The following is a 55,069-nucleotide window of genomic DNA, read 5'->3' on the forward strand; positions in this document are numbered from 1 at the left end:
GGTGTAGTAGAACGCCCTCAGCAGCGTCCCGCGGCTCTGAAACTCCTTCAGCAGGCGCTTGTAATCGATGTCGAAGCTCAGAGTTTTTGCCGTCGCGTAGAGATTGGCTCCATCGATGAAGAGCGCGATCTTGTCGGTAGGTGAATGGAACATCGGTCTAGGCTTTCGGTGGGGGCAAGTCGGGCTAAAACGTCTTGACATTCGTGACGCAAAGCTTTCGGTCGCATTCTATATGGGTAGCCACCGCAGGTCGTCGAGTAGCGCCGAACGTTTTAAGCTTCAACTAAAATCCGACGTATCTGCGGTGGAACTCTGCCATTGCCCGAAAGTTCTCCCGTCAAATTTCAACCTGACCATTTCGAAGTGCGCATTGAAGGTGTCCCCGGATGAAAGCTGGCGATTTTGCTCTCTTTGATTGGTCGATACATAGGCGCGGTCGTGCCTGGCGATGGTCAGTCACTGACTGGTCGGGCACCCCTTTGTTGATGGGCAGCGAGTGCAGCAGGGCTGCAGCTCGTTACAGGGCCAGCAGGGAAATCTTCCAAATGCTATTGGCGGCTCCGTACCAAAATCAAATCTCAAGGCAGCTTGGTCGCTCTCCTCTAAGAGTGAGGCGCCACGCACCTCCCCAGACCTAGGGAGAAGACGCGGTTGAAATCGATAAGCTAATAGGCCGACGCACGGGGCGCATGCGTGAGGGGCAGAAGATTCCAATATTGATCAGAGGCGCGGCAAGATGATCGCGGAAACTGCGCAACTGATTACTGCACTTTTCGCCCGAGGTCTCGCAGGAGCGCCTGGAGAAAATCACTCGCATGATCGTACCGCGCGACGCCGCTCGCGAGTTCACGGGCGCGCGGCTCCACTACACATCCAACCATTTCCGGACCGAGTAGATCAGCTGCTTCAGACCCTTGCTGCAGTAGGCGATCAGGAATGTATTCCGCAGACCCGAACAACCTCAAAAGAGATTCCTCGCCTTTGGTTTTATGGTCGTGATGAGCTTTCACCGCGTAAAATGCGAATAATCCACGAAAAGCATCAAGGGAAACGGCTGGTTTTGCCATTGCAATGTCCCCGCAGAATTGAGTGCTCAACGAAGAGGCCACCTAAAGGCGGCCTCAGGAGTTGCATACGCTGACCCAAAACAACTCGTACTGAAATGCCTGCCGCAGCGTTGCCGTTGCTTCGGAACCCGGGTGTAAATAGATGAGAGATGAACCTGCCAGCCCGGTTACAGGAGCATGCCAATATGATTCGCTTCTGCCAACAAGAATCTGACTAATGCCGGGAAATTCTGGCAATCCCAGACTTATGTTAGCTCAACTGACGTATCACCGGGCCTTCGGCGAGAGCGAGGGATCATGATGATCTATCAGATTTACGTGCTCGACGAGCTTGGCAATGCCTTGAATTTGGATCTGGTCGACTGCGCGGGGGAGGTCGAAGCAAAGGAAAGGGCCGCTGCGATGGTGGACGAGCACCCCGTAGAACTTTGGTGCGGTGATCGACGGCTCGTCCGCTTGGAGCCGCAGGTGGACTAAAGGCTGTACTCATACCGCGATCAGCCCGCACGGGGAGCAGAACCTTGTTGTTCAGTCTTTGACCGACCATGGCGGAGACATCGTCCCATGAAAAGCTTCAGCGCCAACGCTGCCGTTGCCTGGCGCTGCCGCAAATCGGCGAGGAAGGCAGCGACCTCCCTCGTAGGGCACCGCCGCATGGTGGCCTCGCGCCAGTTTGGAGGGCTTTGGCAACAGATGGTTTTGATGGCCCCGCCAGCAGGCAGGGTTCTCCCCTTCTCGGAGGCCCTTGGCTTTCGCGGCGTCCAGAACCTTGTCAATGCGACCGCGCACGCGCGAGGCGGTTTCGGGGTTCGTGGTCCAAATTGGCTTTAGCACCGCCAGCACGTCGTCGGTGGTGATGGTGTCCACCGCCTTGGACCGCAAGGGGGCCGCGTAGGTCTTCCGTGTCGACTTCCATTGTGCGTTGTGCTTTTTCGCTACGGAAGCCGGCCGAAAGCGCCTCTCGCACTTCATCGGCCAAATCGCCGAAGTCGGGGATGTCGCCGTCGCCGTCGCGTTCTTCGATGGGGTTGAGGCCCTGGGCAATTTTCCGGCGGCGCTGGCGGCGTGTCGAGGGCGTCGGCAAGGGGCTACTGGCTACACGGAGAAGGTTCGATTCCAGTTCCTCTCCCTCCAGGGAGTGAAATTCGAAACCCCCGGTGCTCGCTCACTGCTCCGGCAAGTTCTTTCGACAGAGTAGCTCGGCGAGGCGCTTGCGTGTCAACCTGTCAACCGTGTCAACCCAAGAACTGCCCGAACTGGCTGGCGAATTTTCGGGGCGCGCTTGGGCCGTATGGGGGAGGGGCCGGGGGAGGACCCAGTCGTGCCAACTACGACCCGGGACCCTCCCACCGCTAGTAGATAACAGCCTCCCGTCACGGCCCTCTTCACCAAAGTCCAAAGGACCATTTGCGCGCGTGTGTATGTTCAATGACTCGTGACGGGGTGACATCAGTGACATACGTTAGAATAAGAGAATTTCAGGCCGCACCCTCACGTTGTCACCGGTGCCCGCCGCCTAAGCTTTGTTGACCGGGTCACTGACGATAGGCCTAAAGCCGCGAATCCGATCTTTGCCCTTGCGTCGTTGACATTTTTCGAAGCCCAGCGATCGTAGGCATCGGGACACACGGACCTGCTCCCGCAGTCCCCACTGACCAGCCGGCAAATTGAGCACGTCTGACAGGATTTCTGGAATAGTGATGAACGACCGAGCTGCAACGTGCTTCCCGATCATATTTTCCCAGGGATCGCCTTCGTATCGCGCGCGCTGTTCATCGGCGGCTGCCGCTTGCACATCTTGAGTTTGGAACCACCACTTTTCCCCAGCTGAGTAGGCATGTTGAGCCTCCGCCCAGAGCTGGTCCCGGTCAGCTGAAAGTCCTCCGATGTCCACCTGTTCGACCCTTACTGGCCAGAACCGGCGGCCGCCGGTATCATCCCTCAAGTAACCATCGGAATTTGTTGTTCCCCAAAAGACGCAGGACCGCGGTTGCTCAATGACCCTGCTCCCGTACGGCGGACGATAACGGTCCGTTGTCCGGCTGATAAAAGCTTTAATTCGTCCGGCATCCGCGCGAGACATGGCATCAAGTTCTGAGATTTCAATCAGCCAAGCGCCGCTCAACTGCATTGCCGCATCTTTGCTTCCAAAGTCTGCAATCTCATCCGAATACCAGGGTTCGAAGAGAACCCGGAGCAACGTAGACTTTCCGAGCCCCTGGGCACCTTCCAAGATCGGCATCGTGTCGACCTTCGATCCCGGGCGCCGGATACGTGCCACCGCGGCAATCAGCGAACACCGCCCCACTTGGCTGTGGTACATGTTGTCCTTTGCACCCAGATATTTAGCCATCCATGTAGCCAGCCTCGCTTTCCCGTCCCACCGGCATCGATCCAGATACTCGATGACCGGGTGGAATTTCTGTTGCTCTGCGACCGCTGTTACTGCTTGGGCCGCCACGTTGGAATTCACCGCGATTCCCTGACGCTGGAGCCACTCGGCCGCCCGAATATCGTCACTGCTCGACCAAGGCCGCGGTGCCCATGGCGCATCTGCACAATCCCATGGCGGTGCTCCGACGAGCATGATCCGTGTTGCGAACTGGTCGAGCCTAATGATTCCGGCGAACGGGGGCGCGTTGCTCAACACCGTAATGGCGTTGGCGAGCAGCGGCTTCAGCGCACCGTGTTCTGATCGGAGAAGGCCCGTCTTCCAATCGACCGTCGGCGACTCAGCCGGGCTATCGATCCACCGCGCGATCATTTCAAAATTTTCCATTGGGTCCTCTAGCCGGCGCCCGTGTCGGAAGTGGACCTGCGGCGCTTGGCAGCCATCCATTGGTTCAAATCAGAAGAGGAATAGCGCACAGATCGCCCGATCTTGATTGCCGGTGGTCCGTCGCCAGACACGAAAAGTTTTGCCAAGGTGCTCTCGCCCAGCCTCAAATAGCCGGCCGCTTCCTTACGGGTCAGCCAAACCGACTGCTGGCCGGTAGCAGATGTCGAATCAGTCATAGGTCTCTCCATGCAAGATGAGAGACCTGTAGATCGCTGGAGGAATGATCTGGCAGATGCGGAACGCCAGAAAAAAATGAGATCGATCCGTCCTGGACGGATTAGGAATATTCCGACGTCCTATTCCGTCCGGCTTTGGGCCCGCCGTCTCCGAGCGGCCTGAACAGCCTCGGCGTCCTCGCCGAAGGGCTCGAAGTCTGGATTGTTTAGATAAGGATCGAAATAATATGGCGCCCAAGCGGAGCTGCGTTGAATGACACGCTGACCATCGCGCTGTTCCGTTATTGGAACGTATCCATCGTCGTTAGCGTCGTATCGAAAACTGTCGCGATCGAAATGGTCATGCTCCGGGCGCTTGGCCACGTTATCCAGAACGGTCCGAATTTGCCGTTCAACTGAATCGCTTCCACCAACGCTGTGATAAGCCGCCTCGGCAAAGTCCTGGAATGGCCCACCCCGCGCAGGGTTGCTTCCGGTCATGAGCCGCCAAGTATAGCCGATACCTTCGACGAGCGTCTGTCGCCAAATGTCTCCCCTATTGGAGCTTGGCGACAGGCGCTCGATTTCGGCTTGGGCATCCCGACGTAAATTGCCTAGGCGATAGTGAAGCTCGGTTAGTAAAGGCTCTAAATCGCGATTGTGGATCTCTGCGAACATCATGCGTCGTGTAAAATCGTCGGCCTCGAAGGTCGAGCCGTCCAAATTGTAGGGACTATCGAAAAGACTGACGATATCGAACTTATCGATCGTCTCGATCTTCCGACGAAGCGCATCGGCCGCTGTCGTCAGTTCTTCGATTTGCATTGTCCGTTTTTGAGCTGTTTCGGATATAGCCAGCACACGATTGGCTGCGACCAGCGAGCGCCAAAGTAGGTGACGGCCAGCAAAAAATGGGGACGGGGAGGGATCGTCCTCGAGCAGCCGGATAATGCGCCGGACGGTTGGCACATCCATTGTCAGACGAATCTTTGCGTTCTTGTTAGATTGTCGATCGAGAAGCCTTTGAATCTCACTATCAATGTCGAGCTCGAGCGCTGGTCGCTCATTAGGGGGGATATCGAAATAGTCCTCTACTCCGAACAGCCAACGGTAGGATTCAATTTCGGACAGCCCTTGGACCTCTTTCTCGGAAAGAACTTTCATGGGTTGCTTTCAGCACCAGCAAATTCTTTTCCCGCGGGATTTTCGAAGGTTTCGCCCATCGCTTTTGCGATCTGAGAGGCAATCTCATTGGAAGCCCTGCGCAAGGGATCGTTGTCGAGATGCGCATATCGCGCCGTTGTTGCCGGTTGCGTGTGGCCGAGCAATTTGCCGATGATTGGCAGCCCAAAGCCAGCGCCAGCACCATAGCTAGCGTGAGTGTGACGAAGATCGTGAATTCTCACCCCATCCAAGCCCGATCGCGTGCTCACAAGCTTCCAGGGCTTGTTGAGATCATGGCGTGGCTGGCCCGCGATATCGCTGGCAATCGCGTAGTCATCAACCCGGGGCAGTTTTTCAAGAATAGCGACGGCGGGAGCGTTGAGAATAATCGCCTTCTGCCCTGTCTTGCTATCCGGCAACAGAAGCAGTCCGCGTTGGAGATCGACATATTCCCATTTGAGCTCGAGAATTTCCCGAAGTCGAGCTCCGGTGAGGATCAATAGGCGTAAGGCGGCGGCGACATGAGGCCCGATTTTCGTGCGACCGTTCTTCGGGACATGCTTCGCGTTTGGCTGGTCTTTGTCCACAGCCCACGGAATGCCCACCGTTTCCGCTTCACGAATGGCGTCACCCAGGCGCCCCAGCTCCGCCGAACTCAGGAACCGTTCGCGGCGCTGCTCGCGGAATGCCTGGACATGACTCGCGGGGTTGTGCCCCTTGGCGACGAGGCCGCAGACGGCGGCGTATCGAAAGACGGACCCAACGAACTCGACGACCCGATTCGCGGTCATCGGCGTCTCCTTACCGATCTTCCGGTGCATCTTCGAAACGTCGGCGCTGTCGAGCGCATCGAGCTTCCGGGTGCCGAGGAGGGGAGCGGCGTGCTTGCGCAGATAGATGCGGTAATTCACGACCGTGCGCGGCTTGAGTTTTGTCTCGGCTTCCTCGCTAAGATAGCGCTCGCCGAAGTCGGCAAACGTCGGCATCGCGCGCTCGGTCGAGCGCTTGCGAGCGGGGTCCTGTCCGAGCGCTACCGCTGCCAGCGCCGATTTGGCCGCAAGGCGCGCCTGATCCGGCGTCATGGCCGAGGTCGATCCGAGGACCATCCGGGTCTTGCCGACACTTCGCCCGCCAGCGCCGCTGCGATATTCGACACACCACCTTTTTATACCGGAGGGGAGCGCCTTGAGGCAAAAGCCAGTCAGGTCGCTGTCGTAAAAGATGGTCGGTTTCTCGACCGGCGAGATCGCGTCGATCGCCCTTTTCGTAAGCTTCAAGACCGGCACATTGACCCCCAGAATCGCCACCGAGTCGCCACCGGAACGGGAATGGCCGGATATCTCGGGAAATCGCGATACCAGAGTTCACTAGTATTTTGAGTGGCTTAGGTAAAGCAGGAAGCCTTGGGATAAGTCCAGAAAACTGTGAAATTCATACTCATAACCTGAAGGTCATAGGTTCAAATCCTATCCCCGCAACCAAGTTCGGACCTTACCGGTCCCGATCAGAAAATGGCCCGCTTGAAGCGGGCCATTTTTGTTTTGGGGGAGCCGTGCGTGAGTGTCACGGGCTCCGGCGAATCCCTTGCGGCTGCCTCAGGTGGTTGAGCGTTGCGCCGACAGCGCCGAACTCGGACGTGGCAGCCATTGCGATTTCGACAACCGCTATTGAGTGCACTGTCCCCGTAGTCGCCGGCAGGCGAGCGTCGTTTCGCCGGCACTGCCGAGGAAATCATGCCGCGCCTTGCTCGACGTCGCGCCGAGCATTTGCTGGTGGGGAGGCGTGGTCTCGTGATTCAGCGTCCTTCGAAAGCACGCACAAAAAAAGCACGGGCCGCAAAGTGCCAGCCCGCGCCAGATCGGATGGCGTTGCCGCCAGAGTGCGTCTTACTTTTCGGAGAGCTCCTGCCGGGCCTCGGCTGAGGCATCCGCCTGTCGCGGCTTGGCTGCATGGGGGCAGACCATGGTCAGATTGAGCAATGTCGGCGCGTGGTCCTCGCCATTGCCGTACTCCCAGATCAGACGAATCTCGTGTTGGTCGGAATTGGCGTCGTCCTTCTGGTGTTGCCGGATGTCGGCCTTCATCGGGATCGGCGGCTCCGAGTTGAAGCACTTGCGGATGGACGCATCCAGCAATGCGCATTTCGTCGGCGGGACCACGACGCGCTCGTCGTTTGACAGCGGCGTTGTGTTGGGCTGGGCGGTGAGCTGAAGGCGGGCATGGCCGAGTGCCTTGAACCACACCTTGCCGCTGCCGTTCGGCCATGTCTCCAGCGGCGACAGGATCGGCTGATACTGGCCGTATTCCATCGTCTCGATGTCGATCTGCTTGGAGGCCTTAAGCCTGGCAACGCTCCGCTTCATGTTCTCGAGCGGATAGTAGTTGCCGTTCATCAGGTCTTTGTACTTTTGATCGTCGTAGATTGCGCCCATTGATCGCTCTCGATTTTTCGCCGCGTACTGGCACAGATACTGGCAAGTATTCCACGGCAGCGAGCTCAACGACGAGCCACGCTTGTGCCCCCAAGCTTACCTGCGAACGCTATCATTCGCGAAGATGTGGCGTCAACGAAAGCAATCTGAGAGCGTCTCACTGTGCATGTCTTGCGCTCTTATTTGTCGGCCGCACCGGCCAAGGTCAGCGGGCCTTTCGCATCGGCGTTGCGAGGCCCCCAGCGTGTAAACGCAACTGCGGCGGAGGAAAGGAGGCCCAGCAACATCATTGAAGCAGCCGTGAGCGAGAAAAAGCTCTCGGTCGTTGCCGTCTGCGAGACCAGATACCAGCCGCCAAGCACGATGAAGAGCAGCCGTGCGGTCTGCGCGAGCACTGGACCGAGCACATTCCCGGCACCCTGCGACGAGAAATACATCGCCGAGGCAAGCCCGATGAAGGCATAGAACGGAGCGACGGTGCGGAGAAATTGCCGGCTGGCGGTGCCCGCCTCGGCGTCGTCCGTGAAGAGACTAACCCACGGTCCGGGGAAGAGAGCAACCGCGCACGCTAGCGTCCCGATAACAACCAGTGCCACGAGGCCGGTCGTCCAGGCGATCCGGCGGGCACGCGCGATGCGTCCCGCGCCGATTGCAACGCCAATCATCGGCACCGAGCCGATGCCAACAGAGAAGGCGATGGTCGCCAGCACGTATTCCAGGCGCGCGCCGATGCCATAAGCCGCGAGGACCGCGGTGCCGAACACGGCAAGCATGTGAGTCAAGACGAGGTTCGTCAGCGTATTTTGCAGTGGGGAGAAGCAGCCGACCACGCCGACCTTGAGGATGTCGGCAAACAACGGCCACCGCATACGAAACCCATTCAGCCGGGGAATGATGCGACCCCGGCCGGAGAACAGGTACCAGCTCATAATCGCAATATTGATCGAATACGCGATCAACGACCCTGTCGCGACCCCCGGCATCCCGAATTGGGGTACGGGTCCGAGACCAAGACCTAGCGTTCCGCCAAGGATGATCTGCAAGATCGCAGAGTTGACGATCATCAGCGACGGCAATTTCATGTTGCCGGTGCCGCGCAGGACGCCGGCTAGAATATTGACCAGCCAAGTGAGCACGGCTCCGCCGAAGTACACTTGGCTGTAGGCGACTGCCAGCGCCAGCACATCCCCCTTGCCGCCGAGCAACTCCAGCAGTTGCCGGCCACCGATGAGCATGCCAAGCGTGAAAACCAGGCCGAAGAAGACGGCGATCAGCAGTGCGTGCGTGGCCAGGCTCTCCGCCCGGTCGCGGTCACCCGCGCCGAGCGCGCGGGAAATGGCCGACGCCACACCGCCGCCCATCGCCGCGCCCGACATGCTCATGGTCAGCATCACGCAGGGAAACACCAGCGCCATTGCTGCCAGCGCTTCGATCCCGAGTTTCCCAATATAGGAGGTTTCCGCGATCGCAACCAAGGTGCCGGCCGAAAACGCGAGCGCGTTCGGCCAGGCGAGCGAGAGCAGCGTCCGCAGGATCGGTCCGTCGAGCAGCGTATTCGCGACTGGGCGAGGGGGCGGCGACAACGGACCTTCCTTGTTGTCGAACTGTCGGGTCCGACCAGAGGTCAGGACTTGGGTGGCTTGTGCGGACAGACCATCGTCAAATTGAGCAGTTTGGGCGTCTTGCTGTCGGCCTCGTACTCCCACTCCAGCCGGATCTCGTGCCGATCGGCGTTACGATCCGTCGACGCATGCGTGATGATGTTGGTCTTCATCGGAATCGGAGGCTCCGAGTTGAAGCACTTCCGGACACAGGCATCGAGCAAGGCACATCGCGTCAGCGGAATCACGTCCGGCTCGTCCTTCGACAGCGGCGTGGTATTCGGTTGGAAGGTGAGGTCGACGCGCGCACGGCCCTTCTCCTTGTGCCAGTGCTTCGCGCTGCCCTGCGGCCACTTGCTCTTCGGCGTCAAAATCAGGTGATACTGGCCGTATTCCAATGTCGGGAGATGGATATTTTCCGAGGCTTTGAGCTTCTTTACGCTCTTCTTCATGTTCTCCAATGGATAGTAATTACCATTCATCAAGTCCTTAAATGGCTTACCCGTGTAAACTCTCATGCCCATGTATTTTGTCCCTCAATCAATGCTTGGCTTCCCTGGGAAATATGCAGCTCTGCGAAGCTTGACGGTTAGAACACGAGCCTGTGCCCGTTACTCGTAGCATCTTCTTCGCGCGGCTTTTGGCAAGCTACCACCCAGGACTGTGAATCGTCCAGATCAGCAACCGTTTCTGGGGGCGCTTTGTCTGGGATGCATCGCATGCCCCGTTGCTAAGCGGGTTTTCATAGGCGATCCTGTCGCCATCGTTCGCAGTGGCCTACCGACCGTCCCGCTGCAAGGTCTTGAGAGCACGGAATGCTTTGCACGGCATGTCAGTCGACGATCGAACCAAGCGACAGCCGCTGCCCCAATTGCGGTGCAGGCGTGCGCCGCTCCGATCCCGACAGTGAACGACGGTTTGTCACAATTCTCCGGGCCGATGTCGTCGATTCCACCGGGCTTGTTGCAGAGCTCGATCCGGAGGAGGCGGTCTCGCGCCTGGAGCCAGCTTTGGCCGCTATGAGGGGGGCGGTTCGGCAGTTCGGCGGTATCGTCAGCAAGGAATTGGGCGACGGCCTTGCCGCCGTGTTCGGTGCCCCCATTGCGGACGACAATCATGCGCCCTTGGCCTGCCACGCTGCGATAGAATTGGTTCGGCGCGTCGCGAGCCTTGGTGATCCCGGGCTTCAGGTCCGGGTTGGTCTCCACTCCGGCCATGTCGTTGCCTACATGGTCGCCAGCGAGTTCTCCAAGGTCTACGAGATCGGCGGCGCGGCCCAGCATTTGGCCGCTCGGCTGGAGGCGACGGCTGAGGCGAACCAGATCTGCGTCTCCGAGGCCTGCCAGAAGCTCGCCGACGGGCATGTCCGCTTTGAATCCCTGGGCGGAAAATCACTGCGCGGCTTCAGCCAACCCGTGCCGGTCTATCGGATCGTGGGCGCGAGCGACCTGTCAAGCTGGCGGGTGCGAAGGGCTCGCAGCGTCTCCCGTTTCGTCGATCGCACGACCGAGCGCGCGCTGCTGGAGCGCAGTGCGGGAAGCGCCGCGACAAGCCGGCAGACAGTGCTGCTGCTGGGTGATGCTGGTATCGGCAAGTCGCGGCTGGCGCACGAGTTTGCCCAGCAGCTCAAGGCCGATGGCTGGCGGTTGATCGATGCCGAGTGCAGCCCGAATCTCCAGGGTGCCCCCTTCAGCACCCTCAAGCGGATTTTGCTGTCGGCCATGGACGCGGCAAGGGAGCCGGACAGCCCGGGAGATATTCGACAGGGGCTGCCATCGATTCAGCAAAGTGCGCTCGATGCAGTGCTCGATCGCCCTATATCGAATTCGCATTGGGATGAACTGGAGCCTCATGCACGGGGACGAGCCATCTCCGATGCAAGCTGTGCCATCGCCGGAAGCCTGGCAAATCGCGGGCGAACGGTGCTCCTGCTGGAGGATCTGCACTGGATCGACCGGGCGAGCGACGGCGTCGTGGCTGCCATCGCGTCGTTGCAGGAGGCCGGCCTTCTCGTGCTTTTCACCTCCCGGCCAAATGGCATGCCGGTCTGGATTGCGCGCTGTCAGGCCGAGATCGTCGCAATGCGGCCCCTCGACGACGATTCGGGACTCGCCATGCTGGCAGACATGCTCGGCTCCTCGGAAACCAACGCGGATTTGAAGAGCCGGATCATTTCTCATACCGCTAACGTTCCCCTGTTCATTGAGGAGGTCTGCCGCGGATTGAAGGACAGCGGTACGCTACGTGGCCAATGGGGCGACCTCGCACTCGTGCGTCCGATTGACGAGCTCGGCATTCCCACAAGTATCCAAGGCGTGATTGCAGCACGCCTCGATCGGGTGTCGAAGCAGGAACGGTCCGTTTTGCAGATCGCCGCTAGTCTGGGGCCAAGATCGAGCGAAGTCATGCTGCGGAAGATCGCGGCCCTGCCCGAGGATGTTTTGCAGAGATGCCTCGTCGCACTCGATCGCGCCGAGCTACTGGTCAGGATCGACAGCGAATTGGAAGATGCGCTGGAATTCCGGCATGAGATGGTCCGGCAGGTGACCTACGACTCCATGGTCGAAAGGGCGCGCGAAGACATCCATGCGCGCATTCTTTCGGCCTTGGAAGGCGGCGAGGTTGGAGCCGACGATCCAGACAAGCTCTGCTATCATGCCACGCGAGCGAAGGATTGGACCAAGTCGTTCAGCTACGGCAGAGCCTCGGCGCGAAAATGTCTTGCACGGTCGGCGTTCGTCGATGCGGCTGACTATTTCGAGATCGCGATGAAATCGCTGGATCAGACCCCGATCTCTCCTTCGAGAGAAGCGAACGCCGTTGATGTTCGCATCGAGGCGCGTGCGGCGTTTATCGCCTCTGGCCAGATCGCCGACTGGTTCAACCTTGGCAAAGAGGCTGAGCGCCGCGCCGACGCGATCAACGACATCGGACGGAAGGTCGCCGCCATGACCGTGATGGCTGCCGCACAGAACTTCTACGGCACCCCGCTCGAAGCAGTTACGATTGGTGAGGAGGTCGTGCGCCTCGCGGAGGGGGCGGGCAATCCGGGTTGGCTCAATGCCGCGCAATACGGTCTGGGCCAAGTGTACTTCCTTGCCGCACGCTATCGTGAAGCTGACAGTCTGTTCGCGCGAGCCTGTGCCCAACTGGCGGGGCCGGAGCCGAGTGCTCCTTTCGGCACGACACCGAAGCCTGCCCTGTTACTTTGCTGCATGATGAACAGCATCACCCACACCGTCATGGGCGAGTTCGATGCCGCCGACCAGCTCCAGCAGCAAGCCGCAGCGATCGCCGAGGAAACCGGCCGCCCCTACGACCGGGTCGCCGCCGCCTATAGCGGCGGCTGGCTGATGCTCGGCCGCGGCGAGCCGGCGGCGGCCGCGGCCATTCTCGAGGACGGTTTTGTCCTGGCGCAGAAGCACGGCATCCGGCTGTTCGTGCCGGTGCTCGCCTGCCACCTCGGCATGGCCTATCTGGAGCAGGGGCTGTTCGACCGGGCGCGCGGCATGCTGACGGAGGCGCGTGAGGAGGCGAAGGCGGTCGGCTATACCTCGGCGGTGCTGCGCAGCTCGATCTACCTGGCGCTCGCCACCCACCGTCTCGGCGACGTCCAGGCCGCGCAGAACATGCTGCGCGAGGCCCGCAACACCGCGCGGCAACAGGGGTTCTCCGGTCTGGAGGCGGAGGCGCTGTTCGGCGAGGCTGTGGTGACGCCGCCGTCGGATGCGGAGGCCAAGGCGGCGATCCTTGGCGCCCTGCGCGCGACCATCGCGATCGCCGCCGAGAGCGGCGCGCTGCCGCTGCGGCACAAAGCCGAAGCGATGCTCAACGAGATGCAGGCGACGGGTGACGAGCTAAGTTGACGGCAGCGGCGGCCGGGCTGCCATCGCGGCCGAAATCTGCCCGACGTGTCAAATAAATTCAGCAGGCGTCGCAATGGGTTAGCTACTGTGCATGGGGTTGTTTTCGCCCTTTTATTTTGAAGGGCCACCACGGTGCAGCGCGGAGGAGGGCCCGCTGGTGCGGTCCGCTCCGATGACTATGCTCTTGCACGCGCAGCACGGTCGGCTACCGTCGGCCCTGGCCACACGGCCAGGCGACTTTTGATTTCAATTTTTTAGCATCCGATTTTCCGGCGCCGCGACGGCGCGACGCCCACCGAACGAGGCGGGGCCATGATCACACGGGACCAGTCAGCGCTGCTCGCGCCGGTCGAGCGCGACCTGCGGCTCGATCTCTTCCGCGGCATCGGTCTGTGGATGATCTTCCTCGACCACATCCCGCACGACGTCGTGGCCTGGCTGACCTTGCGTAATTACGGCTTCAGCGACGCCGCCGAATTCTTCGTCTTCATCTCCGGTTATCTGGTCGGCTGGATCTACGGGCCGATCGTCGCCGGCGGCTGGTTTCTCGCCGCGCTGAAGCGGCTGTGGCGGCGCGCGATCGAGATGTATGTCGCCCACATCATGCTGTTCCTGCTGTTCACGGCGCAGATCGCCCGCACCGCGCGCCGCTTCGACAATCCGATGTACGAGCACGAGTTCAACGTCTTCAATTTCCTGTCGCATCCGGACGAGCTGATCGGGCAGGCGATCCTCCTGAAGTACAAGCCGGTCAATCTCGACGTGCTGCCGCTCTACATCACGCTGGTGTTCGCCTCGCCTTTCATCGTGTGGTGTCTGGTGCGCCGGCCGAACCTGACGCTTGCCGGCTCCGTGGTGCTCTACGTGCTGGCGCGCTGGTTCGATTGGAACGTCGCCTCCTATCCGCCCGGCACGCACTGGTACTTCAACCCGTTCTGCTGGCAGTTGATGTTCGTGTTCGCGGCCTGGTGCGGCATCGGCCAGATCGACAAGATCGCGAGATGGGTGTGGTCCAGGGCGGCAATGGCGCTGGCTGCGGCCTGGCTCGCCTTCGCGCTGCTGATCGTGATGACCTGGCACGTCCCCGTGCTCGAAGCCCTGATCCCGAAATGGATGATCAAGGCGATCTACCCGATCGACAAGACCGACCTCGACATGCTGCGCTTCACGCATTTCCTGGCGCTGGCGATCTGGGTCACTCACCTCATCTCGCGCAAATGGCGGACCCTGCACGGGGTCTGGCTGCGCCCTGTGATCCTCTGCGGCCAGCATTCGCTCCCGATCTTCTGCCTCGGTGTCTTCCTGTCGTTCTCGGCGCACTGGATCCTGACGCAATACACCAAGGGCGTCTGGGAGCAGCTCGCGGTCTCCGTCGTCGGCATCGCTATCATGATCGCAGCCGCCTGGCTGCTCGACCGGACCGAGCGGGTGCCGAACCTGTTCGTGAAGGTGACGGAGATCGAGGAGGCCGACACCGTCCTGGAACGCGCGCCTGCGGACAGGTCAGCCGCGGCGCCCGCGGGTCGTTGAGGTTCGCCGGCCTGCATTTTCGTGGAGAGATCCAACGGAGAAGTTTATGTCCAGACTTGTGTTGACGATCGCCGGCACCCTCCTGCTCCTGATCTCGGGCGCATCAGCGCAAGCACCCTCGCCGGAGGCGATGAGCGCGGCGCGCAAGCTCGTGGTCACCTTGAAGATCGCGGACCAGTATCGCGCGCTGTTGCCGCAGCTCCTGCTCAAGCTGAGGCCCGTGGTCGCGCAGGACAGGCCGGAGATCGAGCGCGATTATGATGCGGTGACGGCACCCGGGTCCGGGATCTACACTCCGGCCCTCACCTCGATGGTCGATCAGGTCGCCGCTCTCTACGCCCAGAGCTTCAGCATCGACGAGCTGCGCCAGATCGAGGCCTTCTATGGCCAGCCGGCCGGGAAGAAGCTTCTGGAGAAGTCGGATGCGCTGGCGCAGGCAAGCGCGCAGATCGGCCAGGATGTCGGCCAGAAGACAGCCGACGAGTTGAAGCAGCGCCTGATCGAGGCGCTGCGCCAGAAGGGGCACAAGCTCTGATCTCAATTCTTGCGTAACGGCGCCGCGCTCGCTGGCTGATTTGACGCGGCCGGTTGCCCCGACTACGCTTTTGAAGAACAAGAAGCGCGTGAATGCCATGGTCCGACGTGTGCTCAGAGCGGCACTCACGCAATGAGAAAATTCAGGGGAACGGAAATGACCGGCGACATCGCAGCGACCATATCGAAGGCCCGCGAGCATTCCATCGGCGACCTCCTGCGCCGTGCGGCGGGCCGCGATCCGGGCAAGCTCGCGGTGAGCTGTGGCCATGTGAGCTGGACCTTTGCCGAGATGGACACGATCTGCAATCGGCTCGCTCGCGGCCTGCTTGGCCTCGGCGTGAAAAAGGGTGACCGCCTCGCCGTGCTCTCGCGCAATTCGCACGCCTTTGCGGCGCTCCGGTTCGCATTGGCCCGGATCGGTGCGGTGCTGGTGCCGATCAACTTCATGCTCAATCCGGACGAGATCAATTTCATCCTGAAGAGCTCTGGCGCAAAGCTGCTCGCGGCCGGCCCCGATTTCGTCGAGCCCGCGCGCGCGGCCAGCGCCAGGGATTGCGCGGTCGAGAAGATGATCTGGCTGCCGGGCGAGGATCCCGCCACCGCGCCCGCGGGCCTCACCACTTTCGACGATCTCCTCAGCCCCGACGGCTCGTACCTCGAGGCGTCCGTCGACAGCCGCGATCCCGCGCAGATCGTCTACACCAGCGGCACGGAGTCGCTGCCCAAAGGCGCGATGCTGACCCATGAAGCGGTGATGTGGCAGTATGTCAGCTGCATCATCGACGGCGGCATGAGCGTGGACGACAAATTCCTGCACGCGCTTCCGCTCTATCATTGCGCGCAGCTCGACGTGTTCCTGGGGCCGCAAATCTATCTCGGCGCCTCCGGTGTGATCACGGGCAAGCCTGCGGCCGAAAACATTCTGTCACTGATCCAGGCGCACAGGATCACGTCGTTCTTCGCGCCGCCGACGATCTGGATCGCGATGCTGCGTTCGCCCAATTTCGACAAGACGGATTTGTCGACCTTGCAGAAGGGTTATTACGGCGCCTCGATCATGCCGGTGGAGGTGCTGCTCGAACTCCAGCGCCGCCTGCCCAGCGTGAAGTTCTGGAATTTCTACGGCCAGACCGAGATCGCGCCGCTCGCGACCGTGCTGGGTCCCGCGGACCAGTTGCGCAAGGCCGGCTCTGCCGGCAAGCCCGTGCTCAATGTCGAGACCCGCGTGGTCAACAGCTCGATGGAGGATGTGAAGGTCGGCGAAGTCGGCGAGATCGTGCACCGCTCGCCGCATCTGCTCTCCGGCTACTACAATGATCCGGTCAAGACGGCGGCGGCGTTCTCCGGCGGCTGGTTTCACTCCGGCGATCTCGCCACCGTCGATGACGAGGGCCACATCACCGTGGTCGATCGCGTCAAGGACATGATCAAGACCGGTGGCGAAAACGTCGCGAGCCGCGAGGTCGAGGATATGGTCTACCGCATCCCCGCCGTCTCCGAGGTTGCGGTGGTAGGCCTGCCCGATCCGCGCTGGATCGAGGCGGTGACTGCGGTCGTCGTGGTCAAGAGCGGCGAGAAGCTCGACGAGGACATGGTGATCAAGCATTGCGCCGGCCAGATGGCGCATTTCAAGGTGCCCAAGCGCGTCATCTTCGTCGATGCCCTGCCCAAGAACCCGAGCGGCAAGCTGCTCAAGCGCGAGCTGCGCCAGCGCTTCGTCGGCGGCGAAACGCTCGACAAGGCGATCCAGAAGAATTTTGGGACCTGAAGCTCGCGCCTCAATACTTCTTCACGTGAGCGCCGAACGCGAACCACAGCGCCATGGACGCGAGGCCAAAACCGCCGAGCAGCAGGAACGTCGGGCCGTAGCCGATCCATTGCGCGATCCAGCCGCCCAGCGCGGGACTGAGGCTCGCGCCGATGCCCTGCACGGTGATCACGGCACCCTGACCGAGATTGATGCGGCCGGTGCCATTGAGCGAGCGTGCGACCATGCCGGGAACAGCAACCGTCTGGAGCCCGGTGCCGATGCCGTCGAGCACCTGCATCGGCACGACGCCCCACCATCCCGTGACGAAGAAGGCGAGCACGCCGCGGATGGGCAGGAACATGAAAGAGACGAGGATGATGGGCCAGTAGTTGCGCTTGCTCGCCGCCTTCATTGCAATCAGCGATGTGATGATCATGACGCCTTGCGCGATCACCACGGTGGTCGCGACGAAGCTCGGGCCGTTGGCCTGGCCTTCGGCGACCGCCGCCAGGCCGTAGAGCGGTACGATGGCGGCATTGCCGAGATGAAACAGCGCGAGCGCCATTGCCAGCACCAGCAGCGCGCGGTGCTTGAGCAGCATCGTGAAGGCGTCCGGCGCGCTGTCCGGATCGTCCTCCTTGCTGCCGCGCGCGGCGCGATCGTCGATCGCCTTGGCAGGGATCATCATCACACAGGCGATCGCGATGGCGCCGAACACCGCCGCCAGCACGAAGACCGAGACATAGCCGTACTTGTAACCGAGATAGCCCGACAGCGCGGCGCCGACCATGTTGCCGGCGTGGTTGAAGGCCTGGTTGCGGCCGTTGAGCGCGTTGAAGCCCTTCTGCTTGGCGATGCCGAGCGTGATGCCCGTGACCGCCGGCACGATCGCGGCGCTCGCCAGCGATTGTGCGACTTGCGAGAACGTCACCGCCCAGAAATTCTGCGAGATCAGGATGATCGCGGACGCGAGCACCACGCAGATGCCGGGAATCACGACCCACATCCGCTTGTTGCGGCTGGCGTCGATGAAGCCGCCGATCGGCGTCGTGATCAGCATGCCCGCGACATTGCCGATCGTCATCGCGGTGCCGATCAATCCGCTGGCCCAGCCGCGCTCCTGGAGGAAGACGCCGACGAAAGGGCCGATGCCCGACTGCATGTCGGCCATGAAGAAGTTGAGAGCGAACAGGGGCCAGATACGAGACGAGGAGGGGGACCGCGATGTCGTCGATACCAAAAATTGGTCTCAGCCGGAATACGGCGTGGGACATGATCCTTTCAGCCAATCGTTCTGGCGCGGACCAAACTTTAACGGGCGCTGATCGGGTTGGTTCCAGGGTTCGCCCGGTCGTTGGGGCTTGCGGTCACGGCCAGCAATTCCTTATTGACGGTGGATCGTCTCTGTCGGGAGTACGGCATGCCTCTCTGGATCTGCGAAACCTGCGGCGCGCAATTTCCGGATGGCGAAAATCCGCCAACGTCCTGTCAAATTTGCGAGGACGAGCGGCAATACGTCGGCTGGAAGGGGCAGACTTTCCTCACGCGCGAGGCGCTCTCGGAGCGTCACCGCATGGTCTGGCGCGACGATCTCGGCCTGACAGGCCTCGCGCTCGAGCCAAGCTTTGCCATCGGCCAGCGCGCGCTGTTGGTGCCGCTCGCGGGCGGCTGGCTGATGTGGGACTGCGTCCCGCTGGCGACGCCGGAGGCGATCACGCATGTGCGGTCACTCGGCGGGCTGAAGGCGATCGCGATCTCGCATCCGCATTACTATGGCGCGCTCGCCGATTGGAGCGAGGCGTTTGGCGAGGTGCCGGTCTATCTGCATGCCGATGATCGCCAATGGGTGACGCGTCCGCATGCATCGATCGTGCACTGGACCGGCGAAAACCATCGCATCTCCGACGATGTGCTGCTACTGCGCACCGGCGGTCATTTCGCCGGCGCCACCATGCTGCACCATGCGAGCGGTGCCAACGGCAGAGGCGCGCTGCTCACCGGCGATATCGCGCAGGTCACGATGGATCGCCGCTTCGTCAGCTTCATGTACTCCTATCCGAACTACATGCCGCTCAATGCCGCCGCGGTGCGACGGATTGCGGCGGCCGTCGAGCCGCTGGCGCTCGATCGCATCTACGGCGCCTGGTGGGGCCGCAACATCGCCGCAGGCGCCAAGGCCGCATTCGCGGCCTCTGTCGCGCGCTATCTGGCCGCCATCGCCTGAGCCGGCTCGCGACCGGATTTATCTTGCTGATCCATAATAAATGGACTATAAGTACAGTTATTAGACGCGACGATGCGTCTGCGGGACGGCATGATCGATGCATCGCTGTTTCCGCGGCGCGCTTGCCGCGTGAGCGGGAGTTCGGTCGATGACGGCGGGGCGCGACTACGAGATCTTCGAGGCCGGCGACGTCACGCTCCGGTCCGGGGCCGTCGTCGCTTCGCTCAAGCTCGCCTACAAGACCTACGGCACGCTCAGTCCGGACAAGGACAATGTCATTCTCTATCCGACCTCGTTCAGCGCGCAGCACACCGACACCGAGTGGCTGATCGGCCCCGACGGGGTGCTCGATCCCACGCGCTACTTCATCGTGATCCCGAATCTGTTCGGTAACGGGCTGTCGTCCTCGCCCTCGAATACCGCCGCGCCGTTCCCGATCCTGACCTATCACGATGCCATCGCGGTCCAGCATCGGTTGCTCACCGAGCGGTTCGGCATCTCGAAGCTTGCCCTGGTCTATGGCTGGTCGATGGGCGGCATGCAGGCCTATCACTGGGCGGCACTGCATCCCGATATGGTCGAGCGGGCGGCCGTCGTCTGCGGCAGTGCCCGCTGCGCACCCTATAATTACGTCTTCCTGGAAAGCGTGAAGGCCGCGCTGACCGCCGATCCCGCCTTCCGCGACGGCCGCTTCGTCGAGAAGCCCGTCGCAGGCTATCGCGCCATGGGGCGCGTCTACGCGGGTTGGGCGATGTCGCACGGTTTCTATCGCGACGAGATCTGGCGCGAAGCAGGCTTCACCTCGCTGGACGACTATCTCGTCCGCACCTGGGACGCGGCGTTTGCCCGGCGCGACGCCAACGATCTGCTGGCGCAGATCGGGATCTGGCAGAACGGCGACGTCAGCCACTGCATCGCATTCGGCGGAGATTTCGATCGCGCGCTCGGTGCGATCAAGGCGCACATGTTGCTGATGCCCGGTGCGACCGATCGCTATTTCGACGTGTGCGACAACCAGGACGAACTCGGCCGGCTGGTCAACGCCCACTCTGCGGTGCTGCATCCGATCCCGTCGCTGCACGGCCATCGCGCCGGCAACCCCGTCAACAATCCGCGCGATCAGGCCTTCATCAAGGCTGAGATCGCGGAGCTTCTCGGCAAGTAGGACAGGCATCCGATCATGACTGACACAACCGTTTCAGACTCCGGCCATCGGCTGAAGCCGCTGGCACCGGCGATGCTGCGCGAATTGTCGGTGCGGTCGAACCTCAGAGGTGCCGCGCAAAGCCTCAGCCATTACGGCCTGGTCGTACTGGTCGGCGCGCTGATCTGGAGGATCTCTTCCACCTGGGGTGTCCTTTGGACGTTGCCGCTGGTGGCGGTGCAGGGCTATCTCGTCGCCTTCCTGTTCATGGCCGTGCACGAGACCGCGCACAAGACTGCGTTCAAAAGCCGCGGCCTCAACCTCGTGGTCGGCTATCTCTCAGGCTTCATCATCGGATTGCCTTACGAATATTACTGCCTGTTCCACTGGGACCATCACCGCTATACCCAGGATCCGGACAAGGACCCCGAGCTGGTCGTCGGCGTCAAACCGAAATCCGACACGCAGCTCGCGCTCGCCTATAGCGGCGTGCTTCAGGTCGCCGGACGCCTGCGGCTGATGCTCGGCCATGCCGTCACCGGCAAAGTCGTCGTGCCCTGGATTCCCGAGAACAGGCGCGCCATCATCGTCACCGAGGCGCGCGCCTATGCCGCGCTCTATGCATTGCTGCTCGTGCTGTCGCTATGGTTCTCGTCGGCGCTGCTGCTCTGGGTTTGGATCGTGCCGCTGATCATTGGGCAGTTCTTCCTGCGGCCCTATCTCTACGCCGAGCACACCGGCTGCGAGCGTACCCGCAGCGCATTCCAGAACACCCGCACCACCTACACCGGCGCAATCGTCAAATGGATCGCGTGGAACATGCCCTACCATGTCGAGCATCACGCTTATCCCTCGATCCCGTTCCACGCGCTGCCAAAGCTGAACGGAATCGTCGACGGCGAGATCGTCCATCGTGGCCGCGGCTACATCAGGACGACGCGCGAGACCTGGACCTGGTTTCGGCGACATAGACAGACCGGCTAGCCGACGAAATTTGACGCGCAAAGGCCCCGATCGCGGTGCGATCGGGGCTTTGTCGTGAATGCGAATATCAGTAGATCCCGTACGCGCAGACGTTCACGACGCGAACGCGCAGGCCGTGGCGGGTCTGGACGACGCGCTCCTGATAGCAATTGTTGACGCCGCTGTTGACGTAGACGCCGCCAAAGCCCCAGCTGGGACCCCAGTGATGGTGGAAGCCGTGGGCCGACGCGGCGGTGGGGGCGAGAGCGGCAACGCCGAGCGAGCCGGCGGCGATCAGACCAAGTGCAAGCTTACGAAACATCTTCATTCTCCAGTGTGGCGCAAAGGGCCGTTGTTGTGTCCCTGCATCTCGGTCGGGCCGAAACGCGGATGCGTTCATGCAGGCAGGGGAGAATCGTGTTTCAGGAGTGTTTCGTCGGTCGCGGTGCGTTGCGCCGCCGTCCTGCTTTCCGCGCCGCGCGATAGCGCACGGCCATCGCCTCAGTCAGCTCGGCCATCTTCTCGCGCAGATCGGCGGGCTCCAGTACTTCGGCCTCGGGCCCGAGCCGCAACAATTCGGCGGCGGCATGCCATGACGTCTTGCCGGTCGGCACTCTGGCAATGCGCCAGCCGTCTGCATCTGCGGTCTCTTCGAGCTGCGTACGCGCCCTGACGTAAGGCTGGCTCAGTGCATCGAGCAGTTTCACGCCGAAGGGCGACAGCCGAACGACCGCGACATTGGGATGCATCTCGGCCTCGAGACGCAGCGTTGCGTCCCGCCAATAGGCGGCGAGATCGAAGCCGGCGGGCCGCTCACAGCGATCGTCAAGCGCCGTGCAGTCGAGCACGCGCGTGACGCGATAGGTCCGCACGCTGCCGTCAACCAGACCTGCGAGATACCAGCTGCCCCCTTTCAGCACGAGACCGAGCGGCGCGACGCGGCGCTGCTTTTCGGCGCGCCAGCTCTGGTAGCGGATCTTGATCAGTGTCCCGCGCAGAGTCGCGGCAGCGATGGTGCGTAGATGCTTGGGTTCTTCCGCCTCGCCGAACCAGCCCGGCGCGTCGAGGTGAAAACGCTCCTGCATCCGTCCGGCATCTTCGCGCAAATTGGCGGGCAGTGCGGCCATCAGCTTGTTCTGTGCGGCGATCATCGCCGCATCCAGCCCGAACGCCGCCGCCGGGCCCGGCAATCCCCCAAGAAACAGCGCTTCCGCCTCGCTTTGCGACAGACCGTTCAGCCGCACGCGATAGCCGTCGAGCAGGCGATAGCCGCCCTCGGCGCCGCGGTCGGCATAGACGGGGACGCCGGACGCCGCGAGCGCGTCGATGTCGCGATAGATCGTGCGTACCGAGACTTCGCAGGCCTGCGCGAGCTCAGGCGCGGTGACCTGCCCCTTGGCCTGCAGGGTGGTGAGGATCGACAGCATCCGGCTCGCGCGCATGATCCTTTAAACCATACCTGACACAGGATGTCAGGTATGGTTCGCTATAACGCCATCGCCAGCCGGCCAGATGGAGACCCGCCATGACCGATCCGAACCGCATCACGCTGTATTATTCGCCGCAAAGCCGCGCCACCGGCACGCGGGTGCTGCTGGAGGAACTGGGCGCGCCCTATGATCTTCATGTCCTCAACATGAAGGCCGGCGAGCAGCGCCAGCCGGCCTACCTCGCCATCAACCCGCTCGGCAAGGTGCCGGCGATCCACCACAGCGGGCAGCTTGTGACCGAGCAGGTCGCGATCACCATCTACCTCGCCGATTTGTTTCCGCAGGCCGGGCTCACACCCGCGCTGAACGATCCGCTGCGCGGCCCCTATCTGCGCTGGATCGCCTATTACGGCGCCTCGTTCGAGCCGGCCCTGATCGACAAGTTCATGCAGCGCGAGCCGGCACCGATCACGCAATCGCCTTATGCCGACTATGACACCATGCTCGGCGCGCTCGAGGCGCAGCTGTCGAAGGGACCGTATCTGCTCGGCGAGCGCATGACGGCCGCGGATGTGCTGTGGGGCGTCGCGTTCAGCTGGACCATGATGTTCGGTATAGTGCCGAAGAAGGATGTGTTCGTCCGCTATGCCGAACGAATGACGGCGCGGCCCGCGTTCCAGCGCATCAATGCGGCCGACGCCGAGATGGCGGCGCAGCACGCTGCGGCGCTTCAGGGCTGAGTGATCCAAGGTTGAAGATGACGAAGCCGATGCACACGACCAACTGCTTCAACACCTTCATCCGGGTTGCTGAAGATTGTCCTGCGCGCACTGGCGAAGAGCCACCGCTGCGCGCGGGAAAGCCGACGGTGGCGTGCCTGCAATATGGGATGATTGCCAAGGCGCCTTACAAACACACGTCCGACGACGTGATCTTCGCGACGTCCGCGCCAGGACGCGAACTCGCCGTGAAGGCGACGGAAACGGAGAAGCAGGCGGCCCGTGAAGCGTTCTTCTCCCGAGGGCAGGCGTGCATGAGGGCGTCAAGCCTGGGCAAGCGCTTCGGCTGGGGCGTTCATGCCGATAGCAAGGGCCGGATCGCGATCTATCCCATCGAGAGCAAACGCTACCAGGCGCTTGCCCGCGATCCCAAGCTTACGCAGGTGAGGGCGATGCGGTCGAAGCGGGCGTGATCAGAATTTTGGCGGCCGCTTCTCCGCGAACGCCTTGATGCCTTCCTTGATTTCGTCGCCGCGCATACTGTCGCGGTGACGCTGGTCGGCGGCTTGCTGGTCGAGTTCGCCGCGGGCAAATTCGTTGATCGCGCGCTTCATGCCGCGCATCGCTTGCGGCGCGTTGCCGGCGAGGATGTTGGCGAGCTTGTCGACCTCCTCGTCGAGCGTCTCCTCCGCCACCATATCGGTGAGATAGCCGATCCGCAGCATCTCCGGCGCGCTGATCTTTTGCGCGGTCAGGAACAGCTTCTTCGCATTGTCGACGCCGAGCCGCGTCACGTAACGCTTGATGCCGCTGCTGTAGTAATGCAGCCCGAGCCGTGCCGCGGGCATGAACATCTCCGCGGTATCGACCCCGATGCGGAAATCGCAGGCGAGCGCGAGATCGGTCGCGCCGCCATAGACGCCGCCGTTGAGCCGGCAGATCGTGGGGACGCCGAGATCCTCCAGCCGATTGACGACCACCTCGAAGGCGGAGCCCGCGCTCTGCTGCTCGCTCGCACTGACCGCACGCTCGGCAACGGAATTGAGATCATAGCCCGCGGAGAAGGCGCGCCCGGTGCCGGTCAGCACCAGCACGCGGATAGCAGGATCGGCCTCGACCCGGTCGAACAGTTTGACCAGCTCGCCGAGATCCTCGGCCTGCAGCCGGTTGAGGTGTTTGGGCCGGTTGAGGCGGATGGTGGCGCGTGAGCCAATGAGTTCGAGCACCGGGCCAGTGGCTGCGTCGGTGATGTCCGACATTCTTGTCTCCATTTATTTGCTTGTCGCCATTTATTTGTTTTCGAGCGTGCGCCGCTTCGCCTCGGCGTCGATGGTCTCGGCGAGATCGGGATGCCGCGCCATCAGCACGCGGAAGTCGACGAGGTCGAGCACGAGCAGCCGCGACACCTTGGTGGTCGAGACATTGGCGCCGCGCAAATTGTTGCCGAGCAAGGCCATCTCGCCGAAGAAGGCGCCATCGCCGAGCTGCACCTTCTTGCCGGGCAGGTCGACCTCGACCTCGCCGGCGGCGATGAAATACATGCAATCGCCCTGCGCACCCTTGCGGATGATCATGGTGCGCGCCGGCAGCTCCATGGTGCGCAGCATGTGGGTGACGTCGGCGATGGCGGCCGGCCCAAGCGCCGCGAAGAACGGCACCTTGCTGACGGATTCCCAGGTCTTGAGGAAATTGTCGCGCCGGGTCTCCGCGGCAAAGCCGGTTGCCAAAATACCGGTCCAGAGGCCGAACACACCGAGGCCGGAGATCATCACCAGCGCCGCCACCATGCGGCCCAGCGGCGTCACCGGCACGACGTCGCCATAACCCGTCGTCGTCAGGGTTGCGACGGCCCACCACAGCGCGGCCGGCACGCTGCCGAACGTCTGCGGCTGCACGTCCCGCTCCAGGAAATATTCGGCGACCGAGGCCAGGAAGACCACCATCAGGAAGATCACGAGCACGCTGAGCAGCGGCCCCGATTCCAGCACCAGTACGCGGCGGAGCTGCCGCAGGCCGGGAATGCCCGGTACCACCTTCAGCACCCAGAGCACGCTGAGCAGCCACGCCGTCCTGGGCTCGATCCCGAGAATCAGCGCGGCCGGCACGGCCAACGCACCGACCGCGTCGACCAGCCCGGCGGAGGAGGACATGTAGAGTGCGAGGCGCCCCTGTCGCGCCATATGGCGCAGCCGGACCACCCATTCGAACACGAAGTAGACGAGGCAGGCCCAAAGCAGGGCATCGACCCAGCGACGCGCCGTCTCATAGGCCGGGTTGACCGTCAGCAGCACCATGGCGAGCACGCCGACGGCGACGGCCACATAGGCCGCCCTGGTCATGTTGCGGCCCGCCGTGGCGGCCGCGAACTGGGCCAGAGCGGAGATCAGCGGCTTGGACATGCGGGAAGGCGGCTCGGTTTTGTCTTTGCGGTCCCCGGCTGGAACCTCGGTGCCAAAGTGCCTGCCCCGGTCGAGGCCGTCAACGATGGGCGCGGCCGCGGGCCACGTGCCGTTACTTGAAATGCGGCGGTTCGTCGTAGCCGCGACGGCTGCTGAAAAATAGCAGCACCATCAAGCCGATGCCGACGAGAACGGAAAACCCGGCCCCCAGCGCCAGCGCCACATAGCCTTCCGTCGGAATCGGCTCGCCCTCGACCGCCATCGCGGAGTAAGCGAAATAGCCAACCGCGGCCAACATTCCCAGCAGGAAGATGATGAGGAGTGCACGCATGGCGCGGTCTCCGGTTGATCCGAGAACAAACGGTTGTAGACGGGGACGGTTCCCGCACGAGGGTCCCCAGTCGTTCGCGGACGTGCCGGCAAGGCGTCGCCGCAGATCCTCAAATCGATAGGTCAGGCACTCTGAGCTGTCTTCACCACCACGACATTGCTCTCGTCATGGTGGGGAGGGGCCGCATCCTGAGCGGCCTTCTCGCCCTCGCCCGCATGGCGCTTGAGGTAGTCGCGGCGCATGCCGATCTCGTCGCGGACGAATTCGTAGCCGAGCTTGAAGGTGTCGAGCCCGTCGGTACTGATCGTGCCGTCTCGCAAGCCGATGACCGCGCCGCGCAAGATGCCTTCCAGCTCGTCCTGGAGACATTCGAGCTGGTCGAGCGAATGCGCGTGTTCGATCCGCTCGCCGATGTCGAGGATGGCGGTGGAAAGCTCGCTGGCCTTCTCCGGCGCGATCCGGGTGATCTTGGCGTAGATCGCGGCGAAGATCGAGCCGATGACGCTGAGCGCGGCGGCGCCCAGATACATCAGGTCGCTGTACTTATCCATGAACGACTTGGTGTCGTCGTTGATGTAGTCGGCCGCCCCTTGATGCGCCATCACGAAGGCGTCCTTCTCGACGGAGGCCGGTTCGATTCTGCTGGCAAAGCCACTGTCGAGCCCGAGCGCGGACTTGTTCTCGTAGACGGTGCGCGCGAGCTCCCCGGCCGCCGTCGGCGACATCCGGGATTGGACGACCAGCAACCATTCGAGCCCGATCGTGTCGAGATCGTCGTCGGGGATTTCCGGCGATGCAGACAGCGTGCCCGCCGTCAGCGTCTCGCTGGAAATGCCGGGGATCTTGCGCGCCAGCGCTTTCGCCTCGTCGATCGCGTTCAGTGTGAAGCCGCCGCGCCTGGCGACCTGCTCATACGCCTTGTCCCGTACCGCCTTCGAGGCGTGGACGATGGCGACGACCGCGCCAAATCCGCTTGCCGGCGCGAACAGCTTGTCGAGCGTTGCGCCCGGCGGCGCCATCTGGATCTTCGCCGCGTCCGCACCGTCGGGAATGTCGAGGATGCCGCGGACGAAGGCGAGCGAGGATTCGTTCTCGGCGAGGACGGCGACCTTCTTCTTCTTCAGCTCGGCGAGCGACTTGATCTTCTTGTTTCCGGGCCCGAGCAGCAGCACGAGATCGTGCTCGAGGATCGCGAGCGTGCGCGCCCGCAGCGGCACCTTGGCGTCGGTGCGCAGCACCGCGAGGTCGGCCTGCTTGCGATCGAACTGGGCGATCGCCTTGGCATTGTCGGCGTTGTTGACGATTCTGATCCGGAAGCGCGAGGCGTTGTTCTTCAGGACGCTAGCGAGCTTGGCTGCGAACAGCGCCTCGTCGCTGTTGGCGGCACCGACCGCAAAGGTCAGAGTCTCCGAATTGTGCACCAGCATGCGGCCGCCCCAGACGGTGGCAAGCGACAACAGCAGGGTCAGCACGACGTAGAGGAAGACCTGCTGCTGATTGGTCTTGATCACCTTGGGTCGCCGGGGCGGTGGCTCGATCGGCGATGAGGTCGGGCCCTCAGTACTCATGGCAGCACTCTGGCCTTATGCTTCCGGTGGCGGGCGGCTCGCGGATGCGATCGCTGCGGTCGCCCTGTAATTCGTAAACGTCTGAAAAAAGAACGATATTCTCTGCCGGCAATGATAGCGCGCAGGCCGCGGAATGCAAATTCCGAGCCGAAGGTAACCTTACTCAACCCCGCCGCGGCGATTGGTCATCCTATCACCAGTTAGCCACAGTTGGCGATTTTCCGGTTCCCCCCGGCTGCATTCCGCCGCGGGAGGTGTCATAAATCGCAAGTCCCGGCGATTTGACCGGTCCAGGAAGAGATTGCGCTGAACGCTCCAATTCTTCTTGTCACGTCAACGAGGGCGCCTTGTCGTTTCCACCCCTGTCATCGGCGGTCCCGGTCGAAGCCCTCATTGGTTGGATGTTGCTGCTGACGTTCAAGCACGTCATCGCCGATTTCGTCCTCCAGACCGCCTGGATGGCGCATGGCAAGGACCAGAAGCACGGCTGGGCCCTGCCGCTCCTGGTGCACTGCCTGGTTCACCTTGCGGTTGCGCTGCCGCTGATCCTGATCGTGGCGCCGAGATTCTGGTTTGTGGCGCTGATCGACTTCGTGATCCACATCACGATCGACCGCGCCAAGGGCCTCGTCTCGGCCAATTTCGGTGTCGATCTTGCGCATCCCTGGTTCTGGACCCTGATCGGCATCGACCAGGCCCTGCACCATCTGACCGGCTTCGGCCTCTCCATCTTCATGGCGGCGAACTGAGCGCTGCGGCCGTCTGGAGTGACTGTCGGGCCTGCATGGTTCGAGACGGCGCTTCGCGCCTCCTCACCACGAGGGCTGAGAATCTTTCAGCAGAAGCAGACCTCATCCTGAGGGCCGCCGAAGGCGGGCGTCTTGAGATGGCCACAGAGAAAACCCTTTCCAGCCCATTGATTCGCGGCGAGGGCGCAAGGACCCCGGGTGACTACCGGGCAGCGTGGTTAACCTTTCATTAGAGAATTGCACTGCATCTTCCGAGACGAGGGAGAACTGCAATGTTTTCAAGCCGCGATACCTTTGAAGGCGATTCGTGCCCGGTCCGCGACGAACTCCTTGGCGAGATGTACCGCGCCAGCGAGAGTGGCCTGCCGAGGCTGGTTGAAAGTGTTTCCCCTGACGCGCGCGCCAGGCTGGCGCTGTTCTGCTATCGCCGCAGCCATCTACATTCGCTGGCGGTCGCGATCGCCGGCAGCTGCAACGAGCGCGACCTGATCGAGAACGGCGGCCGTGTCGGCTCGACGCTCTACGCGCTCGCGCGTGAAGGCGCGGCGAAATCCTCGCCGTCGCTGTCCGGTGGGCGCAAACCGATCACGCTGTCGACCAAGCCGCTCTCGGTGCTCGCGCCGCTGGACGACGAGATCGACGACGACATCAGCGAAGCCGTCCCGGCCTAAACGCTCGCGATCATTGGCAGCCCGAATTTCCGTCGCGCCATTGCGCATTCGGCATCGCCCGGCATGCATGTGCGGCACACTTCCGGTCGCGCTGCGTAGATGCCGCACGCGGTCGCTTGTCCGATCTCTCCCTGCAACGCCGAACAGCGATCGCCTTCGCAGCGCATGCCGGATTGACGGTCGTTGACGAGCGCTTCGGGAATCGCGGCGAGCTCCTCGTCGCTCTCGATCGAGAAGCGCGGCCAGTTCGCCGAATAGCCGCAGCAGGCGCCGCAACTCTGGCAGCAGCTCGACAGGTCGATGGGGGCGTTCTCGTCCATCGTCACGTATCCTTCACGTATCCTTGGGCGGACCCCAGACCAGGCTCTGCCGCCATTTCGCGCGCAGCACGTCGCGCCTTTCCGGATATCTCTCGTCGGGATAGCTCGCATCCACCACGCGGTCGGTGCGGAAGCTGCGGAAGTCGCCGCGCAGTTCGCACCAGGCCGCGAGCAGGCGCACGGCTTCGAGATAGCCGATCGAAATCGGCCAGATCATGCGCTCGCTGGCGCGGCCCTGCTCGTCGCGATAGCGCAGCATGATCTTCTTGCCTTCGTGGATCTGGGTGCGCGTGCGTGCCATGTCCAGGCGGTCCGGCTCCCTGTTCCAGCTCGGCCGGGCCCGGCTTGCCGGCTCCAGCACGAAGGGACGCAGGCGCTCAGGGACAGTGTCGGCGATCTTGGCCATCAGGTCTTCAGCCGCACGCGCCAGCGCGGGATCGGCATGGCCGGCAACCCATTGCGCGCCCAGCACCGCCGCCTCGATCTCGTCGGGTGTCAGCATCAAAGGCGGCAGGTCAAAACCCTTTTCCAGGATGTAGCCCATGCCGGCTTCACCGCGGATCGGCACGCGCTGGCCGATCAGCGTGGCGATGTCGCGATAGATCGTGCGCTTCGAGGTCTCGAGCTCGGCCGCGATGGCGTCCGCCGTCAACGGCTTACGCGTGCGCCTCAGCACCTGGATGATTTGAAACAGCCGGTCGGCGCGTCTCATGACGGGTCTCTTGTCGGTGGTTTTTCAGATGGTGGCGCGCGGCTGCTGACAGGATGTTGGCAGCAGGGGAGTTCTATACCGGGTCAACACGTCGACTGAAGAGGATTTGTCCATGATCATTCCAACTCATTTCGGCCCGGCCGCTGCGCTGTGGCGGACCCAGCCTTTACAGGTCCAGCTACGAGTCCCTGCTTTGCAGGTCCGAGCTTGGTGCGCATGGGCGTTCGGCCGCCTCGTATCCCTTGATCTCATGGTTCTCGACCTCCGCCTTGCGCTCGCGACAATGGTAGCTCGCTTCCTGGTCCAGGCCGCGGACGCGCTGGTCCGTCATGTCATGGCCCGCGCCTGGCGAGGGGCCCGTTTCGCAGAAGATATCACGGCTGCTGCCACCATGGTGGCAGCAGCCCGCGGTTAAGTTCCCTCAACTCTTTCGGTGGTTTCAGGAGAGCCTTCATGATCACGCTTTACGGCTTTGGCACCGGCTTCGGCCTGCCGGAAATCAGCCCCTTCGTCACCAAGACGGAGGTGCAGCTCAAGATGGCGGGATTGCCTTATCGGAAGGAGCGGGCGATGCCGCCCGCCTCTCCCAAGGGGCAGCTTCCTTTCATCGATGATGGCGGCGAGGCGGTGGCCGACTCCACCTTCATCCGCGCCCATATCGAGCGCCGCTACGGCTTCGATTTCGACGCCGGCCTGTCGTTGCAAGAGCGGGCGCAGGCCTGGGCGTTCGAGCGCATGATCGAGCATCACGTTTATTTTGCGCTGGTCGGGGCGCGCTGGGTCGACCCGGTCAATTTCGCCAAGGGGCCTGCGCATTTCTTCGACGGCGCGCCGGAGCACAACCGCGAGAAGTTGCGCGAGGACGCGCAATTCCGTGTCGCCGAGAACTATTTGCTCTCCGGGCTCGGACGGCACGCGCCCGATGACGACGTTGATCTCGCCGTGCGCTCGCTGTTTGCGCTCTCGGTGCAGCTCGGTGACAAGTCCTATCTGATGGGCAACAAGCCCTGCGGCGTCGATGCCACCGCCTTCGGTGCACTCGCCGGGATCCTGACGCCGTTCTTCGAATCCGCCCTGCGCCGTCGCGCCGAAGGATTTCCGAACCTCACCGCTTATGTCGACCGGATGATGGACACTTACTATCCGGAGTTCGCCTGGACCCCGCTGCGGCAGGCGGCGTAGGAAAGCGGAATATTCTCTTCGTCATGCCCGGGCTTGTCCCGGGCATCCACGTTCTTCGCGCCGTATGGCAAGGCGTGGATGGCCGGGACGAGCCCGGCCATGACGATCCATATGGCAATGCCATTCTAGGAGCCAAAACAAAAAAGCCGGCCCATCGGGCCGGCTCTCGTCGTCTCAATCCTGGCGCCGCGTCTACTTCACCAGCGAGTACTTGCCGTTCTTCACCGTGAGCAGGATGCGCGAGCGCTCGTCGAGGCCGTAGCGGTCCTTCTCGGTGAAATTGTAGACGCCCTGGCTCGCCGCGAGCTCCTTCTCCGACAGCAGCGCCTGGCGGATCGCCTCGCGGAATTCCGGCGTGCCGGGCTTCGCCGTCTTGAGTGCCGCCGGGATGATGCGCTTGAGAATCTCGAACGCATCGTAAGAGTGACCGGCGAATTGGCTGCGGCTGTTCGGGCCGTACTTGGCTTCATAGGCCGAGTTGAGCGCGAGGCCCGGCTTCTTGGTGGCGGCTTCGTCCGGCTGGTCCTCGGGATCCATGACGGGACCAGAGGCCATCAGCACGCCTTCCGCCGCTTTGCCGGCGATGCGGATGAAGTCCATGCTGGCGGCACCATGGGTCTGGTAGATCAGGCCCTGATAGCCACGCTCGCGCAGCTCGGTCTGCGGCAGCGCGGCCGCGGTGCCGGAAGCGCCGACCAGAATGGCGTCGGGATTCGCCGCCACGAGCTTCAGCACCTGTCCGGTCACCGACGTGTCGGGGCGAGCGAAGCGCTCTTCGTCGGCGATGGTTATGCCCATCGGCACGGCCTGCGCCTTCAAATCGTTGAACCAGAGGTCGCCATAGGAGTCGGAATAGCCGATATAGCCGACGGTCTTCACGCCCTTGGCCTTCATGTGGTCGTACAGCACCTTGCCTACGATTGGAATCGGCTGCGGCATCGCCACCGACCACTTCATGCGCTCCGGCGTGATCGGGAACGGCGCCAGGCCGAAATGCGGAATGCCGGCTTCGTTGGCGACGTTCGACACCGCGATGGTTGGCGGCGTCAGCGCCGAGCCCATGATGATGTCAGCCTTGGATTCGGTCACGAAGCGGCGGGCGTTGGTGGTCGCGGTGGTGGGATCGCCACCGTCGTCGAGCACGATCACCTTCAGCGGCACGCCGCCGATCTCCTTCGGCACGAACTCAAGCGCATTGCGCTCGGGAATGCCCAGCGCTGCGCCCGGGCCGGTCGTGGTGGTGGTGATGCCGATGGTGACCTCGGCGGTCTGAGCCAGCGTGGGCACGGCCGGCAGCGCAAGCGCGGCCGCGGTGACGGCGGCGGTCAGGTAAAAGCGTTTCATCTATTCCTCCCTTTATGTGTTTCTTTGAAAGCAGAAATCGGGGGGTAATTCAGCCCCCTCTTTTGGTGATGTGGCGATTTAGCTCCGGGCCTCGCTCCCCGTGAATTTGGCTACCATTTCCGCAGGAAACGGTGCCGATTTCAGTTTGTCGGGGTTAACGGGGTCGCGCCCGACCAGGACACGGGTCTCGAAACCCTCGATCGCCAGCGCCTCGCCCTTGAAGACGCTGTGCTTCACCTCGAAACTCGAGCGCTTGATGCTCTCGATCTTGGTTTCGATGGTGATCCAGTCGCCATAAGTCGAGGGGATGTAGAACTTGGCGCGGGTGTCGACCATGGGAATGCCCACCAGGCCGTATTTCTTGACCAGGTCCTGCTTGGAGAAGCCGGCGACTTCGAACAGGGTCGACGTCGAATCGTCGAACATCGCGAAATAGCGCGGGTAATAGACGATGTTGGCGGGGTCGCAGTCACCCCACTGGATCTGGACGTCGCGCCGGTTCACGAACATATGCCGCGCCCTATTTCGGCGCCATGCGCAGCGAGCCGTCGAGGCGCACCACTTCGCCGTTGAGGTAGGAATTCTCGACCATGTGCAGGGCGAGCGCCGCGAACTCGTCGGCGTGGCCGAGCCGGCGCGGGAACGGGATTGCGGCGGCAAGCGAGTCCTGGGCTTCCTGCGGCAGGTTGGCGAGCAGCGGCGTGAGGAACAGGCCGGGTGCGATCGTCAGCACGCGGACGCCGAATTGCGCCAGCTCGCGCGCGATCGGCAGCGTCATGCCGACGATGCCGCCCTTCGAGGCCGAATAGGCCGATTGCCCGATCTGGCCGTCATAAGCGGCCACGGACGCCGTGTTGATGATGACGCCGCGCTCGCCGGTCGCCTGCGGCTCGAGCTTGGACATCTCGTTTGCGGCGAGGCGGAGCATGTTGAAGGTGCCGATCAAATTGACCTTGATCACCTTGTCGAAATCGGCGAGCGCCATCGGTCCGTCGCGGCCGACGACGCGCTTGGCCACGCCGATGCCGGCGCAATTGACCAGCACGCGCGCGGGTCCATGGGCCTTGGTCGCCTGCGCGATCGCAGCTTCCGCGGAAGCCGCATCGGAAACATCGCAGGTCACCGCGACGCCCTTGATCTCGGCGGCAACAGTTTCGGCGAGCTTGGCATTGAGGTCGCACACCGCGACCCGGGCGCCCTGCGCCGCCAGCTTACGCGCGGTCGCCGCGCCCAGTCCCGACGCGCCGCCCGTGACGACGACTGCCTGGTCCTTCAACAACATGGCGTTCTCCCTTTAGCGAAGTTTTCTTAGCCGACCGATATCACACGGTCCGATGGATTGGCAGCGTAGAGCTCCTCGATCAGCAGGCTGCGATGTTCGAGCACCGCGCGCTGGTTGATCGAGCCCTTGTCGGTGACCTCGCCCTTGTCGATCGAGAGCGGCGTGTCCATGAGGATCGCGCGCGTGATCCGCGTCGAGGATCCCGTGGCCGCGCCGAGAAAGCGGGTCAGCCGTTCGCGAAATGCCTCGCGCACCAGCCGGTCGCGGGTCGCGACGACGAGGTCGTCGGTCGGCAGCGTCGGGTTGATCAGCCGGCAGCCATCGAGATCGAGCACGACGAGCGCGGAAACCTCGTCACGGTTGATGCCGGCGATGACGACGTCGCGCACCAGTGGTGCGCAGGCCGCAACGAAGCGCGCGCGCAACGGGCCGACGCTGACCCAGGTGCCGCTGCCAAGCTTGAAATCCTCACCGATGCGCCCGTCAAAATCGAAGCCGGCATTGAGATCATCGGGATCGACGGGCTTGAGGGCGTCGCCCAGCTTGTAGAAGCCTTCTTCGTCGAACGAATTCGCGGTGATGTCGGGCTGGCGCCAGTAGCCGGGCATCACGTTTGGCCCCTTGCAACGAACTTCCATCTTGCCGTTGTTCGGCACCAGCTTGGCGTCGTTGCCGGATACGGGAAGCCCGACATGGCCGGAGCGGCTGGTGCGCGGGTTGACCGACATGAAGAACGGCGCGGTCTCGGTTGCACCGAGGCCGGTCAGCATCGGCACGCGGTAGCCTTTTTCCTTCACCGCGAGCTCGTCGAGGCTGTTCCAGACGAACGGCGACAGGGCCGCGCCCGAGAAGAACATCGCGTGCAGCCGGTCGAAGAATTTCGCGCGCAGGCCCTGGTCGTCGCGCAGATAAGGCAGCAGCGATTCGTAGCCCTTGGGCACGTTGAAATAGACTGTCGGCGAAATCTCCTGGAGATTGCGCACGGTCTCCTCGATGCCTCCAGGCACCGGCTTGCCGGCATCGAGATACATCGAGCCGCCATTGTAGAGCGTCAGTCCGATGTTGTGGTTGCCGCCAAACGTGTGATTCCAGGGCAGCCAGTCGATGATGACGGGCGGCTCGTCCTTGAGGAAGGCGAGCGTCTCGCGCAGCATCACCTGGTTGGCGCAGATCATGCGCTGGGTGTTGACGACCGCCTTGGGGTTGCCGGTCGAGCCCGACGTCAGCAGGAATTTCGCGATGGTGTCGGGACCGATCTTGCCGTGAACCTCGTCCAGATCGGCGCGGATCGGGGTTGCCATGAGGTCGGCGAGCGAGGTGACGTCGCGGCCCGGCACGTGGCCGTAGGACGCGGCGATCTCGGTGCCGAGCGAGACGTTGGCCGCGAGCGCGTCGGCGAACTTGTCGGCGTCCTCGGCGAAGACGAGGCCGGGCGTCAGCAGCTTCATCAGGTAGGAGAGCTTGCCGTAATCTTTCGATACCAGCGAATAGGCCGGCGACACCGGGCAGAACGGAATGCCGGCATAGAACGCGCCGAACGCCAGCAATGCATGATCGATCGAATTGCCGGAGAGGATGACAACCGGCCGCTCCGCCGACAACCCGCGCGCAATGAGTCCTGAGGCGATGTGCCGGCTCGCGGCGAGCAGCTCGGCGTAGCTGATCTTGCGCCAGGAGCGGCCACCTTCGCGCTCGGCCATGAACACGCGATCGGGCGTCGCGCTCGCCCAGTGATGCAGGCGGTCGGTGATGCGGGCCGGATAATCGCCGAGCGGCTGTTTGGGCCGCAGGTAAATCGTGCCGTCGTCGCGCCGCTCGATATTCACGACGGGATCGCCGAACGAAATGGGCCGCAGCGGGGAAGTGCTCGCGCCGCGCTCCATGCTGGAAGAGGACGACGGCTGCGCGCTCATGATTTCGGCTTCACCTTTGCGGTCTTGTGTTCGAGGAACTCGCGGATCCTGCGCTTGGCTTCCTTGTCGCTCTGCGCCACCGTCGCCATCAGCGATTCCATCAACAGGCCGGCCTGCGGATTGGCCTCCGCGATCATCGGCAACGCCTGGAGCACGGCGAAATTGGTCAGCGGCGCGTTGGAGGCGACCTTGGTCGCAAGCTCCATCGCCTTGCCGAGGCCGTTGCCGGCTTCCGTGACATATTGCGCAAAGCCGTAGGAGGTGCCTTCGGTCGCGGAATAGACGCGGCCGGTCAGCATCATGTCCATCATCCTGGCGACGCCGATCAGCCGCGGCAGGCGCACCGAACCGCCGCCCCCGACGAAGATGCCGCGTTGCCCCTCCGGCAGCGCGAAATAGGTCGAGGGTTCGGCGACGCGGATATGCGCCGCACAGGCGAGCTCCAGCCCGCCGCCGATCACGGCGCCCCTCAGCGCGGCGATCACGGGCACGCGGCTGTACTGGATGCGGTCGAACACCCGGTGCCACATCTGGGAATGGAGAAGGCCGCCGGTGGCGTCATGGTCGGTCAGTTCGGAGAGATCGAGACCGCTGGAAAAATGGTCGCCGATGCCGTGGATGACGACCGCGCCGATATCCTCGGGCAGGGACGCAAAACACTCGCCGATCTCCAGGATGATGCCGTCATTGAGCGCATTGCGCTTGGCCGGCCGATTCAGGCCGACGGTCAAAACCCGGTCCGCCCGCTCGATCCTCAAAAGCCCGGAGGCGCCCGCGTCGGCGGTCTCGGCGTTTCCCTGTGTCATTTGCGTCCTTGTCAGAATAGTTATGTTGTATAACGAATTCAGGGGGAGTCAATACGGCTGACAGCGGGGAGGCCGATGCAGTAGTCCGGAAAAGGACGACACGCGGGTGCAGCGACCCTGCCCGAATGCCCGACACACAGGCTTGGGATAAATGTCGCGGACGCCGATGCTATCCGGCCGCTACGCCGCCTTGGTTCCGCTTTGGGGTTGCGCCACAAGATTGATACCCATGGCGTGGAGAACTTTTATCACAGTGCCGAATTCGGGTTTGGCCTCGCCGCCAAGCGAGCGATACAAGTTCTCACGGGATAGACCGGCCTTTTCGGCAATGGCGCCCATGCCCTGAGAGCGGGCGACGGCGCCGATTGCCATCGTTATTGCGGACGGATCGTCGGATTCAAAGGCTTCGGTGAGATAGGCCGCAACCATCTCGGGGCTGTCGAGGTACTCCGCAGCATCAAATGATTTCACTTTTGCCATTGCTCAGACCTCCAATTCGCTCGCGATCTTCTTTGCCAACGCTATGTCCCCTGGCTGAGAGCCTTTATCGCCACCGCAAAGAAGAACGATGATTTCCTCGCCTCGGGCAACGTAGTAGATCCGGTATCCGGCGCCCTCGTGAACTCTCATTTCGCTGATGCCGCCTCCGACCGGAGCAACGTCTCCGGGATTGCCGAGCGCCAGCCGATCGATCCGGGCGAGGATTTTTGCCTTCGCTCTCCGGTCTCGCAGGCTTCTAAGCCAGTCAGAGAACTCGTCGGTTCTCTTGATCGTCAGCATCTGTAGCGTATACGCTACAGGCCCCGTGATGTCAATGGACTAGCCGGCTTGGTGTGGCGCGACGCGTTCACATCACCTGGTGCACGTCGATCACGACGCGGTCGGCATGCCGCGCTGCCGAGCCGACGAAGATGTGCTCCATCAGCCAGCGGTATTTCTCATGCCCGGTCTCGAACTTCGGCACGGTGCGGAAATAGATCTGCTTCGGGTCGACCGGCTCGCCGCGCTTGAGCTTTTGCAACAGCTCGACCGGGCCAAAGCGCATGCCCCTGTTCTCGACATAGACAATTGCGCCGTCGTCGGTCTCGAAGGCGTATTTGGCCTCGAGATCAATCAGCTCATTCGGGCGGATGGTCTGGAAGTCGGCGCCGAACGGCAGCACCTTGCCGGTGATCGCGCCGGTCACCTCTCCGCCGATGATCGGGATGATGCGGCGAATGCCGATGCCGGTCTCGCCGGCGGTGACGACGTCGCCGATGCGTGCGGTGACGGTAAAGACGTATCTGGTTTCCAGCGCCGGCATGGTCATCGCTTCACCCCTCTCAATGCGCCATCATCCGCGTCGGCAGCCATGTCGCCAGCAGCGGGAAGGCGATCAGGATCACCAGGCGCACGAGGTCTGTTGCAACGAACGGGATCACGCCCCTGAAGATCGTGGAGAAGGAGACGTCCTTCACCACGCTTTTGATGACGAAGACGTTCATGCCCACCGGCGGATGGATCAGTCCGAGCTCGACCGTCATGACGATGATGACGCCGAACCAGATCGGGTCGAAACCGAGATGCATGATCACGGGGAAGATGATCGGCACGGTGAGGATGATCATCGCCATGGCGTCCATCAGGCAGCCGAGCACGAGATACATCACCATGATCAGCGCCAGCACGCCGTAGGGGCCGAGGCCGAGGCCCGTGAGGAATTCCGTCACCTTCTGCGGGGTCTGCGTCACCGTGAGGAAATAGCCGAAGATCAAGGCGCCGATCAGCACGGTGAACACGGCGGCCGCCGTGCGCGTCGCCTGCAGCAGCGAGGCCAGAATCTTCTCGCGGTCGAGGCGGCCGGTCGCCACGCCGATGATGAAGGCGCCGGCAGCGCCGACGCCGCCGGCTTCCGTCGGCGTGAAGCGCGGCAAATAGGGCAGGCCGTAAAGGCCGCCGATCACGAACACGAACAGCAGCACCGGCGCCCAGATGTCCTTCAGGCCGGCGAAGCGCTCGCGCCACGGCAGCACCTTGCCCTTGGGCAGGAAGTCGGGCCGGAAATAGCCGATCAGGAAGATCGTGATCATGTACATGGTCATCGCCAGGATGCCCGGGATGATGCCGGCGATGAACAGCTTGCCAATGTCCTGCTCGGTGATGATGCCGTAGACGGCGAGCACGGTGGAAGGCGGCAGCATCGCGCCCAGCGTGCCGCCGGCCGCGATCACGCCGGTGGCAAACGATTGCGGATAGCCGAAGCGGCGCATCTCGGGGTACGCGACCGCGGAGAAGGTCGCTGCGGTCGCGACCGAGGAGCCGCAGATCGCGGCAAAGCCGCCGCAGGCGCCGACGGTGGCGATGCCGAGCCCGCCGCGCAAATGGCCGACAAAGCCGTTGGCGGCGCGGAACAGCTCGCGGCTCATGCCGGAATTGCTGACGAAGGAGCCCATCAGCAAGAACATCGGAATGACGCCGAAGGTGTAGTCGGTCACCGTGCGCATCGAGGTCTGGCCGACCAGCTTCAGCGCCGGCGTGGCGCCGACGAGATAGGAGAAGCCGGAGACGCCGACGAGGCCCATGGCCATGCCGACCGGCACGCGCAGCAGCATCAGGGCGAACAGGGAAACGAAGCCGATTACGGCGACGGCATCGGTGCTCATGATTACTCCGTCGCCTTCAGCTTGGGGTCGTGCATTTCTTCGGGATGGAAGATCAACCGGTAGGTGCGGATCGCGATCAGCAGCACGGCCGAGACGTCGCCGATCCAGGCGATCGCGAAGAACGGCCAGGTCGGCATGTGCATGTCGAAGGTCTGGACGTTGTCGTTGTAGGTGCCGCGAACCTTGTCGAACAGCGTCCAGGTCTGGACCGTCACGACGAACAGCAGCACCAGGGTCGCGAACACGTCGATCCAGCGCTGGTAGCGCGGCCCGACATTGCCCCAGACCAAATCGACCGTGATGTGGGTGCCGCGATAGGAGGTCGCGGCGATGCCCCAGAAGATGAGGATGCCGAGCAGCATGCGGCCGATGTCGAAACTATCGGGGATCGCATAATTCAGCGTGTTGCGCAGCAACACCGACAGGAAGATGTCGAGCGCGACGATGCCGACGAAAGCGGCTGCGATCCATTCGATCGAATCGATAACGCGATCCATCCAGCTGCGCTTCATGGGAGCTTCCTGCGCATTGTCATTCTCGTTGTCGACTCCGGCGGTGGTCCTTCGCCTCTCCCCGCGCGCGGGGAGAGGCCGCGTCGCATCGCAAGATGCGAGGCGGGTGAGGGGGGCTCTCCGCGAGTCCGTTTGTCACTATTTTTGCGGAACCGGCCCCTCACCCCAACCCTCTCCCCGTAAGAACGGGGAGAGGGGGAAGAAGAGCCCGCCATCGCGCTACTCCGCCAGCGCGTTGTACTTCTTCAGCGAGGCCTTCAGCTCGCTAAGTGCCGCATCCGGATCCGCGCCGGCCTTCTTTGCGCCGTCGCTCCAGGTCTTCACCAGGGGCTCGGCAGCTTTCTTCCAGGCGGCGGTCTGCTCGGGCGTCAGCTTGTAGACCTCGTGACTGGACTCCGCCTTGACCTTGTCGATGCCGGCATCCTCGAACTTGCCCCAGTGCTCGCCGACCACGCCTGCCATTTCGACCGTGCAATTCTTGTCGATCGCGGCCTTCTGCTTGTCGGACATCGCATTGTACTTGTCCTTGTTCATGACGAACACGAAGGTCGTGGTGTAGAGCGGCGCCTCCATGTCGTACTTTGTCACCTTGTCGATGCCGAACAGCACGAGGGAGCCCCAGGGGAAGGTGACGCCGTCGGCGACGCCGCGCTCGATGATGTCGCGCACTTCGGGCGCGGAGGACTGCACATTGGTGCCGCCGAGCGAGGTGACGAAATTCGCCATGGTGGCGTGGGCGGGCCGGATCTTCAGGCCCTTCACGTCCTCCGGCATCACGATCTTCTTGGTCTTGGAGTGGAAGGAGGAGGGCGAGTGGACGAAGGCGAGGCAGTATTTGACGTCCTTCATCTCCTTCTCGGCGTATTTGCGGTACCAGGCATCCAGCCCCATCGAGCCGCCCTTGGCATCCGAGATCAGGAACGGCAATTCGCCGGCGCCGATGATCGGGAAGCGCCCGGGCTGGTAGCCGGGATTGACATAGGTGACGTCGGCGATGCCGTCGCGCGCCATGTCGTAATGGTCGAAGGCCTTGCCCATCTGCTGGGCCGGAAACACCTTGCCCTTGATGGTGCCGCCGGAATCCTTCTCGACCGCGGCGGCCCAGTCCTCCAGCGATTTCTGCAGCGGATGCGATGCCGGCACCCAGTGCGAGATCTTCAAATCGAAGGTCTTGTCCTGCGCGAGCGCAGGGCTCACGCTTGCTGCCAGCAGCAACGCCAGACAGGCTTTCCTCATCACGCGTCTCTCCCTCTTTTGACGGCGGGCTTCGATGGCCCGGTCTCGTTAATTAACATGTTATCTAATTGGCCGGCGCGTTCAAGCCGGAACTGGCGCGGCGTGCCGCCGCGCACTCCCTTTTTGCCCAACCGAAAGCCTACAGGATCGGGAGGAGCAAGTATTGCGGACAAAAGTCGCAATCATCGGGGCAGGGCCGGCTGGATTGTTGCTTGGGCAACTGCTGCACGGTTATGGCATCGACAATGTCGTTCTGGAGCGGCAGAGCCCGGACCATGTGCTCGGCCGCCTAGTTCTTAATGGTTGCTACGAGTGCTCGCGTCGGCGCCGCTTCTTTCAAACACCCGCGCAAATTCCGTTTAAAACTTTGTAGGTGGTGCAACCGTCACGTCCCTCGCGTTCAATGGCGGCAGCCACCAACGCGAGACGGACATGACCAGCACCGACATTCCCGCCGGCTTCGAGCCGCATTTCCGCAAAGCCCCGCTCACCGATCCGTGGGAGCCGCTTTACTCCAGGAAGACCGACAACGGCGTCACCGTGGGATTGCGGCTGGCAACACCGCACACCAATGCACGCGGGCTGATCCATGGCGGCCTGATCGCAGCGCTGGCCGATGCCGCCATGGGCTACAGCTGCGCGCAGGCGACGGGCTGGACCACCTCGTTGGTCACGATCTCGCTGTCGGTCGACTATGTCGGCGCCGGCGAGATCGGCCAATGGCTCGCGGTCGAGGGCGAGGCGATCAAGACCGGCAGCACGATCTGTTTCGCGCAGTGCCTCGCCAAGGCCGACGGCGCCGTGATCGCGCGCGCCAGCGGCACCTTTCGCGTCGTGCCGAAAAAGGGGTGAAGACGTCACCCGAATCTCCACTCCGCGGTCTCCACCACGAGATCGACGAAGGCGCGCACCTTGGCGGAGAGCAGGCGCGAGGTCGGGTAGACGATGTGGATCGGCAGCGCCGGCTGCTCGTAGTTCGCCAATACGATCTTGAGCCGCCCGCGCCGCAAGCCTTCGGCGGCCTGATAGGCCAGCACCCGGGTCACGCCGCCGCCGGCCTCGGCATATTGCAGGGCGGCGTCGGCGCTGTTGCTGGCGAACCGTGGATTCGGCGCCACCTCGATGTCGCGGCCGTCCTGCACGAAGCGCCAGTTCGCGGATGGACCGAAGGCGATGGTCTGGTGCCCGAGCAGTGCCTCCGGCGTCTTCGGCTCGCCATGGCGCTTCAGATAGCCCGGTGTCGCCACCACGATCCGCCGCATCTCGCCGACCTGGCGCGCGACGAGCGAGGAGTCGGCGAGATGGCCGATCCGCACCGCGACGTCGACAGCGTCTTCCACGAGATTGACGAGGTTGTCCGACAGACGCAATTCGCAGGCGACCTCGGGATAGCGTTTGAGGTAGGCGGTCATGACAGACCCGACATGGAGCCGACCGAAGCCGACCGGCGCCGACACCACCAGCCGCCCGCTCGGCCGGTTGCGCTCCTCCCGTGCCGAGCCGTCGGCCTCCTCGACATCGGCGAGGATGCGACGCGCACGCTCGAGATAGCGCGTGCCGACGTCGGTCAGGGTCACTTGGCGGGTGGTCCGCTGCAACAGCCGCGCGCCGAGATGCTCCTCCAGCGCCGCGATCAGCCGCGTCACGGCGGAGGGCGACAGCCGCAGTTTTCGTGCCGCCGGCGCGAAGCCGCGCAAATCGGCGACGGTGACGAAAACATGCATGGCTTCAAGGCGGTCCATGGCATTATTGCATATAACGCAATGATGAAGTGTCAAGCCGGCTGATTGTTTTAGCCGGCGGAAGGTCCATCTTACATCGCGAAGACGCAAGGACGCGCCGGGATTTCAGGAGATGGTCCGATGACGGAAACTCAGACCTACGCCAGCGACGTGGCATTCACGCCGGCGGTGAAGTCGATCCAGACCCGAAAGGGATCACGCGAAGGCTATGCCCATGCCGAGCAGCGCGGCTGGCGCACCGAGGTCGATGAGAACCTCGCGGCGTTTCTGGCCGATGCCAACAGCTTTTATCTTGCCACGGCTTCGGCCGACGGCCAGCCCTACATCCAGCATCGCGGCGGCCCGAAGGGCTTCTTGAAGGTGCTGGACAAGCAGACGCTGGCTTTCACGGACTATGCCGGCAATCGTCAATACATCACGCAGGGAAATCTGTTCGAAAATCCCAAGGCCTACATCTTCGTGATGGACTACGCCCATCGCCGCCGGGTGAAGATCTGGGGCGAGGCGAGGGTGGTCGAGGATGACGAGGCGCTGACGACATCACTGATGCCGAAAGGCTATCGCGCCCGGCCGGAGCAGGTGATCCTGTTCAAGATCGAAGCGTGGGATACAAACTGCCCGCAGCACATCCCCCAGAAGTTCGAAGCGACCGATGTGGCAGCGGCGCTGGCGGCAAGGGATGCGAAAATAGCGGAGCTGGAAGCAGAGGTGGCGGCGCTGAAGGGGGAGAAGGGGGCGAGTTGAGCTTACCTGCCAACGAAAGCTAGAGCGGCTTGTGCGGCGTACCCTCTCCCCTTGCGGGAGAGGGTGGCTCGTCGCGGAGCGACGAGACGGGTGAGGGGTTCTCTCCGCGAATGAAGCGCTTTCCGTTTGGATGGATACCCCTCATCCGGCGCTTCGCGCCACCTTCTCCCGCAAGGGGAGAAGGGAAGAGGAGTTGACTGCGCACTACAACCCGCTCGCGCCTTCGTGCTGGAAGCCGAGATAGCTGGCGGCGACGCGCTCGTTTGCCGCGATGTCGCTGGCCTTGCCGCTGAGCACGAACTCGCCGAGCTCCATGACATAGGCCTGATCCGCGATCTTCAATGCGGCCTGCGCGTTCTGCTCGACCAGCAGCACGGAGACGCCGGCGGCGCGCAGTTCAGTGACGATGCGGAAAATGTCGGCGACGATGATCGGGGCGAGGCCGAGGCTCGGCTCGTCCAGCATCAGGAGCTTGGGCTCGCCCATCAGCGCGCGGCCCATTGCGAGCATCTGCTGCTCGCCGCCGGAGAGCGTGCCGGCGAGCTGCTTGCGCCGTTCCTTGAGCCGCGGAAACAGCGTGTAGACCCGCTCCATCGAGGTTTTCGCCTTGCTTCTCTCGATGCGGAAAGCCCCCAACTCGAGATTGTCCTCGACATTCATGGTCACGAACAATTCGCGGTGCTCGGGAACGAGGCCAAGTCCCATGGCGACGCGGTCCTCGATGTCGAGCCGCGACAGGTCCTGACCTGCGAATGCCACGCGCCCCTTCAGCGGCAAGATCCCCATGATGGCGGAGAGCAGCGTGGTCTTGCCGGCGCCGTTGGCGCCGACGATGGTGACGATCTGGTTCTGGCCGACTTCGAGCGAAACCGAACGCACGGCCTCGACCTTGCCATAGGCGACATGGGCGTCGGCGACGGACAACAGCGCGCTCATGCCGCCACTCCGAGATAGGCCTTGATCACTTCGGGATTGGTCTTGATCGTGGCCGGCGTTCCTTCGGCGATCTTGGTGCCGAAATCGAGCACCACGATGCGGTCGGCGAGGTTCATGACGAAGCCCATGTCGTGCTCGACGAGCAAGACGCTCATGCCGCCGTCGCGCAGCTCCCGCAGCAGGCTCGCGAGCTGCTGCTTCTCCATGTGGCGCAGGCCGGCCGCCGGCTCGTCGAGCAGCAGCAGCATCGGATCGACGCACAACGCACGAGCGATCTCGACGATCCGTTGCTGTCCCAGCGAGAGCGAGCCTGCGAGCTGATGCATCTGCTCGCCAAGTCCGACGCGCTCGATCTGGCGGGCGGCTTCGGCGAGCAGCTTTGCCTCATCAGTGCGGTCGAGCCGCAGCATCGAGGAGATCGGTCCCGAATGGCCGCGCAGATGCGCGCCGATCGCGACATTCTCCAGCACGGTCATATCAGGCACCAGCTTGACGTGCTGGAAGGTGCGGGAGATGCCGAGCTTGACGATCTCCTGCGGCGGCGCCCTGTCCACCTTGTTGCCGAGCACGGAGATCGAGCCCGAGCTGGCCGACAGCACGCCGGTGATCAGGTTGAAGGTGGTGCTCTTGCCTGCGCCGTTGGGGCCGATCAGCGCGACGATCTCGCGAGCCTGAACGTCGAAGGAGACGTTGTTCACCGCGACCACGCCGCCGAATTGCTTCCGCGCCTTCTCGACCTGAAGCAGGACGCTGGATTGGCCAGGCGAGCGGGTGCGCTGCTCCAGTTTCAGCGAAGTGTCCGGCTTCTTGCCACTGGTACGCTGGGGCAGGAACGACATCAGCCAGGGCCAGACGCCGCCGGGTGCGAGCTGGAGCAGCGCCACCAGCATGATGCCGAACACGATGGTCTCGACCTGGCCGGAGCCGGGCAGGATCAGCGGCAGGTAACTCTGCAGCACTTCCTTCAGGACCACGACGAGCGCCGCACCGAGGACGCCGCCCCAGACATAGCCGGCGCCGCCGACCACGGCGATAAAGAGATACTCGATGCCCGCCTGCGCGCCGAACGGCGTCGGATTCACCGCGCGTTGAAGATGGGCATAGAGCCAGCCGGAGAGGCCGGCGAGCACGGCGGCATGGATGAACACCAGCATCTTGGCCCGCGGCGTGTGCACGCCGAACGCCTCGGCCGCGACATGGCCGCGCCGGAGCGCGCGGATGGCGCGGCCGGTGCGGGAGTCCAGCAGGTTCATCGTGAGCAACGCCGAGAGGATCACGGCAACCCAGATCGCGTAGTAGATCGAGCCGGGCGAGAGCATTTTGAACGAGCCGATCGACAGCGGCGGGATCGCCGAAATGCCGTCGTTCCGTCCCAAAAACTCCAGCTTGCTGAAGAGATAGAACAAGCCGAGTCCCCAGGCGAGCGTGCCGAGCGGCAGATAATGGCCGGAGAGACGGACCGTGACGAGGCCGAGCAGCACCGCCAGCAATCCGCTGACCAGCAGCGACAGCGGCAGCGTCAGCCAGGGCGACATGCCGTAGGTCGTCGACAGCACCGCAGTGGTGTAGGCGCCGAAGCCGACGAAGGCCGCCTGTCCGAACGAGGTCAGGCCGCCGACACCGGTCAGCAGCACGAGGCCCATCGCGACCAGGGCGGTGAGGCCGACATTGTCGAGTAGCACGATCCAGAACGGGGGCATGCCCGGAACAAACGGGATCGCCGCCATGACAGCTGCGAAGATGAGGATGGGGAGCCGGCTCTGCATCTTGGCGTCAGTCCTTCTCTTCCTCGACCGCAGGCGCCGCGAGCGAGCGCAGCAGCAGCACGGGAATCAAGAGCATGAAAACGATCACCTCCTTGTAGTTGGAGGCATAGAAGGACGAGAACGCCTCGACGATGCCGACGACCAGCGCCGCGACCGCGGTGAGGGGATAGCTGACAAGCCCGCCGATGATGGCGGCGACAAAGCCCTTCAGGCCGATCAGGAAGCCCGAGTCGTAATACAGCGTCGTGATCGGTACGATCATGATGCCCGACAGTGCACCGATGACGGACGCCAGCAGGAAGGCGATCTGCCCGGACAGCGTGGTGCGGATGCCGACGAGCCGGGCACCGAGCCGGTTCACGGCGGTCGCGCGCAGTGCCTTGCCGTAAAGTGTCAGCCCGAAGAACAGCCACAGCCCGACGATGAAGGCGATGGTGATGCCGTAGACCGTGATGCTCTGGCCGGTGAAGCGCAGCGCGCCGGCGGTGAAAGATCCCGACAGCACGGCAGGTCCGCGCTGACCTTCGGCGCCGAAGAACAAAAGGCCCAAGCCCTGAAGCGCGAGGTGGACGCCCACCGAGGCGATCAGCAGCACCAGTACCGAGGTGTGCGCCAGCGGCTGGAATGCGATGCGGTAGAGAAACAGGCCGATCATCGCCACGATCACCAGCGACAGCGCGATGCACACCGCAACCGGCGGTTTCTGGGCGGCGTAGTAGACAGTCAGCGCCAGTACGATGGCCGGCAGCACGATGTTGGTGAGGGCGCTGCGCAGCACCAGGCGCCCGTGCAACGCCTTGCGCGCAGCGAACAGGTCGAACGCGAAGGCGCCAATGCCGAGGGCGAGCGCGAGTTTCGCCGTGCCCGGCATCTGGCCGGCGGCCAGCGAGGCGTAGGTCAGCGCGCCATAGGTAACGAATTCGCCTTGGGGGATGAGGATGACGCGGGTGACGGCGAACACCAGCACCAGCGCCAGGCCGAGCAGCGCATAAATCGCGCCATTGGTGATGCCGTCCTGCAGCAGGAACAGCATGATGGTGGTATTCAAGACCGGACGCTCCCCCTCAAAGATTCAGGACCGGTCCCCTGATTGTGGTGGACGGTCCGCTCACAGCCATTGAACAGCGCTGACGATATTTGATATGGTCCATAACAATTATCAAATATAACATCAAGGGTGGCGAACGATCCTCCCGAACTTAACGGGATTGCGAGCATGAGGCGATGACCGTTTCCAAAAGCGTTGAAAAGTCCTCTGAAAAACCCGCCGACACAGCCAAGGGCCGCAAGGACGCGGCCGAAGGGCCCGGCGAAGCCCTCCAGCTCGGCGAGCTCTCGGAGCAGCTCGGCTATGTCCTGAAGCGGGCACAGCTCAAGGTGTTCGAGAACTTCCTGCGCTGCGTGGCCTCACTCCAGCTCACGCCGGCGCAGTTCTCCGTGCTGCTGCTGGTCGAGAAAAACCCCGGCCGTAACCAGACCGAGATCGCCTCCACCCTCGGCATCCTGCGCCCGAACTTCGTGGCGATGCTCGACAATCTCGAGAGCCGCGACCTTTGCGCCCGGATCCGCTCCACCAACGACCGCCGCTCGCACATCCTGGTGCTGACCGACAAGGGCAAGGCCGTGCTGGCCCGCGCCAAGAAGCTCGTCGCCACGAAGCACGAGGCGCGGCTGAACGAGGTGCTCGGGCCGTCCAACCGCGAAGCCCTGCTCGGGATGCTCTCGAAGATCGCCAACGAGTTTTGACGGTTGATTGCCTCGGCGACCGGGCTGGCGGCGGTTATGCCGCAGCGAATCGGTCGGGCATGGCAGGTGCTTCCGCGGACAGGAAGCGGCGCTCGATTTCCTCGGCGGGCAAGGGCGGGCTGAACAGATAGCCCTGCATTTCCGTGCAGCCTTCCGCTGCGATCCGGTCCCGTTGCTCCTCGGTCTCCACGCCCTCCGCCGTCGTCGTCATGCCCATCCCGCGCGCCAGTGCCGCCACCGCCCGCACGATGCTGAGGGAGGCCGCATTGTTTTCCACGCCGCTGACGAAAGACCGGTCGATCTTGATCTTGTCGAAGGGGAAGCATTGCAGATAGGTCAGTGACGAATAGCCGGTGCCGAAATCGTCCATGGCGACCTTGATGCCCAGCGCGCGGAGCTGGTGCAGCGTCGCCAGCGTCCCGTTCCTGTCCTGCAGCAGAACGCTCTCCGTGATCTCGATCTCCAGCCGCCGCGGATCGAGGCCCGAGGCCGCCAGCGCGCCGACGATCACCTCCGTCAGGCCCGGCTGGCGGAATTGCACCGCCGAGATATTGACGGCGACGTGCAGATGGTCCGGCCACCGGCTTGCAGTGGCACAGGCCTGCCGGATCACCCATTCGCCGATCGGCACGATCAGGCCGATCTCTTCCGCAAGCGGGATAAAGCTGTTCGGCGCGACCAGTCCGCGCCCTGGATGCCGCCAACGGATCAAGGCTGAAGCCGCTGATCTCGCCGCCGTCGGTCTTCACGACCGGCTGGTAGTGCAGTTCGAACTCGCCGGCGGCAAGTCCGTTGCGCAGGTCCTGCTCCAGCGCGCGACGGCTTTGCGCCTCTTCGCCCATGGCCGGTTCGAAGAAGCAGTGCATGCCGCGGCCGTCGCTTTTCGCGCGATACAGGGCCAGATCGGCATTGTGCAGGAGTTGCTCGGGCGTCGAGCCGTCGCCAGGCGCAATGGCGATCCCGATGCTCGCGCCCACAATAGCCTGGTGTCCGTCGAGCCCGAACGGAGCATTCAGGGTGCTGACCACATCGCGCGCCAGCAGGTCCGCTTCGCTCGAATCGGAAATCGGCGTCTGGAGGATGACGAATTCATCGCCACCCATGCGCGCGACGGTATCGCTGTCGCGCGCGAGCTGCTTGAGGCGGCGGCTGACATCCTGCAGCAGGATGTCGCCGGCCTGGTGGCCCAGGGTGTCGTTGACGGCCTTGAACTTGTCGAGATCGATGTGGTGGATCGCGAACGTCCCGCCCTGTTCGAGCGCCTGCTTGAGGCGCTGACCTAGCACGGCGCGATTGGCGAGGTCCGTCAGCGCGTCGTGGTGCGCCATATGCGCGATCTGCAATTCCGCCCTGCGCTGCTCGGTGATGTCTTCGTGGGTCGCGACCCATCCGAGATCGGGCATCGGTCGGTGCCTGATCTTGAAGGTTCGCCCGTTCCGCATCTCGACGATGCTGTCCATGGCCTCGGCCGACGCGGCGACATCGGTCCGCCATGTGGCGTATTCCTCCCGCGTCATCGCCGGCACGCTGCCGGCTTCGAAGCGCAGGTCGAGGATCTCCTGGAGTGGCGTGCCCGGACGAACGCGGTCGGGCGGCAGGCCGTACATTTCGATATAGTGCGTGTTGCAGACCAGCAGCCGATGGTCGGCGCTGAAGAAGCAAAGTCCCTGCGACATGTTGTTGATCGCGATGTCGAACTGAAAATTGCGTTCCTGTAGCCGCGCGCTGAGCTCTTCGCGCTCTGTAATGTCCTCGTGCGTCGCCATGCCGCCGCCGTCGGGCAGTGGATGGATGGTGTAGGCGATGATTCGGCCGTCGGCGAACTGCTGGACCGTCTGCTCGCTGACGACCGAGCCCTCGGTGCGGGCGCGGACATAGGCGCCGGCTTCTCCGCGAATGTTCAGGCCCAGTTCGAGCCGATGCTGGATCAGGTCCTTGATCGGCGTGCCCGGATGCACCTGGTCGGGCGAGAGCGCGTACATCTCGCGGTAGCGCGGATTGCAGAAAATGACCCTGCGGTCGCTGCCAAAGAGGATGATCCCGAGCCACAGATTATTGGCGGCGCACTTGAGCAGCTCGCCGAGCACGAGCGGATCAATGCTTGCGACCTCCTGATCACTCTCCGCCATGCGCGTTTCCCCCGGGACGACGCGATTAGAGCAGGCGGTGGTGAATGAGCCCAACAATTCGCCCAATTTCGGGGCATGTTCCTGAAACTGCGGCGAATGCGAGGTTAAAGGTGGCGATGCCGCCCCCTGGGAGAGAGGGACGCCGGCGCGAGTTCAGAGATCGTTAACCATGCCGTCGCGCCGAACCGCGCGCAGCGCCGGCGGGATGGCGATGCCGCCGTGTCAGTCGACCAGGATTACCCTGATGTCGTTCACATTGGTCAGCGTGGGCCCCGGCAGCAACAGGTCGCCCGTCGCCTCGAACAACGTCGTCGCGTCGTTGTTGTCGAGATAGGCCTGCGGCTGCAGCCCCTGCGCCGCCATCTTCGCGAACGTCGCCGCGTCGATCAGCGCGCCGGCGGGGTCGGTGGGGTTGCCGGCACCGCCATCGGCGCCGTCGGTGTCGCCGGCGAGCGCGGAGATGTCAGGCGTGTCCTTCAAGAGGGCGGCGAGCGCCAGCGCATACTCCTGGTTCGGGCCGCCGCGGCCATTGCCGCGCACGGTGACCGTGAGCTCGCCGCCGGAGAGGATCGCGACGCGCTTGCCCTGCGCGCGAGCCTGAAGCGCGAGCCTGGCGTGATCGGCGGCAACGTCGCGGGCCTCGCCTTCGAGGTCGGCGCCGAGATCGATCGTCTCGTAACCGGCCTCCTGCGCGAGTTTCACCGCAGCGTCGAGCGATTGCTTCGGACGTGCGATCAATTCGAAATGGGCGCGCGCGAACGCGGCATCACCGGGTTTGCAGCTCTCGTTGGCGGGGTCGTCGAGCGCGCGGCGGACGGCATCGTCGATGTCGAGCTTGTATTTGGCGACGATGGCGCGCGCATCATTGAGCGTGGTCGGATCGGGCACGGTCGGACCCGAGGCGATCGCGGAGGGGTCGTCATGCGGCACGTCGGAGATCGCAAGCGTCACGATCTCGGCGGTATTTTTGCCCGCGCGCGCCAGCCGGCCACCCTTGATCCGCGACAGATGTTTGCGCACGACATTCATCTCGCCGATCGGCGCGCCGGAGCGAAGCAGCGCCTTGTTGACCGCCTGCTTCTGCGCGAAGCTGATGCCGTCCACCGGCGCGATCCAGTTCGCCGAGCCGCCGCCGGTCAGCAGCACCAGAAGCAAATCGTCCGGCCCGCCCTCGGCCGCGAGCGCGAGCGTATCGGCCGCGCCCTTCAGGCCGGCTTCGTCAGGCACGGGATGACCGGCCTCGACCACGCGGATGCGGCGGGTCGGCACGCCGTAGCCGTGACGCGTGGTGGCGATGCCGACGAGGCGCTCCGGTGCGAGCCCGAGCGTGTCGAGATAATGCCGCTCGGCGGCGGCGGCCATGGCGGCCGCGCCCTTGCCGGCGGCGAGACAGATCACGCGTCCCCTTGGCGCGGGCCGCAGGTGCGGCGCCAGTATCGTGCTCGGATGAGCGGCGGCAACGGCGGCGTCGTAGAGCGCGCGGAGCAGGGGGCGTCGGTCGGTCATGACGAAAGGCCTTGAGCGGACAGATAAAGACTGGCGGCAAACGCGCCGCTCACCTGCCTACCGCATCATGCGCCAAAGCGTAAGCCGGCTTCACCATCATTCGATTGTGCAATCGCGTGATCATAATCGACGCGCAAGCAAAAACCCCCTGCGATGGCTCGCAGGGGGTTTTCATCGTCGCGGGTATCAGAAGGTTAGCCGCCGACGTCGGCGCTGATCACGTCACCGAACAGCTCCCACTTGTCGCCCTTGAACTTCTCGAGCTGGAGCTGGCTGATCGGCGCGAAGTCGGTCGGGGAGGTGTTGATCTGCACGCCCGGCAGCAGCACTTCGGTGCGGAAGTTCTTCAGGCTGGCGGCCTGCTTCATGACGTTCGCGCGTGTGAGATCGTCACCGCACTGCTTGAGGACTTGGACCAGGGTCTGCGCCACGCCATAGCCGACGATGGTGCCGTGGTCGAGCTTGTCGCCGTCCGGAAAGTACTTGTTCATGAACGCGACGAAGTCCTTCATGCCGGGATCGCTGTTCCACGCCGGATCCGAAATGTCCTTCAGGTAGTCGGCGGAGATGATGTCCTGCGAGTTCTCGAACCCGGCGGGCTTGAGCACGCTGCCGACGGAGGCCGAGACGTTGTTGAGGAAGTGCAGCGGCTTCCAGCCGATCTCGGCATTCTTCTTGATTGCCTGCGCCGCGAATTTCGGCGTCGTGATGTTCATGAAGACGTCGGCGCCGGTCGACTTCAGCTTGACGATGTGGTTGTCGATGGTCGGCTCGGAGGTCTCGTAGCTCTCCTCCATGACGATCATCGACGCAGCCTTGGCGCCGAGGCCGTCCTTCAGGCCCTTGAGATAATCCTTGCCGTAATCGTCGTTCTGGAACAGCACGGCGATCTTGGCATCCGGCTTGTTCTTGAGCAGCCATTTCGCGTAGATCTGCGTCTCGCTCTGGTAGTTAGGCTGCCAGCCCATGGTCCAGGGGAAATCCTTCGGGTCGTTCCACTTGGTGGCGCCGGTGGCGACGAAGAGCTGCGGCACCTTCTTCGAGTTCATGTATTTGTGGATCGCCGAGTTCGGCGGCGTGCCGAGCGAGTTGAAGATGAACAGCACCTCGTCGCTCTCGACCAGCTTGCGCGCCTGCTCCACCGTCTTCGGCGGCGAGTAGGCGTCATCGTATGAGATGAAGTTGATCTTGCGGCCGTTGATGCCGCCTTCGTCGTTGATCTTCTTGAAATAGGCCGCTTCCGTCCGTCCGATGATGCCGTAGGCGGAGGCCGGTCCGCTGTAGGGCATGATGTTGCCGATCTTGATCTCGGTGTCGGTCGCGCCGGTATCGTATTTCTTCTGAGCCGATGCAGTGGAGGCCGAGGCCGCAATGAGCGCGAGCGCGAGTGACGCGGCCGCAAGTTTGCCGGTGACAGCGGGCATTCCTATCTCCCTATTTTCTTGGTGTGTGTGCGTCCCTTTTCTTGTGTTGCCTGTTTTTGGTGACGCAGCCGCAATTCAATACGATTTACCTGATGCCTTCAACAGAAAGCCCCCGCGGCGGGGGGGCAGGGGCTGCTTCTTTAGTAGTCAGGGACGGGCGTGCGCGCGTGTGCGACTGCGAGAAGGTGCATCCGTCTGAGTTGACGAACCGATCGGGAGCGAGTTTGAGTTGCGCGGCTTCAGTGGCCGAGCTCGCTCGAGATGACGTCCCCGAACAGCTCCCATTTCCGGCCCTTGAACCGCATCATCTGGAGCTGCTCGATCGGGGCGAAATTATCGGCTGCGGTGTTGATCTTGATGCCGGGCAACAGGGTGTCGGGCTCGAAATCCTTCAAGGAAGCGGCCTGCTTCATGACGTTCTCGCGGGTGAGATCGTCGCCGCACATTTGCAGCACCTTCACCATGGTTTGGGCTGCGGCGTAGCCGAACACCACGCCGGCATCGAGCTTGTTGGCCTTGGGATCGTATTTGGCGAGGAAGTTGTAGAACTTCTTCATGCCGTCATCGGCATTCCATTGCGGGTCGGAGCCGTCCTTGGTGTAGCTCGCCGACAGGATCCCTTGCGAGATCTCGAGCCCCGCCGGCTCGAGCACGCCGCCGACCGAGGCCGAGACGTTGGAGATGATGTGGACCGGATGCCAGCCGATCTCGGCCGCCTTCTTGATCGCTTGCGCTGCAAATTTCGGCGTGGTGATGCTGACGAAGATGTCGGCGCCGGAGGCCTTCAATTTCACGACGTGCTCGTCGATTGCCGGCTCCGACGTGTCGTAGCCGTCTTCCAGCACGATCATCGAGGCCTTCGGGCCGAGGCCCTCCTTCAGCCCTTTCAGATAGTCCTTGCCGAAATCGTCGTTCTGATAGAGCAAGCCGATCTTGCCGTCCGGCTTCTCCTTCATGATGTACTTGGCGTAGATGCGCGCCTCGCTGGCGTAGCTCGGCTGCCAGCCCATGGTCCAGGGATATTGCTTCGGATCGTTCCACTTCGAAGCGCCGCTCGCCACGAACAATTGCGGCACCTTCTTCTCGTTCATGTATTTGCGAATGGCGCCGTTGGTGGAGGTGCCGAGCGAGCCGAAGATCAGCAGCACCCCGTCGCTCTCGACCAGCTTGCGGGCCTGCTCCACCGTCTTCGGCGGCGAATAGCCGTCGTCGTAGGAGATGAACTTGATCTTGCGGCCGCCGATGCCGCCCTCGGCATTGATCTTGTTGAAATAGGCTTCCTCGGCCTTGCCGATCGCCGCATAGGCGGAGGCCGGGCCGCTATAGGGCATGATGTTGCCGATCTTGATCTCGGTATCGGAAGCGCCGCTGTCGTATTTCTTCTGCGCCAGGGCCGGGCCGCTCATCGCAGTGCACAACGCGAATGCGGCCAGAACGCCCGCAACCTGAAATCGAACGGCAGTCATCTTTCTCCACCCGGAACGGATCGCCGCCGCATTGAACAAGATTGATGCGGGACGTCAACAAAAAGCCCCCGCGATCGCTCGCGGGGGCTTCTCGAACTGTCGGACTATTGCGTCAGGGTGTCACTCGGTGGCGATGTCGCCGCTGATGATCTCGCCGAAGAGTTCCCACTTCTCGCCCTTGAAGCGCTGCATCTGGAGCTGCGCGATCGGGGCGAAGTCGGTGGGGCCGGTGTTGATCTTGACGCCGGGCAGCAAGGTGTCCGGTGCAAAATCCTTCAACGAGGCCGCCTGCTTCATGATGTTGGCCCGGGTCAGATCGTCGCCGCACATCTCCAGGACCTTGGCCAGCGTCGACGCCGCGCCGTAGCCATAGACCATGCTGGTGTCGGACTTGTCGGCACCCGGCATGTACTTGTCGACGAACTCGTTCCACTTCTTCATGCCGGGGTCGTTGGCCCACTGCGGGTCCGTGGAGTCCTTGGCATAGGCTGCCGACAGCACGCCCTGCGCAGCCTCGAAGCC

Annotated in this window: 56 protein-coding genes and 2 pseudogenes (1 of these 58 cut by a window edge); 18 read left to right on the plus strand and 40 right to left on the minus strand. The window is 63.1% G+C overall.

From position 1 onward, the window contains the following. Positions 1 to 153, minus strand: a 153-nt coding sequence (locus AC0L3J_RS13525; RefSeq protein ID WP_473347470.1) for an NYN domain-containing protein, incomplete at its 3' end; no start/stop codon positions are given. 608 nt (positions 154 to 761) lie between these two features. Then, positions 762 to 1,067: a hypothetical protein gene (locus tag AC0L3J_RS13530; protein WP_473347322.1), complete on the minus strand. Its 306-nt coding sequence runs from the start codon at positions 1,065 to 1,067 to the stop codon at positions 762 to 764. A gap of 297 nt (positions 1,068 to 1,364) precedes the next feature. Between AC0L3J_RS13530 and AC0L3J_RS13535 the strand changes: the two genes are divergently transcribed. After that, positions 1,365 to 1,544: a hypothetical protein gene (locus AC0L3J_RS13535; RefSeq protein ID WP_473347323.1), complete on the plus strand. Its 180-nt coding sequence runs from the start codon at positions 1,365 to 1,367 to the stop codon at positions 1,542 to 1,544. Between the two features lie 51 nt (positions 1,545 to 1,595). Here the strand turns inward: AC0L3J_RS13535 and AC0L3J_RS13540 are convergent, their stop codons facing one another. The 8 genes from AC0L3J_RS13540 to AC0L3J_RS13575 all read right to left on the minus strand — a co-directional run bounded on the left by AC0L3J_RS13540 (position 1,596) and on the right by AC0L3J_RS13575 (position 9,782). Further along, a complete protein-coding gene (locus tag AC0L3J_RS13540; RefSeq protein ID WP_473347324.1) occupies positions 1,596 to 2,039 on the minus strand; it encodes a phage integrase central domain-containing protein in 444 nt (147 codons plus the stop codon). Positions 2,040 to 2,583: 544 nt separating this feature from the next. After that, on the minus strand, positions 2,584 to 3,846 hold the full coding sequence (locus tag AC0L3J_RS13545; protein WP_473347325.1) for a virulence-associated E family protein: 1,263 nt from the start codon (positions 3,844 to 3,846) through the stop codon (positions 2,584 to 2,586). An 8-nt stretch (positions 3,847 to 3,854) separates the two neighbouring features. After that, positions 3,855 to 4,082 carry a helix-turn-helix transcriptional regulator gene (locus AC0L3J_RS13550; protein WP_473347326.1) on the minus strand — a complete coding sequence of 76 codons (228 nt, stop codon included), beginning with the start codon at positions 4,080 to 4,082 and terminating at the stop codon, positions 3,855 to 3,857. A gap of 120 nt (positions 4,083 to 4,202) precedes the next feature. Then, complete coding sequence (locus tag AC0L3J_RS13555) at positions 4,203 to 5,225, minus strand: hypothetical protein (protein WP_473347327.1); 1,023 nt, start codon at positions 5,223 to 5,225, stop codon at positions 4,203 to 4,205. Beyond that, complete coding sequence (locus AC0L3J_RS13560; protein WP_473347328.1) at positions 5,222 to 6,532, minus strand: tyrosine-type recombinase/integrase; 1,311 nt, start codon at positions 6,530 to 6,532, stop codon at positions 5,222 to 5,224. Before AC0L3J_RS13560 ends, AC0L3J_RS13555 begins: the two co-directional genes overlap by 4 nt. A 579-nt stretch (positions 6,533 to 7,111) precedes the next feature. Continuing rightward, a complete protein-coding gene (locus AC0L3J_RS13565) occupies positions 7,112 to 7,657 on the minus strand; it encodes a hypothetical protein (RefSeq protein WP_456766392.1) in 546 nt (181 codons plus the stop codon). 179 nt (positions 7,658 to 7,836) lie between these two features. Next, complete coding sequence (locus tag AC0L3J_RS13570; protein WP_456766391.1) at positions 7,837 to 9,240, minus strand: MATE family efflux transporter; 1,404 nt, start codon at positions 9,238 to 9,240, stop codon at positions 7,837 to 7,839. A gap of 41 nt (positions 9,241 to 9,281) precedes the next feature. Further along, positions 9,282 to 9,782 carry a hypothetical protein gene (locus tag AC0L3J_RS13575; RefSeq protein ID WP_456766390.1) on the minus strand — a complete coding sequence of 167 codons (501 nt, stop codon included), beginning with the start codon at positions 9,780 to 9,782 and terminating at the stop codon, positions 9,282 to 9,284. 291 nt (positions 9,783 to 10,073) lie between these two features. Between AC0L3J_RS13575 and AC0L3J_RS13580 the strand changes: the two genes are divergently transcribed. From AC0L3J_RS13580 to AC0L3J_RS13595, 4 genes are all read left to right on the plus strand, one after another. Further along, positions 10,074 to 13,124 (plus strand): ATP-binding protein, encoded by a 3,051-nt coding sequence (locus AC0L3J_RS13580; protein ID WP_473347329.1) that lies wholly within the window; start codon positions 10,074 to 10,076, stop codon positions 13,122 to 13,124. Positions 13,125 to 13,436: 312 nt separating this feature from the next. After that, positions 13,437 to 14,654 carry an OpgC domain-containing protein gene (locus AC0L3J_RS13585; protein ID WP_473347330.1) on the plus strand — a complete coding sequence of 406 codons (1,218 nt, stop codon included), beginning with the start codon at positions 13,437 to 13,439 and terminating at the stop codon, positions 14,652 to 14,654. Positions 14,655 to 14,700: 46 nt separating this feature from the next. Then, positions 14,701 to 15,189 carry a DUF2059 domain-containing protein gene (locus tag AC0L3J_RS13590; RefSeq protein WP_473347331.1) on the plus strand — a complete coding sequence of 163 codons (489 nt, stop codon included), beginning with the start codon at positions 14,701 to 14,703 and terminating at the stop codon, positions 15,187 to 15,189. A gap of 156 nt (positions 15,190 to 15,345) precedes the next feature. Further along, a complete protein-coding gene (locus AC0L3J_RS13595; protein ID WP_473347332.1) occupies positions 15,346 to 16,959 on the plus strand; it encodes an acyl-CoA synthetase in 1,614 nt (537 codons plus the stop codon). 10 nt (positions 16,960 to 16,969) lie between these two features. Here the strand turns inward: AC0L3J_RS13595 and AC0L3J_RS13600 are convergent, their stop codons facing one another. Next, the gene (locus tag AC0L3J_RS13600; RefSeq protein WP_473347471.1) at positions 16,970 to 18,142 is read right to left on the minus strand and encodes an MFS transporter; all 1,173 of its coding nucleotides are present in this window, start codon (positions 18,140 to 18,142) and stop codon (positions 16,970 to 16,972) included. A 219-nt stretch (positions 18,143 to 18,361) separates the two neighbouring features. On the opposite strand from AC0L3J_RS13600, the gene AC0L3J_RS13605 reads away from it, so the two are divergent. The 3 genes from AC0L3J_RS13605 to AC0L3J_RS13615 all read left to right on the plus strand — a co-directional run bounded on the left by AC0L3J_RS13605 (position 18,362) and on the right by AC0L3J_RS13615 (position 21,293). After that, positions 18,362 to 19,165, plus strand: a complete 804-nt coding sequence (locus tag AC0L3J_RS13605; RefSeq protein ID WP_473347333.1) for an MBL fold metallo-hydrolase — start codon at positions 18,362 to 18,364, stop codon at positions 19,163 to 19,165. Between the two features lie 148 nt (positions 19,166 to 19,313). Beyond that, the gene (locus AC0L3J_RS13610) at positions 19,314 to 20,330 is read left to right on the plus strand and encodes an alpha/beta fold hydrolase (protein ID WP_473347334.1); all 1,017 of its coding nucleotides are present in this window, start codon (positions 19,314 to 19,316) and stop codon (positions 20,328 to 20,330) included. 15 nt (positions 20,331 to 20,345) lie between these two features. Beyond that, the gene (locus AC0L3J_RS13615; protein ID WP_473347335.1) at positions 20,346 to 21,293 is read left to right on the plus strand and encodes a fatty acid desaturase; all 948 of its coding nucleotides are present in this window, start codon (positions 20,346 to 20,348) and stop codon (positions 21,291 to 21,293) included. 67 nt (positions 21,294 to 21,360) lie between these two features. Here the strand turns inward: AC0L3J_RS13615 and AC0L3J_RS13620 are convergent, their stop codons facing one another. Continuing rightward, positions 21,361 to 21,594, minus strand: a complete 234-nt coding sequence (locus tag AC0L3J_RS13620) for a hypothetical protein (RefSeq protein WP_007599629.1) — start codon at positions 21,592 to 21,594, stop codon at positions 21,361 to 21,363. A gap of 100 nt (positions 21,595 to 21,694) precedes the next feature. After that, positions 21,695 to 22,714 (minus strand): helix-turn-helix transcriptional regulator, encoded by a 1,020-nt coding sequence (locus AC0L3J_RS13625; protein WP_473347336.1) that lies wholly within the window; start codon positions 22,712 to 22,714, stop codon positions 21,695 to 21,697. An 83-nt stretch (positions 22,715 to 22,797) separates the two neighbouring features. Here AC0L3J_RS13625 and AC0L3J_RS13630 point away from each other — a divergent pair, with 83 nt between their 5' ends. Both AC0L3J_RS13630 and AC0L3J_RS13635 read left to right on the plus strand, forming a co-directional pair. After that, positions 22,798 to 23,442 (plus strand): glutathione S-transferase family protein, encoded by a 645-nt coding sequence (locus AC0L3J_RS13630; protein ID WP_473347337.1) that lies wholly within the window; start codon positions 22,798 to 22,800, stop codon positions 23,440 to 23,442. A gap of 17 nt (positions 23,443 to 23,459) precedes the next feature. Continuing rightward, positions 23,460 to 23,894: a DUF6157 family protein gene (locus AC0L3J_RS13635; protein ID WP_473347472.1), complete on the plus strand. Its 435-nt coding sequence runs from the start codon at positions 23,460 to 23,462 to the stop codon at positions 23,892 to 23,894. Here AC0L3J_RS13635 and AC0L3J_RS13640 read toward each other — a convergent pair whose 3' ends face one another. The 4 genes from AC0L3J_RS13640 to AC0L3J_RS13655 all read right to left on the minus strand — a co-directional run bounded on the left by AC0L3J_RS13640 (position 23,895) and on the right by AC0L3J_RS13655 (position 27,719). Then, positions 23,895 to 24,680: an enoyl-CoA hydratase/isomerase family protein gene (locus AC0L3J_RS13640; RefSeq protein ID WP_473347338.1), complete on the minus strand. Its 786-nt coding sequence runs from the start codon at positions 24,678 to 24,680 to the stop codon at positions 23,895 to 23,897. Between the two features lie 30 nt (positions 24,681 to 24,710). Continuing rightward, a complete protein-coding gene (locus AC0L3J_RS13645; protein ID WP_473347339.1) occupies positions 24,711 to 25,820 on the minus strand; it encodes a cyclic nucleotide-gated ion channel in 1,110 nt (369 codons plus the stop codon). A gap of 112 nt (positions 25,821 to 25,932) precedes the next feature. Then, a complete protein-coding gene (locus tag AC0L3J_RS13650) occupies positions 25,933 to 26,151 on the minus strand; it encodes a hypothetical protein (protein WP_007605264.1) in 219 nt (72 codons plus the stop codon). 122 nt (positions 26,152 to 26,273) lie between these two features. Beyond that, complete coding sequence (locus AC0L3J_RS13655) at positions 26,274 to 27,719, minus strand: TAXI family TRAP transporter solute-binding subunit (RefSeq protein ID WP_473347340.1); 1,446 nt, start codon at positions 27,717 to 27,719, stop codon at positions 26,274 to 26,276. 401 nt (positions 27,720 to 28,120) lie between these two features. Here AC0L3J_RS13655 and AC0L3J_RS13660 point away from each other — a divergent pair, with 401 nt between their 5' ends. Both AC0L3J_RS13660 and AC0L3J_RS13665 read left to right on the plus strand, forming a co-directional pair. Further along, complete coding sequence (locus tag AC0L3J_RS13660) at positions 28,121 to 28,468, plus strand: DUF3307 domain-containing protein (RefSeq protein ID WP_456769740.1); 348 nt, start codon at positions 28,121 to 28,123, stop codon at positions 28,466 to 28,468. Positions 28,469 to 28,740: 272 nt separating this feature from the next. Next, positions 28,741 to 29,139 carry a hypothetical protein gene (locus AC0L3J_RS13665; RefSeq protein WP_106941773.1) on the plus strand — a complete coding sequence of 133 codons (399 nt, stop codon included), beginning with the start codon at positions 28,741 to 28,743 and terminating at the stop codon, positions 29,137 to 29,139. Here AC0L3J_RS13665 and AC0L3J_RS13670 read toward each other — a convergent pair. Together AC0L3J_RS13670 and AC0L3J_RS13675 are read right to left on the minus strand one after the other, a co-directional pair. Next, positions 29,136 to 29,459 (minus strand): YkgJ family cysteine cluster protein, encoded by a 324-nt coding sequence (locus tag AC0L3J_RS13670; protein WP_473347341.1) that lies wholly within the window; start codon positions 29,457 to 29,459, stop codon positions 29,136 to 29,138. The genes AC0L3J_RS13665 and AC0L3J_RS13670 overlap by 4 nt on opposite strands. A gap of 13 nt (positions 29,460 to 29,472) precedes the next feature. Further along, complete coding sequence (locus AC0L3J_RS13675) at positions 29,473 to 30,171, minus strand: helix-turn-helix transcriptional regulator (RefSeq protein ID WP_007599649.1); 699 nt, start codon at positions 30,169 to 30,171, stop codon at positions 29,473 to 29,475. A gap of 112 nt (positions 30,172 to 30,283) precedes the next feature. On the opposite strand from AC0L3J_RS13675, the gene AC0L3J_RS13680 reads away from it, so the two are divergent. Beyond that, complete coding sequence (locus AC0L3J_RS13680; RefSeq protein ID WP_473347342.1) at positions 30,284 to 30,586, plus strand: hypothetical protein; 303 nt, start codon at positions 30,284 to 30,286, stop codon at positions 30,584 to 30,586. A 38-nt stretch (positions 30,587 to 30,624) separates the two neighbouring features. Then, positions 30,625 to 31,353, plus strand: coding sequence for a glutathione S-transferase family protein (locus AC0L3J_RS13685; protein ID WP_473347343.1), 729 nt, complete (start codon positions 30,625 to 30,627; stop codon positions 31,351 to 31,353). 192 nt (positions 31,354 to 31,545) lie between these two features. Here the strand turns inward: AC0L3J_RS13685 and AC0L3J_RS13690 are convergent, their stop codons facing one another. The 11 genes from AC0L3J_RS13690 to AC0L3J_RS13740 form a co-directional block, all read right to left on the minus strand. Further along, entirely contained in the window at positions 31,546 to 32,697 is a 1,152-nt protein-coding gene (locus tag AC0L3J_RS13690) for an ABC transporter substrate-binding protein (protein ID WP_473347344.1), read from the minus strand. 78 nt (positions 32,698 to 32,775) lie between these two features. Then, complete coding sequence (locus AC0L3J_RS13695) at positions 32,776 to 33,207, minus strand: acyl-CoA thioesterase (RefSeq protein WP_018458463.1); 432 nt, start codon at positions 33,205 to 33,207, stop codon at positions 32,776 to 32,778. A gap of 10 nt (positions 33,208 to 33,217) precedes the next feature. Beyond that, the gene (locus tag AC0L3J_RS13700; RefSeq protein WP_473347345.1) at positions 33,218 to 33,979 is read right to left on the minus strand and encodes an SDR family NAD(P)-dependent oxidoreductase; all 762 of its coding nucleotides are present in this window, start codon (positions 33,977 to 33,979) and stop codon (positions 33,218 to 33,220) included. Between the two features lie 26 nt (positions 33,980 to 34,005). After that, positions 34,006 to 35,892: a feruloyl-CoA synthase gene (locus AC0L3J_RS13705; RefSeq protein WP_473347346.1), complete on the minus strand. Its 1,887-nt coding sequence runs from the start codon at positions 35,890 to 35,892 to the stop codon at positions 34,006 to 34,008. Beyond that, positions 35,889 to 36,698, minus strand: a complete 810-nt coding sequence (locus tag AC0L3J_RS13710; protein ID WP_473347347.1) for a crotonase/enoyl-CoA hydratase family protein — start codon at positions 36,696 to 36,698, stop codon at positions 35,889 to 35,891. The genes AC0L3J_RS13705 and AC0L3J_RS13710 overlap by 4 nt, the downstream gene beginning before the upstream one ends. A 180-nt stretch (positions 36,699 to 36,878) precedes the next feature. Next, the gene (locus AC0L3J_RS13715) at positions 36,879 to 37,178 is read right to left on the minus strand and encodes an addiction module antidote protein (RefSeq protein ID WP_247283472.1); all 300 of its coding nucleotides are present in this window, start codon (positions 37,176 to 37,178) and stop codon (positions 36,879 to 36,881) included. Positions 37,179 to 37,181: 3 nt separating this feature from the next. Beyond that, positions 37,182 to 37,478 (minus strand): type II toxin-antitoxin system RelE/ParE family toxin, encoded by a 297-nt coding sequence (locus AC0L3J_RS13720; RefSeq protein ID WP_473347348.1) that lies wholly within the window; start codon positions 37,476 to 37,478, stop codon positions 37,182 to 37,184. 67 nt (positions 37,479 to 37,545) lie between these two features. Next, positions 37,546 to 38,007: a DUF3237 domain-containing protein gene (locus AC0L3J_RS13725; protein WP_473347349.1), complete on the minus strand. Its 462-nt coding sequence runs from the start codon at positions 38,005 to 38,007 to the stop codon at positions 37,546 to 37,548. A 13-nt stretch (positions 38,008 to 38,020) separates the two neighbouring features. After that, positions 38,021 to 39,340, minus strand: coding sequence for a TRAP transporter large permease (locus AC0L3J_RS13730; protein WP_027515392.1), 1,320 nt, complete (start codon positions 39,338 to 39,340; stop codon positions 38,021 to 38,023). Positions 39,341 to 39,342: 2 nt separating this feature from the next. Beyond that, entirely contained in the window at positions 39,343 to 39,852 is a 510-nt protein-coding gene (locus AC0L3J_RS13735; RefSeq protein ID WP_007599673.1) for a TRAP transporter small permease, read from the minus strand. A 219-nt stretch (positions 39,853 to 40,071) separates the two neighbouring features. Beyond that, positions 40,072 to 41,088: a TRAP transporter substrate-binding protein gene (locus AC0L3J_RS13740; protein WP_456766366.1), complete on the minus strand. Its 1,017-nt coding sequence runs from the start codon at positions 41,086 to 41,088 to the stop codon at positions 40,072 to 40,074. A gap of 163 nt (positions 41,089 to 41,251) precedes the next feature. On the opposite strand from AC0L3J_RS13740, the pseudogene AC0L3J_RS13745 reads away from it, so the two are divergent. Further along, a pseudogene (locus AC0L3J_RS13745) lies at positions 41,252 to 41,380 on the plus strand (FAD-dependent monooxygenase); the annotation flags it as partial. A 140-nt stretch (positions 41,381 to 41,520) separates the two neighbouring features. Next, on the plus strand, positions 41,521 to 41,940 hold the full coding sequence (locus AC0L3J_RS13750; protein ID WP_007599679.1) for a PaaI family thioesterase: 420 nt from the start codon (positions 41,521 to 41,523) through the stop codon (positions 41,938 to 41,940). 5 nt (positions 41,941 to 41,945) lie between these two features. Here AC0L3J_RS13750 and AC0L3J_RS13755 read toward each other — a convergent pair whose 3' ends face one another. Further along, positions 41,946 to 42,830: a LysR family transcriptional regulator gene (locus AC0L3J_RS13755; RefSeq protein ID WP_473347350.1), complete on the minus strand. Its 885-nt coding sequence runs from the start codon at positions 42,828 to 42,830 to the stop codon at positions 41,946 to 41,948. A 120-nt stretch (positions 42,831 to 42,950) separates the two neighbouring features. On the opposite strand from AC0L3J_RS13755, the gene AC0L3J_RS13760 reads away from it, so the two are divergent. Next, positions 42,951 to 43,574 carry a pyridoxamine 5'-phosphate oxidase family protein gene (locus AC0L3J_RS13760; RefSeq protein WP_473347351.1) on the plus strand — a complete coding sequence of 208 codons (624 nt, stop codon included), beginning with the start codon at positions 42,951 to 42,953 and terminating at the stop codon, positions 43,572 to 43,574. Positions 43,575 to 43,778: 204 nt separating this feature from the next. On the opposite strand, the gene AC0L3J_RS13765 is transcribed toward AC0L3J_RS13760, so the two are convergent. From AC0L3J_RS13765 to AC0L3J_RS13775, 3 genes are read right to left on the minus strand one after another with little or no spacing between them, the layout of a single operon-like run. After that, the gene (locus AC0L3J_RS13765) at positions 43,779 to 44,510 is read right to left on the minus strand and encodes an ABC transporter ATP-binding protein (protein WP_473347352.1); all 732 of its coding nucleotides are present in this window, start codon (positions 44,508 to 44,510) and stop codon (positions 43,779 to 43,781) included. Next, on the minus strand, positions 44,507 to 46,276 hold the full coding sequence (locus AC0L3J_RS13770; RefSeq protein ID WP_473347353.1) for a branched-chain amino acid ABC transporter ATP-binding protein/permease: 1,770 nt from the start codon (positions 46,274 to 46,276) through the stop codon (positions 44,507 to 44,509). The genes AC0L3J_RS13765 and AC0L3J_RS13770 overlap by 4 nt, the downstream gene beginning before the upstream one ends. Before the next feature lie 7 nt (positions 46,277 to 46,283). Next, positions 46,284 to 47,324, minus strand: coding sequence for a branched-chain amino acid ABC transporter permease (locus AC0L3J_RS13775; protein WP_473290285.1), 1,041 nt, complete (start codon positions 47,322 to 47,324; stop codon positions 46,284 to 46,286). 176 nt (positions 47,325 to 47,500) lie between these two features. On the opposite strand from AC0L3J_RS13775, the gene AC0L3J_RS13780 reads away from it, so the two are divergent. Further along, the gene (locus AC0L3J_RS13780; protein ID WP_473347354.1) at positions 47,501 to 48,022 is read left to right on the plus strand and encodes a MarR family winged helix-turn-helix transcriptional regulator; all 522 of its coding nucleotides are present in this window, start codon (positions 47,501 to 47,503) and stop codon (positions 48,020 to 48,022) included. Between the two features lie 34 nt (positions 48,023 to 48,056). On the opposite strand, the gene AC0L3J_RS13785 is transcribed toward AC0L3J_RS13780, so the two are convergent. From AC0L3J_RS13785 to AC0L3J_RS13810, 6 genes and pseudogenes are all read right to left on the minus strand, one after another. Then, positions 48,057 to 48,734 (minus strand): putative bifunctional diguanylate cyclase/phosphodiesterase, encoded by a 678-nt coding sequence (locus AC0L3J_RS13785; RefSeq protein ID WP_473347355.1) that lies wholly within the window; start codon positions 48,732 to 48,734, stop codon positions 48,057 to 48,059. A 211-nt stretch (positions 48,735 to 48,945) separates the two neighbouring features. After that, a pseudogene (locus AC0L3J_RS13790) lies at positions 48,946 to 50,151 on the minus strand (PAS-domain containing protein); the annotation flags it as partial. A gap of 222 nt (positions 50,152 to 50,373) precedes the next feature. After that, entirely contained in the window at positions 50,374 to 51,657 is a 1,284-nt protein-coding gene (locus AC0L3J_RS13795; protein ID WP_473347356.1) for a glycerate kinase type-2 family protein, read from the minus strand. Between the two features lie 194 nt (positions 51,658 to 51,851). After that, on the minus strand, positions 51,852 to 53,081 hold the full coding sequence (locus AC0L3J_RS13800) for an ABC transporter substrate-binding protein (protein WP_007599704.1): 1,230 nt from the start codon (positions 53,079 to 53,081) through the stop codon (positions 51,852 to 51,854). A 239-nt stretch (positions 53,082 to 53,320) separates the two neighbouring features. Continuing rightward, positions 53,321 to 54,547 (minus strand): ABC transporter substrate-binding protein, encoded by a 1,227-nt coding sequence (locus tag AC0L3J_RS13805; protein ID WP_473347357.1) that lies wholly within the window; start codon positions 54,545 to 54,547, stop codon positions 53,321 to 53,323. 120 nt (positions 54,548 to 54,667) lie between these two features. Further along, positions 54,668 to 55,069, minus strand: the 3' end of a protein-coding gene (locus tag AC0L3J_RS13810) for an ABC transporter substrate-binding protein (protein ID WP_473347358.1). It continues 834 nt past the right edge of the window; the window shows 402 of its 1,236 coding nt (coding positions 835-1,236); its start codon lies off the right edge, out of view; its stop codon occupies positions 54,668 to 54,670.

Source organism: Bradyrhizobium sp. Kon37, assembly GCF_055807535.1.

Bases quoted from the DNA above. Each gene is read 5' to 3' on its own strand.
- AC0L3J_RS13530 (WP_473347322.1), bottom strand. From the start codon at position 1,067: ATGGCAAAACCAGCCGTTTCCCTTGATGCTTTTCGTGGATTATTCGCA.
- AC0L3J_RS13535 (WP_473347323.1), top strand. From the start codon at position 1,365: ATGATGATCTATCAGATTTACGTGCTCGACGAGCTTGGCAATGCCTTG.
- AC0L3J_RS13540 (WP_473347324.1), bottom strand. From the start codon at position 2,039: ATGAAGTGCGAGAGGCGCTTTCGGCCGGCTTCCGTAGCGAAAAAGCAC.
- AC0L3J_RS13545 (WP_473347325.1), bottom strand. From the start codon at position 3,846: ATGGAAAATTTTGAAATGATCGCGCGGTGGATCGATAGCCCGGCTGAG.
- AC0L3J_RS13550 (WP_473347326.1), bottom strand. From the start codon at position 4,082: ATGACTGATTCGACATCTGCTACCGGCCAGCAGTCGGTTTGGCTGACC.
- AC0L3J_RS13555 (WP_473347327.1), bottom strand. From the start codon at position 5,225: ATGAAAGTTCTTTCCGAGAAAGAGGTCCAAGGGCTGTCCGAAATTGAA.
- AC0L3J_RS13565 (WP_456766392.1), bottom strand. From the start codon at position 7,657: ATGGGCGCAATCTACGACGATCAAAAGTACAAAGACCTGATGAACGGC.
- AC0L3J_RS13575 (WP_456766390.1), bottom strand. From the start codon at position 9,782: ATGGGCATGAGAGTTTACACGGGTAAGCCATTTAAGGACTTGATGAAT.
- AC0L3J_RS13580 (WP_473347329.1), top strand. From the start codon at position 10,074: ATGCTTTGCACGGCATGTCAGTCGACGATCGAACCAAGCGACAGCCGC.
- AC0L3J_RS13585 (WP_473347330.1), top strand. From the start codon at position 13,437: ATGATCACACGGGACCAGTCAGCGCTGCTCGCGCCGGTCGAGCGCGAC.
- AC0L3J_RS13590 (WP_473347331.1), top strand. From the start codon at position 14,701: ATGTCCAGACTTGTGTTGACGATCGCCGGCACCCTCCTGCTCCTGATC.
- AC0L3J_RS13595 (WP_473347332.1), top strand. From the start codon at position 15,346: ATGACCGGCGACATCGCAGCGACCATATCGAAGGCCCGCGAGCATTCC.
- AC0L3J_RS13605 (WP_473347333.1), top strand. From the start codon at position 18,362: ATGCCTCTCTGGATCTGCGAAACCTGCGGCGCGCAATTTCCGGATGGC.
- AC0L3J_RS13610 (WP_473347334.1), top strand. From the start codon at position 19,314: ATGACGGCGGGGCGCGACTACGAGATCTTCGAGGCCGGCGACGTCACG.
- AC0L3J_RS13615 (WP_473347335.1), top strand. From the start codon at position 20,346: ATGACTGACACAACCGTTTCAGACTCCGGCCATCGGCTGAAGCCGCTG.
- AC0L3J_RS13620 (WP_007599629.1), bottom strand. From the start codon at position 21,594: ATGTTTCGTAAGCTTGCACTTGGTCTGATCGCCGCCGGCTCGCTCGGC.
- AC0L3J_RS13625 (WP_473347336.1), bottom strand. From the start codon at position 22,714: ATGCGCGCGAGCCGGATGCTGTCGATCCTCACCACCCTGCAGGCCAAG.
- AC0L3J_RS13630 (WP_473347337.1), top strand. From the start codon at position 22,798: ATGACCGATCCGAACCGCATCACGCTGTATTATTCGCCGCAAAGCCGC.
- AC0L3J_RS13635 (WP_473347472.1), top strand. From the start codon at position 23,460: ATGACGAAGCCGATGCACACGACCAACTGCTTCAACACCTTCATCCGG.
- AC0L3J_RS13640 (WP_473347338.1), bottom strand. From the start codon at position 24,680: ATGTCGGACATCACCGACGCAGCCACTGGCCCGGTGCTCGAACTCATT.
- AC0L3J_RS13645 (WP_473347339.1), bottom strand. From the start codon at position 25,820: ATGTCCAAGCCGCTGATCTCCGCTCTGGCCCAGTTCGCGGCCGCCACG.
- AC0L3J_RS13650 (WP_007605264.1), bottom strand. From the start codon at position 26,151: ATGCGTGCACTCCTCATCATCTTCCTGCTGGGAATGTTGGCCGCGGTT.
- AC0L3J_RS13655 (WP_473347340.1), bottom strand. From the start codon at position 27,719: ATGAGTACTGAGGGCCCGACCTCATCGCCGATCGAGCCACCGCCCCGG.
- AC0L3J_RS13660 (WP_456769740.1), top strand. From the start codon at position 28,121: ATGTTGCTGCTGACGTTCAAGCACGTCATCGCCGATTTCGTCCTCCAG.
- AC0L3J_RS13665 (WP_106941773.1), top strand. From the start codon at position 28,741: ATGTTTTCAAGCCGCGATACCTTTGAAGGCGATTCGTGCCCGGTCCGC.
- AC0L3J_RS13670 (WP_473347341.1), bottom strand. From the start codon at position 29,459: ATGGACGAGAACGCCCCCATCGACCTGTCGAGCTGCTGCCAGAGTTGC.
- AC0L3J_RS13675 (WP_007599649.1), bottom strand. From the start codon at position 30,171: ATGAGACGCGCCGACCGGCTGTTTCAAATCATCCAGGTGCTGAGGCGC.
- AC0L3J_RS13680 (WP_473347342.1), top strand. From the start codon at position 30,284: ATGATCATTCCAACTCATTTCGGCCCGGCCGCTGCGCTGTGGCGGACC.
- AC0L3J_RS13685 (WP_473347343.1), top strand. From the start codon at position 30,625: ATGATCACGCTTTACGGCTTTGGCACCGGCTTCGGCCTGCCGGAAATC.
- AC0L3J_RS13690 (WP_473347344.1), bottom strand. From the start codon at position 32,697: ATGAAACGCTTTTACCTGACCGCCGCCGTCACCGCGGCCGCGCTTGCG.
- AC0L3J_RS13695 (WP_018458463.1), bottom strand. From the start codon at position 33,207: ATGTTCGTGAACCGGCGCGACGTCCAGATCCAGTGGGGTGACTGCGAC.
- AC0L3J_RS13700 (WP_473347345.1), bottom strand. From the start codon at position 33,979: ATGTTGTTGAAGGACCAGGCAGTCGTCGTCACGGGCGGCGCGTCGGGA.
- AC0L3J_RS13705 (WP_473347346.1), bottom strand. From the start codon at position 35,892: ATGAGCGCGCAGCCGTCGTCCTCTTCCAGCATGGAGCGCGGCGCGAGC.
- AC0L3J_RS13710 (WP_473347347.1), bottom strand. From the start codon at position 36,698: ATGACACAGGGAAACGCCGAGACCGCCGACGCGGGCGCCTCCGGGCTT.
- AC0L3J_RS13715 (WP_247283472.1), bottom strand. From the start codon at position 37,178: ATGGCAAAAGTGAAATCATTTGATGCTGCGGAGTACCTCGACAGCCCC.
- AC0L3J_RS13720 (WP_473347348.1), bottom strand. From the start codon at position 37,478: ATGCTGACGATCAAGAGAACCGACGAGTTCTCTGACTGGCTTAGAAGC.
- AC0L3J_RS13725 (WP_473347349.1), bottom strand. From the start codon at position 38,007: ATGACCATGCCGGCGCTGGAAACCAGATACGTCTTTACCGTCACCGCA.
- AC0L3J_RS13730 (WP_027515392.1), bottom strand. From the start codon at position 39,340: ATGAGCACCGATGCCGTCGCCGTAATCGGCTTCGTTTCCCTGTTCGCC.
- AC0L3J_RS13735 (WP_007599673.1), bottom strand. From the start codon at position 39,852: ATGAAGCGCAGCTGGATGGATCGCGTTATCGATTCGATCGAATGGATC.
- AC0L3J_RS13740 (WP_456766366.1), bottom strand. From the start codon at position 41,088: ATGAGGAAAGCCTGTCTGGCGTTGCTGCTGGCAGCAAGCGTGAGCCCT.
- AC0L3J_RS13750 (WP_007599679.1), top strand. From the start codon at position 41,521: ATGACCAGCACCGACATTCCCGCCGGCTTCGAGCCGCATTTCCGCAAA.
- AC0L3J_RS13755 (WP_473347350.1), bottom strand. From the start codon at position 42,830: ATGGACCGCCTTGAAGCCATGCATGTTTTCGTCACCGTCGCCGATTTG.
- AC0L3J_RS13760 (WP_473347351.1), top strand. From the start codon at position 42,951: ATGACGGAAACTCAGACCTACGCCAGCGACGTGGCATTCACGCCGGCG.
- AC0L3J_RS13765 (WP_473347352.1), bottom strand. From the start codon at position 44,510: ATGAGCGCGCTGTTGTCCGTCGCCGACGCCCATGTCGCCTATGGCAAG.
- AC0L3J_RS13770 (WP_473347353.1), bottom strand. From the start codon at position 46,276: ATGCAGAGCCGGCTCCCCATCCTCATCTTCGCAGCTGTCATGGCGGCG.
- AC0L3J_RS13780 (WP_473347354.1), top strand. From the start codon at position 47,501: ATGACCGTTTCCAAAAGCGTTGAAAAGTCCTCTGAAAAACCCGCCGAC.
- AC0L3J_RS13795 (WP_473347356.1), bottom strand. From the start codon at position 51,657: ATGACCGACCGACGCCCCCTGCTCCGCGCGCTCTACGACGCCGCCGTT.
- AC0L3J_RS13800 (WP_007599704.1), bottom strand. From the start codon at position 53,081: ATGCCCGCTGTCACCGGCAAACTTGCGGCCGCGTCACTCGCGCTCGCG.
- AC0L3J_RS13805 (WP_473347357.1), bottom strand. From the start codon at position 54,547: ATGACTGCCGTTCGATTTCAGGTTGCGGGCGTTCTGGCCGCATTCGCG.